The 57,671-nt window shown below is 49.4% G+C and carries 58 protein-coding genes, 1 other RNA gene and 1 pseudogene (2 of these 60 cut by a window edge); 28 read left to right on the forward strand and 32 right to left on the reverse strand.

What is annotated here, in order from left to right; translation table 11 throughout:
• The 3 genes in view from IYN85_RS00965 to IYN85_RS00975 are tightly spaced (at most 5 nt apart) and all read left to right on the forward strand, a layout consistent with a single transcriptional unit that may run on beyond the window.
• A protein-coding gene (locus IYN85_RS00965) for a phosphotransferase (RefSeq protein ID WP_196156992.1) crosses the window boundary here: on the forward strand, positions 1–182 show its 3' end. Its footprint begins 805 nt before the window's first position; only the last 182 of its 987 coding nucleotides appear in the window; its start codon lies beyond the left edge, outside the window; it ends in the stop codon at positions 180–182.
• Positions 183–848 carry an adenine nucleotide alpha hydrolase gene (locus IYN85_RS00970; protein WP_196156993.1) on the forward strand — a complete coding sequence of 222 codons (666 nt, stop codon included), beginning with the start codon at positions 183–185 and terminating at the stop codon, positions 846–848.
• Between the two features lie 5 nt (positions 849–853).
• Positions 854–1,546 carry a pseudouridine synthase gene (locus tag IYN85_RS00975; protein WP_196156994.1) on the forward strand — a complete coding sequence of 231 codons (693 nt, stop codon included), beginning with the start codon at positions 854–856 and terminating at the stop codon, positions 1,544–1,546.
• Between the two features lie 29 nt (positions 1,547–1,575).
• Here IYN85_RS00975 and IYN85_RS00980 read toward each other — a convergent pair whose 3' ends face one another.
• Positions 1,576–2,106, reverse strand: coding sequence for an RNA methyltransferase (locus tag IYN85_RS00980; protein WP_196156995.1), 531 nt, complete (start codon positions 2,104–2,106; stop codon positions 1,576–1,578).
• A 186-nt stretch (positions 2,107–2,292) separates the two neighbouring features.
• Here IYN85_RS00980 and IYN85_RS00985 point away from each other — a divergent pair, with 186 nt between their 5' ends.
• The 6 genes from IYN85_RS00985 (at position 2,293) to IYN85_RS01010 (ending at position 7,131) form a co-directional block, all read left to right on the forward strand.
• Positions 2,293–3,213, forward strand: a complete 921-nt coding sequence (locus IYN85_RS00985) for a dienelactone hydrolase family protein (protein ID WP_196156996.1) — start codon at positions 2,293–2,295, stop codon at positions 3,211–3,213.
• A gap of 193 nt (positions 3,214–3,406) precedes the next feature.
• Positions 3,407–3,889, forward strand: coding sequence for an NYN domain-containing protein (locus IYN85_RS00990; protein ID WP_196156997.1), 483 nt, complete (start codon positions 3,407–3,409; stop codon positions 3,887–3,889).
• Positions 3,890–3,901: 12 nt separating this feature from the next.
• Positions 3,902–4,387 carry a GNAT family N-acetyltransferase gene (locus IYN85_RS00995; RefSeq protein WP_370592130.1) on the forward strand — a complete coding sequence of 162 codons (486 nt, stop codon included), beginning with the start codon at positions 3,902–3,904 and terminating at the stop codon, positions 4,385–4,387.
• A 386-nt stretch (positions 4,388–4,773) separates the two neighbouring features.
• Positions 4,774–5,196: a MarR family winged helix-turn-helix transcriptional regulator gene (locus IYN85_RS01000; RefSeq protein ID WP_196156998.1), complete on the forward strand. Its 423-nt coding sequence runs from the start codon at positions 4,774–4,776 to the stop codon at positions 5,194–5,196.
• Between the two features lie 121 nt (positions 5,197–5,317).
• Positions 5,318–6,121, forward strand: coding sequence for an SDR family NAD(P)-dependent oxidoreductase (locus IYN85_RS01005; RefSeq protein WP_196156999.1), 804 nt, complete (start codon positions 5,318–5,320; stop codon positions 6,119–6,121).
• A complete protein-coding gene (locus IYN85_RS01010; RefSeq protein ID WP_196157000.1) occupies positions 6,112–7,131 on the forward strand; it encodes an FAD-dependent oxidoreductase in 1,020 nt (339 codons plus the stop codon). Before IYN85_RS01005 ends, IYN85_RS01010 begins: the two co-directional genes overlap by 10 nt.
• An 89-nt stretch (positions 7,132–7,220) precedes the next feature.
• Here IYN85_RS01010 and IYN85_RS01015 read toward each other — a convergent pair whose 3' ends face one another.
• Entirely contained in the window at positions 7,221–8,828 is a 1,608-nt protein-coding gene (locus tag IYN85_RS01015) for an ABC-F family ATPase (RefSeq protein ID WP_196157001.1), read from the reverse strand.
• Between the two features lie 158 nt (positions 8,829–8,986).
• Between IYN85_RS01015 and IYN85_RS01020 the strand changes: the two genes are divergently transcribed.
• From IYN85_RS01020 to IYN85_RS01040, 5 genes are all read left to right on the forward strand, one after another.
• Positions 8,987–9,829: a fructosamine kinase family protein gene (locus IYN85_RS01020; RefSeq protein WP_196157002.1), complete on the forward strand. Its 843-nt coding sequence runs from the start codon at positions 8,987–8,989 to the stop codon at positions 9,827–9,829.
• A gap of 111 nt (positions 9,830–9,940) precedes the next feature.
• On the forward strand, positions 9,941–10,447 hold the full coding sequence (locus IYN85_RS01025; RefSeq protein ID WP_196157003.1) for a GNAT family N-acetyltransferase: 507 nt from the start codon (positions 9,941–9,943) through the stop codon (positions 10,445–10,447).
• Between the two features lie 65 nt (positions 10,448–10,512).
• Entirely contained in the window at positions 10,513–11,508 is a 996-nt protein-coding gene (locus tag IYN85_RS01030) for a phosphotransferase (RefSeq protein ID WP_196157004.1), read from the forward strand.
• Positions 11,501–12,415, forward strand: a complete 915-nt coding sequence (locus IYN85_RS01035) for a 3'(2'),5'-bisphosphate nucleotidase CysQ (RefSeq protein WP_196157005.1) — start codon at positions 11,501–11,503, stop codon at positions 12,413–12,415. The genes IYN85_RS01030 and IYN85_RS01035 overlap by 8 nt, the downstream gene beginning before the upstream one ends.
• A 118-nt stretch (positions 12,416–12,533) precedes the next feature.
• A complete protein-coding gene (locus tag IYN85_RS01040; protein ID WP_196157006.1) occupies positions 12,534–13,697 on the forward strand; it encodes a hypothetical protein in 1,164 nt (387 codons plus the stop codon).
• Between the two features lie 21 nt (positions 13,698–13,718).
• Here IYN85_RS01040 and IYN85_RS01045 read toward each other — a convergent pair whose 3' ends face one another.
• The 4 genes from IYN85_RS01045 to IYN85_RS01060 all read right to left on the reverse strand — a co-directional run bounded on the left by IYN85_RS01045 (position 13,719) and on the right by IYN85_RS01060 (position 17,643).
• Positions 13,719–14,918 carry a DUF418 domain-containing protein gene (locus IYN85_RS01045; RefSeq protein WP_196157007.1) on the reverse strand — a complete coding sequence of 400 codons (1,200 nt, stop codon included), beginning with the start codon at positions 14,916–14,918 and terminating at the stop codon, positions 13,719–13,721.
• Positions 14,919–15,017: 99 nt separating this feature from the next.
• Positions 15,018–15,296 (reverse strand): hypothetical protein, encoded by a 279-nt coding sequence (locus tag IYN85_RS01050; protein WP_196157008.1) that lies wholly within the window; start codon positions 15,294–15,296, stop codon positions 15,018–15,020.
• Positions 15,297–15,408: 112 nt separating this feature from the next.
• Positions 15,409–16,194, reverse strand: coding sequence for a phosphatase (locus IYN85_RS01055; protein WP_196157009.1), 786 nt, complete (start codon positions 16,192–16,194; stop codon positions 15,409–15,411).
• 63 nt (positions 16,195–16,257) lie between these two features.
• Positions 16,258–17,643 (reverse strand): sodium-dependent transporter, encoded by a 1,386-nt coding sequence (locus IYN85_RS01060; protein WP_196157010.1) that lies wholly within the window; start codon positions 17,641–17,643, stop codon positions 16,258–16,260.
• Between the two features lie 187 nt (positions 17,644–17,830).
• Between IYN85_RS01060 and IYN85_RS01065 the strand changes: the two genes are divergently transcribed.
• Positions 17,831–18,163, forward strand: a complete 333-nt coding sequence (locus tag IYN85_RS01065; RefSeq protein WP_196157011.1) for a hypothetical protein — start codon at positions 17,831–17,833, stop codon at positions 18,161–18,163.
• Here IYN85_RS01065 and pflA read toward each other — a convergent pair.
• The 5 genes and pseudogenes from pflA to pfkA form a co-directional block, all read right to left on the reverse strand.
• Complete coding sequence (pflA, locus tag IYN85_RS01070; RefSeq protein WP_230390410.1) at positions 18,153–18,938, reverse strand: pyruvate formate-lyase-activating protein; 786 nt, start codon at positions 18,936–18,938, stop codon at positions 18,153–18,155. The genes IYN85_RS01065 and pflA overlap by 11 nt on opposite strands.
• A gap of 116 nt (positions 18,939–19,054) precedes the next feature.
• Positions 19,055–19,819: a putative bifunctional diguanylate cyclase/phosphodiesterase gene (locus tag IYN85_RS26295; protein WP_370592173.1), complete on the reverse strand. Its 765-nt coding sequence runs from the start codon at positions 19,817–19,819 to the stop codon at positions 19,055–19,057.
• A pseudogene (locus IYN85_RS01075) lies at positions 19,814–21,484 on the reverse strand (diguanylate cyclase domain-containing protein); the annotation flags it as partial. The gene IYN85_RS26295 and the pseudogene IYN85_RS01075, both read right to left, overlap by 6 nt.
• A 161-nt stretch (positions 21,485–21,645) precedes the next feature.
• Entirely contained in the window at positions 21,646–23,913 is a 2,268-nt protein-coding gene (gene pflB, locus IYN85_RS01080) for a formate C-acetyltransferase (protein ID WP_196157013.1), read from the reverse strand.
• Between the two features lie 638 nt (positions 23,914–24,551).
• Positions 24,552–25,514, reverse strand: a complete 963-nt coding sequence (gene pfkA / locus IYN85_RS01085; protein ID WP_196157014.1) for a 6-phosphofructokinase — start codon at positions 25,512–25,514, stop codon at positions 24,552–24,554.
• A 401-nt stretch (positions 25,515–25,915) separates the two neighbouring features.
• On the opposite strand from pfkA, the gene IYN85_RS01090 reads away from it, so the two are divergent.
• Together IYN85_RS01090 and IYN85_RS01095 are read left to right on the forward strand one after the other, a co-directional pair.
• The gene (locus tag IYN85_RS01090) at positions 25,916–26,575 is read left to right on the forward strand and encodes a hypothetical protein (protein WP_196157015.1); all 660 of its coding nucleotides are present in this window, start codon (positions 25,916–25,918) and stop codon (positions 26,573–26,575) included.
• Entirely contained in the window at positions 26,553–27,455 is a 903-nt protein-coding gene (locus tag IYN85_RS01095; RefSeq protein WP_196157016.1) for a ThiF family adenylyltransferase, read from the forward strand. The genes IYN85_RS01090 and IYN85_RS01095 overlap by 23 nt, the downstream gene beginning before the upstream one ends.
• Positions 27,456–27,537: 82 nt before the next feature.
• Here IYN85_RS01095 and hisF read toward each other — a convergent pair whose 3' ends face one another.
• From hisF to hisB, 3 genes are all read right to left on the reverse strand, one after another.
• Positions 27,538–28,296: an imidazole glycerol phosphate synthase subunit HisF gene (gene hisF / locus IYN85_RS01100; RefSeq protein ID WP_196157017.1), complete on the reverse strand. Its 759-nt coding sequence runs from the start codon at positions 28,294–28,296 to the stop codon at positions 27,538–27,540.
• A 64-nt stretch (positions 28,297–28,360) separates the two neighbouring features.
• Positions 28,361–29,011 carry an imidazole glycerol phosphate synthase subunit HisH gene (gene hisH, locus IYN85_RS01105; RefSeq protein WP_370592131.1) on the reverse strand — a complete coding sequence of 217 codons (651 nt, stop codon included), beginning with the start codon at positions 29,009–29,011 and terminating at the stop codon, positions 28,361–28,363.
• A 55-nt stretch (positions 29,012–29,066) separates the two neighbouring features.
• Positions 29,067–29,657: an imidazoleglycerol-phosphate dehydratase HisB gene (hisB, locus tag IYN85_RS01110; protein WP_196157018.1), complete on the reverse strand. Its 591-nt coding sequence runs from the start codon at positions 29,655–29,657 to the stop codon at positions 29,067–29,069.
• 112 nt (positions 29,658–29,769) lie between these two features.
• On the opposite strand from hisB, the gene IYN85_RS01115 reads away from it, so the two are divergent.
• The 4 genes from IYN85_RS01115 (at position 29,770) to glnG (ending at position 33,849) form a co-directional block, all read left to right on the forward strand.
• The gene (locus IYN85_RS01115) at positions 29,770–30,123 is read left to right on the forward strand and encodes a GNAT family N-acetyltransferase (protein WP_196157019.1); all 354 of its coding nucleotides are present in this window, start codon (positions 29,770–29,772) and stop codon (positions 30,121–30,123) included.
• Positions 30,124–30,195: 72 nt separating this feature from the next.
• Positions 30,196–30,987: a methyltransferase domain-containing protein gene (locus tag IYN85_RS01120; RefSeq protein ID WP_196157020.1), complete on the forward strand. Its 792-nt coding sequence runs from the start codon at positions 30,196–30,198 to the stop codon at positions 30,985–30,987.
• A 368-nt stretch (positions 30,988–31,355) separates the two neighbouring features.
• Entirely contained in the window at positions 31,356–32,432 is a 1,077-nt protein-coding gene (gene glnL, locus IYN85_RS01125; RefSeq protein ID WP_370592132.1) for a nitrogen regulation protein NR(II), read from the forward strand.
• Positions 32,425–33,849, forward strand: coding sequence for a nitrogen regulation protein NR(I) (glnG, locus tag IYN85_RS01130; RefSeq protein WP_196157022.1), 1,425 nt, complete (start codon positions 32,425–32,427; stop codon positions 33,847–33,849). Before glnL ends, glnG begins: the two co-directional genes overlap by 8 nt.
• Before the next feature lie 83 nt (positions 33,850–33,932).
• Here glnG and coq7 read toward each other — a convergent pair whose 3' ends face one another.
• The 11 genes from coq7 to aroQ form a co-directional block, all read right to left on the reverse strand.
• On the reverse strand, positions 33,933–34,577 hold the full coding sequence (coq7, locus tag IYN85_RS01135) for a 2-polyprenyl-3-methyl-6-methoxy-1,4-benzoquinone monooxygenase (protein ID WP_196157023.1): 645 nt from the start codon (positions 34,575–34,577) through the stop codon (positions 33,933–33,935).
• Complete coding sequence (locus IYN85_RS01140) at positions 34,552–36,906, reverse strand: ATP-binding protein (protein ID WP_196157024.1); 2,355 nt, start codon at positions 36,904–36,906, stop codon at positions 34,552–34,554. Before IYN85_RS01140 ends, coq7 begins: the two co-directional genes overlap by 26 nt.
• Before the next feature lie 125 nt (positions 36,907–37,031).
• Positions 37,032–38,312: a phosphoribosylamine--glycine ligase gene (purD, locus tag IYN85_RS01145; RefSeq protein ID WP_196157025.1), complete on the reverse strand. Its 1,281-nt coding sequence runs from the start codon at positions 38,310–38,312 to the stop codon at positions 37,032–37,034.
• 18 nt (positions 38,313–38,330) lie between these two features.
• The gene (gene purH / locus IYN85_RS01150) at positions 38,331–39,926 is read right to left on the reverse strand and encodes a bifunctional phosphoribosylaminoimidazolecarboxamide formyltransferase/IMP cyclohydrolase (protein ID WP_196157026.1); all 1,596 of its coding nucleotides are present in this window, start codon (positions 39,924–39,926) and stop codon (positions 38,331–38,333) included.
• Positions 39,927–40,028: 102 nt separating this feature from the next.
• Entirely contained in the window at positions 40,029–40,328 is a 300-nt protein-coding gene (fis, locus tag IYN85_RS01155) for a DNA-binding transcriptional regulator Fis (protein WP_196157027.1), read from the reverse strand.
• Positions 40,325–41,263: a tRNA dihydrouridine synthase DusB gene (gene dusB / locus IYN85_RS01160; protein ID WP_230390547.1), complete on the reverse strand. Its 939-nt coding sequence runs from the start codon at positions 41,261–41,263 to the stop codon at positions 40,325–40,327. The genes fis and dusB overlap by 4 nt, the downstream gene beginning before the upstream one ends.
• Positions 41,264–41,512: 249 nt before the next feature.
• On the reverse strand, positions 41,513–42,817 hold the full coding sequence (locus IYN85_RS26245; protein WP_196157029.1) for a DUF3426 domain-containing protein: 1,305 nt from the start codon (positions 42,815–42,817) through the stop codon (positions 41,513–41,515).
• Between the two features lie 154 nt (positions 42,818–42,971).
• Positions 42,972–43,859, reverse strand: a complete 888-nt coding sequence (prmA, locus tag IYN85_RS01170; protein WP_196157030.1) for a 50S ribosomal protein L11 methyltransferase — start codon at positions 43,857–43,859, stop codon at positions 42,972–42,974.
• 96 nt (positions 43,860–43,955) lie between these two features.
• Entirely contained in the window at positions 43,956–45,302 is a 1,347-nt protein-coding gene (accC, locus tag IYN85_RS01175) for an acetyl-CoA carboxylase biotin carboxylase subunit (RefSeq protein ID WP_196157031.1), read from the reverse strand.
• Positions 45,303–45,315: 13 nt separating this feature from the next.
• The gene (gene accB / locus IYN85_RS01180) at positions 45,316–45,780 is read right to left on the reverse strand and encodes an acetyl-CoA carboxylase biotin carboxyl carrier protein (RefSeq protein ID WP_196157032.1); all 465 of its coding nucleotides are present in this window, start codon (positions 45,778–45,780) and stop codon (positions 45,316–45,318) included.
• A 32-nt stretch (positions 45,781–45,812) separates the two neighbouring features.
• A complete protein-coding gene (gene aroQ, locus IYN85_RS01185) occupies positions 45,813–46,253 on the reverse strand; it encodes a type II 3-dehydroquinate dehydratase (protein ID WP_196157033.1) in 441 nt (146 codons plus the stop codon).
• 283 nt (positions 46,254–46,536) lie between these two features.
• On the opposite strand from aroQ, the gene IYN85_RS01190 reads away from it, so the two are divergent.
• Positions 46,537–47,607: a DUF2333 family protein gene (locus IYN85_RS01190; protein ID WP_230390411.1), complete on the forward strand. Its 1,071-nt coding sequence runs from the start codon at positions 46,537–46,539 to the stop codon at positions 47,605–47,607.
• A gap of 96 nt (positions 47,608–47,703) precedes the next feature.
• Here IYN85_RS01190 and ppa read toward each other — a convergent pair whose 3' ends face one another.
• From ppa to IYN85_RS01225, 7 genes are all read right to left on the reverse strand, one after another.
• Entirely contained in the window at positions 47,704–48,231 is a 528-nt protein-coding gene (gene ppa / locus IYN85_RS01195) for an inorganic diphosphatase (RefSeq protein WP_196157034.1), read from the reverse strand.
• Between the two features lie 132 nt (positions 48,232–48,363).
• The gene (gene aroA / locus IYN85_RS01200; RefSeq protein ID WP_196157035.1) at positions 48,364–49,647 is read right to left on the reverse strand and encodes a 3-phosphoshikimate 1-carboxyvinyltransferase; all 1,284 of its coding nucleotides are present in this window, start codon (positions 49,645–49,647) and stop codon (positions 48,364–48,366) included.
• A 145-nt stretch (positions 49,648–49,792) separates the two neighbouring features.
• Positions 49,793–50,680: a universal stress protein gene (locus tag IYN85_RS01205; RefSeq protein WP_196157036.1), complete on the reverse strand. Its 888-nt coding sequence runs from the start codon at positions 50,678–50,680 to the stop codon at positions 49,793–49,795.
• A 141-nt stretch (positions 50,681–50,821) separates the two neighbouring features.
• Positions 50,822–51,391: a BON domain-containing protein gene (locus IYN85_RS01210; protein WP_196157037.1), complete on the reverse strand. Its 570-nt coding sequence runs from the start codon at positions 51,389–51,391 to the stop codon at positions 50,822–50,824.
• Complete coding sequence (locus IYN85_RS01215; RefSeq protein WP_196157038.1) at positions 51,388–51,981, reverse strand: SIS domain-containing protein; 594 nt, start codon at positions 51,979–51,981, stop codon at positions 51,388–51,390. Before IYN85_RS01215 ends, IYN85_RS01210 begins: the two co-directional genes overlap by 4 nt.
• Positions 51,978–52,334 carry a YraN family protein gene (locus IYN85_RS01220; RefSeq protein ID WP_196157039.1) on the reverse strand — a complete coding sequence of 119 codons (357 nt, stop codon included), beginning with the start codon at positions 52,332–52,334 and terminating at the stop codon, positions 51,978–51,980. Before IYN85_RS01220 ends, IYN85_RS01215 begins: the two co-directional genes overlap by 4 nt.
• 11 nt (positions 52,335–52,345) lie before the next feature.
• On the reverse strand, positions 52,346–54,163 hold the full coding sequence (locus tag IYN85_RS01225; RefSeq protein ID WP_196157040.1) for a penicillin-binding protein activator: 1,818 nt from the start codon (positions 54,161–54,163) through the stop codon (positions 52,346–52,348).
• Between the two features lie 98 nt (positions 54,164–54,261).
• Here IYN85_RS01225 and rsmI point away from each other — a divergent pair, with 98 nt between their 5' ends.
• From rsmI to IYN85_RS01255, 6 genes are all read left to right on the forward strand, one after another.
• Positions 54,262–55,113, forward strand: coding sequence for a 16S rRNA (cytidine(1402)-2'-O)-methyltransferase (gene rsmI / locus IYN85_RS01230; protein WP_230390413.1), 852 nt, complete (start codon positions 54,262–54,264; stop codon positions 55,111–55,113).
• A 45-nt stretch (positions 55,114–55,158) separates the two neighbouring features.
• Positions 55,159–55,503: RNase P RNA component class A (gene rnpB, locus IYN85_RS01235), an RNA gene on the forward strand.
• A 314-nt stretch (positions 55,504–55,817) separates the two neighbouring features.
• Positions 55,818–56,294: a division/cell wall cluster transcriptional repressor MraZ gene (mraZ, locus tag IYN85_RS01240; protein WP_230390414.1), complete on the forward strand. Its 477-nt coding sequence runs from the start codon at positions 55,818–55,820 to the stop codon at positions 56,292–56,294.
• Positions 56,291–57,232, forward strand: coding sequence for a 16S rRNA (cytosine(1402)-N(4))-methyltransferase RsmH (gene rsmH / locus IYN85_RS01245; RefSeq protein WP_196157041.1), 942 nt, complete (start codon positions 56,291–56,293; stop codon positions 57,230–57,232). The genes mraZ and rsmH overlap by 4 nt, the downstream gene beginning before the upstream one ends.
• Positions 57,232–57,528 (forward strand): cell division protein FtsL, encoded by a 297-nt coding sequence (gene ftsL, locus IYN85_RS01250; RefSeq protein ID WP_196157042.1) that lies wholly within the window; start codon positions 57,232–57,234, stop codon positions 57,526–57,528. Before rsmH ends, ftsL begins: the two co-directional genes overlap by 1 nt.
• A gap of 34 nt (positions 57,529–57,562) precedes the next feature.
• A protein-coding gene (locus tag IYN85_RS01255) for a peptidoglycan D,D-transpeptidase FtsI family protein (RefSeq protein WP_370592134.1) crosses the window boundary here: on the forward strand, positions 57,563–57,671 show its 5' portion. 1,532 nt of this gene lie beyond the right edge of the window; the window shows 109 of its 1,641 coding nt (coding positions 1–109); its start codon is at positions 57,563–57,565; its stop codon lies off the right edge, out of view.

The raw sequence follows: 57,671 nt of genomic DNA on the forward strand, positions 1-57,671 counted from the left end.
CGCAGTTTGCGCCGTATGGCGAACTTCGCCAGATGCTGACCCACGCGCAAAAAGTGTGGTCATTGGTGTCGTTTTTGTCGTGGCAACACGCGTTGCAAAATCAATGCGACCCCCGTTCCGTTTCTTACAATTACGCGTTACCCGCCGTTCTGCGCAGTTTCGCAGAAGACCAAGGATTTTAGATGAAGAAGAAAACCATTTTGTCATGGAGCACCGGCAAAGATTCCGCCTGGTCCACTTACCAACTTCAGCAGCGTGACGATATCGAATTGGTGGGCTGCCTGTGTACTATTAATCAAACCTATCAACGCACCGCTATGCACGCCGTGCGCGTTGAGTTGTTAAAAGCACAGGCTGCTGCACTGAATCTGCCGTTGACGATCATTGAATTGCCTTTTCCCTGTTCGAACGAGCAATACCAACAGATTATGGCGGACGCGACTCAGAAACTGGTGGAGCAGGGTATCGAGTGCATGTGTTTTGGCGACCTGTATCTGGAAGACATCCGCGACTATCGCATTAAGAACTTGGCTGGTACGGGCATTGAACCTGTTTTCCCGCTTTGGCAAAAACCGACCAAAGCCCTGGCACAAGAGATGATTGCTGGCGGATTGAAAACAGTGATTACCTGTGTCGATCCCAAGCAGTTGGATGCCAGTTTTGCTGGGCGTCTGTTTGACGAATCGTTTCTCAATGATTTACCAGAAGGCGTTGACCCCTGTGGTGAAAACGGTGAGTTTCATTCTTTTGTGTACGACGGACCGATGTTTCAAGCCCCTATCGCTATTAAGGTAGGCGAGGTAGTGGAGCGTGATGGTTTCGTCTTCGCCGATGTGACGCCTGCCTGAGCGCTATGGCCGCGAATCGTAATCGACTGGACAGGTGGTTAGCACAGACGCAGCAGCGTCCAATTAAGCAGATGCGGTTGGCGGTACTGCAGGGGCGGGTGCGTGTCGACGGATGCGTGGCGGTGGATCCTACTCAGCTGGTCGACCAGTTTTCGCGGGTTTATTTGGACGACACGCTCGTGCAGCAATGCGCGCCGGTCTATCTAATGCTGCACAAACCCGTAGGGGTGGTTTGTGCCACCCGAGACGATAAGCACCGAACCGTGTTGGATTTAATTGATCATCCCCGCAAGTATGAATTACATATAGTGGGTCGATTGGACCTGAACAGTTCAGGGTTGGTGCTGCTGACGAATGATGGTCGCTGGTCTCGGCAATTGATGAACCCGGAACAGAAAGTGGCCAAGGTTTACCGGGTAACGGTCAAAGAACCCATCACCGATGATTATCAAGTCGCCTTTGAGCGCGGTATTTATTTTGCCTATGAAGACATCACCACTGCGCCGGTGCAAATGTCGCCGCTGTCGGCGACCAGTGTTGAGTTGCGCTTAACCGAAGGCAAGTATCATCAGATAAAACGAATGTTTGGGCATTTTCGGAATACAGTATTGTCGTTGCATCGCCTGGCAATCGGTCCCTATCAATTGCCGGACGACCTGGCAGAAGGGCAGTGGCGCGAGATTTCACTGCCCGGATAACCCATTGAGCGACCGATGTCGCTTCAACGCTACTCTTCACTTGCTCCCTTCTTGACCCGAGTGGCGTTGTTTTGATCGCGGCTAAGTCGTATCTGATCGTCCCCCACCGCAACCTTCGGCCGTTTGGCCGCACGGTCGTACAACACGACATTAGCCGTGGCGGCCAAATTCAAACAACCAATGGTGGGTATGTAAACGACGTGATCAGCGCGATCTATGGTCGCCTGATCGATAGAGCCATCTTCAGGACCAAACAGGTACAGCGCGCGTGGAGGGTGTTCAAAGTCCGACAGCGGTGTCGCACCTTCAATTAAGTCCACACACACCACAGCACAATCTTCCGGAATGGCGTGGAAAAAGTCTTCGCAGTGAATCAAAGGTACCGGATTGTCCGCAGCCTGAGTATCGGTATGGAATTTTCGAGCCCGCTCAAAGCGGGTCCCGGAAAACAGAATTTGATCGGCCGCAAAACAGCGGGCGGCACGTAGTACCGAACCTACATTGGATGGGCTTTGTGGATTGGTCAGCCCGATTACGGCCAACGGTTGGTCAACAGACATGAGAATTCTCAGATTTCTTTACGGAAAGCCGACATCCTAACACGATCTGCTATCGTATCAGTGAGACGAGTTTGCACCGGGTTTAATTTCGAGCCCTTGTTAGCCCATGCGGGATTCAGGGTATTTGAGGAATCAGCGAGCTTCTGAAAGGGAGCTGCGGGCACTTAACCTCTGGAGAGACTATCGATGAGTACACAGCGTCAACCTCAACAAAACAGAGCTGTCGCAACGGCGCGGCCAATTCCACAAGAAGCTTTTGACTGGTACGACGAATATGCCCATGGGCTGATGGATCGCCGTACTTTTATGGCCAAGCTCGGTACCTTGACGGCCTTGGGTTACAGCATGACCTTTTTAACGTCAGCGCTGATGCCCAACTATGCCGAAGCCGAACAGGTCAACTTCAACGACGAGTCGATCAAGGCCAGTTATGTAAAGTTCCCATCGTCCAAGGGCTATGGTGAAGGTCGGGGTTACCTCGTGGTGCCACGTGCGTTGGAAGGTAAAGCGCCCGTCGTTTTGGTGATTCATGAAAACCGGGGTCTGAACCCGTACATTGAAGATGTCGCTCGTCGTTTAGCGACCCAGGGCTATATCGCGTTCGCGCCCGATGCCCTCTACCCCAGCGGTGGTTATCCGGGTAACGACGACGAGGGTCGTGCCATGCAAAGTGCGTTGGACCGTGGAAAAATGGAAGAAGACTTCATTGCCGCAGCGGACTTTTTAAAGAACCACGAACTGAGCACCGGTAAGTTGGGGGCGGTGGGTTTTTGCTATGGTGGTTACATCGTTAACATGTTGGCTGCCGTATTGGGCGATAAGTTGGATGCAGGCGTTCCGTTTTACGGCACCCCCGCCGCTGCGGAGTTGCAGAAAAACATAACAGCACCGTTGATGTTGCAATTTGCAGGGTTAGATAACCGGGTGAACGGCAGCTGGCCCGACTATGAGAAGAACCTCAAGGCTATTGGTGCGGACTATACCGCCTACGTTTACGAAGGGGTGAATCACGGATTCCATAACGACTCAACGGGCCGCTATGCAGAAAAAGAGGCCGAATTGGCGTGGTCACGCACGTTGGCGTTTTTCGACAAACATTTAAAATAGGATAAAAGCCCACCGGTAAGTGAGAGCCAGCAAAGACTTACCGGTGGCACCCCTCTCAGAACATCAGATCGTTTTCTGTCCAACCTTGATTCACCAACAGCGGTTTTATTTCACAATCGCGTCAGTCCGTTTCTCGGCTGTTAACAGGTTCCGTTCAAACGTCTACAATGGCGCTCCGACTTAAGGATTGCCCATGCAGACTGTCTCAATACTGGTGGATGTGCAGAATGTGTATTACACCACGCGCAGCGCCTATAAACGCAGTTTCGACTATAACCTGTTCTGGCAGGTGGTCAGTGAGGGTCGGAAGATCGATACCGCCTATGCCTATGCCATTGACCGAGGCGACGAAAAACAACGTCAGTTTCAAAATATTTTGCGCGCCATCGGGTTCACGGTAAAACTCAAACCCTTTATTCAACGTGCCGACGGTTCCGCGAAAGGCGACTGGGATGTGGGCATTACTATTGACGCTTTAGAATGTGCCGCACAATCGGATGTGATTGTGTTGGTCACGGGTGACGGTGATTTTGCACTTCTGGTGGACAAAATACGCACGACCTACAAAAAGCAGGTGGAGATTTATGGTGTGCCTTCCCTAACGGCCAAGGCCTTGGTAGACGCAGCAGACACCTTCATTTCCATCGATGAAAACCTATTACTGCAACCGAGATGACGAGGAGTACCGGTGAATATCAATATACAACGAGTGGATTACCATAACCCTAGGCAGGCAGCGGACCTGGTTGCCATGTTAAATGCTTACGCGCAGGACGAAATGGGCGGCGGCTCGCCATTAAAAGCACAGGTACAAGAGACATTAGCCGCAGAAATGGCGAAATTCCCGGGTGCCTTTAGTTTTGTGTGCTATGTCGATGATCAACCGGTTGGCCTGGCCAACTGTTTTATGGCTTTTTCGACGTTCAAAGCTAAACCTATTGTGAATATACATGACATTGCCGTGTTCAGTACGCATCGCGGTTTGGGTCTAAGCCAGAAACTGTTGCAAGCCGTGGAAGATGAAGCACGCGCACGTGGCTGTTGCAAGGTCACTCTAGAAGTGCTCAGCGGAAACGACATTGCCAAAAAAGCCTACGAAAAATTCGGTTTTTCCGGGTATGAACTGGACCCTAAAGTTGGTCACGCCCTGTTTTGGGAAAAATCACTCGGCTGAAATTGAAGGACACTGATTTATGCTTCTAATAGGTATGTTCAGTGCAATATGCGTAATTCCGTGAAGTAATTGCACTGAGCGCTCCATATGTTAAGGGCCAAACCGGTTCGCTGATTCGGGTTTGGTCCTTGAATTGTGAATCTTTCGGAAGGGTTTGTTTCGATGGAGCGGTCTTATTGATCAGACCTTCTTCAAAGGTGGGGTTGTAGACGCCATGTCGATCGGTGCAATTGGGTCCGCTCGCATCGACGCAACCTCTTAACCTTTGCCAGCAACTCTGAAACTTGCCTCCTGATGCCATTCACGTCAAGACACCATCTGGCTTCTGCTTCATTCTCCTGAATTAATGTATTGACATTATAATCCATGGATTATAGTGTTGCGGCATGAATAAACACGACAGCGCAAAACAGGCTTTCATCCAACTGAGCAATACCGCCAATTGGTTGCAGGGTAAAATGACGGACATTCTTGTGCCGTTCCAGATCAGTGTGCAGCAATTACGCACGCTGGCCATAGTCGCCCAGATGCCTGAACGACAAGCCACCGTGAAGGATATTCGCCAACGGATGTATGATCCGATGTCCAATGTTTCACGGTTACTGAACAAGTTGATGGAGAAACAGCTGATCCAAAAAGTACGCAGTGCGGAAGATCAGCGGGTGGTTTACATTCAGCTCACCGACGCCGGTCTGAAACTGCTGAATGACGGTCAGGCCGCCTTGGATCAGGGAATGGCTGAGTTAGCCAGTTTGACGACTGAACAGTTCAAACAATTGACCCAGTTGTTAACGCAATTACGACAATAGTGCGAAGCCTGGAAAGGTGCAGGTACCAGAAACCGACAGAGACGTCGGTTTATTTTTAGTTGAATGTAGTCCATGGAAGATAAATCCATGAATAATAAATTAACCGACAGAGAGCAAATTAATGAATGCACTGATAACAGCCAGTTATTCTGCGATAGGGCAGGCGTTAACAAGACAGTTGTTGCATAGCGGCTATCGCGTCATCGCTTTGAACCGCGATGCTGAAAGAACCGAACAGCAACGCCAGCAGGTCCAAACAGAGTTACCCAATGCCGAGTTTCACGAGGTGATTGTCGATCTTGGCAATCCCGCTGATATTCGCCGCGCCATACAGCAGGTTTATTCAAGCCATGAATCGATTGATATGCTGATCAACAACGCAGGCTTCGCCGGGGATAACAGTGTCGAATTGGCGCACGGTGTTGAACAACATTTTCAGATCAACACGCTTGCACCGCTGCAGTTGCTTGAACAACTGCCGCTACATAAACAATCGTTGGTGGTGAACCTCGGCTCCAGTGCCATGCAAATGGTGAATAAACTGCAATGGGATCCGCAATGGCACCGAGTGCATTTTAAAAAAATGTCCGGACCCTATGCCCACAGCAAACTAGCTTTGGCGACGTTAATGCACAAAGAAAGCCAACGCGATGTTCATCGTCAACGAACCTTATTGACGATTGACCCAGGGCCGACAAAAAGTGCAATGTCGCTGTCGGCGGCGATGCCAGGTTGGGTTCGGTTGTTGCGGCCGTTGTTCCGCTCGCCGGAGTCAGCCGCCGCAAAATTATTGCAGATTGCTTTTACGCCAGAACAGGTCAGCGGCAGCTATCTGCAAGGTGGAAAGATTAAACCGATTCCATCTCGCAGTCACAATTCAGATCTGTTTCAGTGGCATCAGCAGGTGCGTTCAACATGGGCTTAAACATCGCGGTGATCGGGGCTGGCGTCGCTGGGTTGGCCTGCGCCGCACTCTTGCAACAGGCTGGTCATCAGGTCACCGTGTTTGAACGCCGCAACAGCATTGGCTCACTGGGAGCAGGGGTCATGTTATGGCCGGATGCATGTGCGGTGCTGGATCGGCTTGGTGTACTGTTATCTGCGATGGCTGTTGCCGGACAGCCCACGGTCATGTTGCGGCAATCGCCGCAGGGTCGCCCGCTGTCGAAAATGGATTTTTCGGCGTTGGCGGCTGGCTCGACATACCCGCTACTGTCGATCTTTCGCGCCGACCTGATGCAGTTGCTTGCGGATGCTTGCGGCGGCATCGACATACGTTTTGGTACGGTCGTGAATGCACAGCGGCTGACCGAAATACAACAGTCCGCTGATCTGGTTTTAGGGTGCGACGGACGCATGCATTCAGCGTGTCGGCAACATCTGGCACCTGTGCATGCCCCGGTTTATTCCGGTATCGTGAATGTCATCGGGATTTGTCGAAATATCGTTGAAACAATGGAGTCAGTTCTCGATACGTGGCAACCCGACTTGCGATTCGGCGTGGTACCTGTGCGTAACAATAGCTGTTATTGGGCGGCAGCGTGGTGCCAGCCTGAAGGCGCTTCGCGAGTAGTTTCGTTGAATGACTTGCGGCATCGATTTCAGCATTGGCCTGTCCAATCTTTTTTAAACGGGACCGATGAGACGTCTTTGCGTACCATCGCCGTGTATGATTTAGACCCGATATCGGTTTGGCACGACCAGAACTTACTGTTACTCGGTGATGCCGCGCATGCACCGTTGCCTACCAGTGGACAGGGAGCCTGTTTGGCGTTGGAGGACGCGGGGACATTAGCAGACGTTCTCGCTGAATCCTCCTCGTTAACGCAGGTGTTCACCGAGTTCACTAAGCGCCGCCATCCGCGCACAACAGCCGTACAGCAACTGGGGCGGAATATGGCGGATCAGTTGTTTCCGAGGCGACGTGCCAATTAAGTCAGCCGCAGCAGATACTGTGGAGAAAGTACTTACTCAGCCGACGGCATTGAGGAGAGCAAATATTTTTGTGTGGCAATAAACCAACCTTATGCAACTCGACTTTGCTTCAGCTTTTGATTGTCCAGATACTCTTCATAAGTTCCCTGAAAACTGACCAACTGATTATCGGTGATTTCGATAATGCGATTTGCCAGGGACGATACAAATTCCCGGTCATGACTGACGAAGATCAAGGTGCCGTCAAAGGCTTTCAGTGCGTTGTTCAATGCCTCAATCGATTCCATGTCCATATGGTTGGTTGGTTCGTCCATAATGAGAACGTTTAAATCCATCATCATAAGCTTGCCAAACAACAATCGGTTTTTTTCACCGCCAGAGCAAACCTTGGCTTTTTTGTTGAAGTCGTCTGCGGTAAACAGCAGGCGACCCAGCAAGCCACGAATCATCAGATCATCGTGTTTCGGTAAGCGCCATTGCGCCATCCAATCGAAGATGGTCAGTTCGTTGTTAAAATCTTCGCTGCTGTCCTGGGGGCAGTAACCTATAACGGCATTTTCCGCCCACTTAACGACACCGCTGCGCACGGTGTACTGATTGAGCAAACACTTTAAAAAAGTTGTTTTACCGGCGCCATTTTCACCAATGATGGCTAGTTTGGCACCGGCTTCCAATATCAGGTTGCCGTTTTCGAACAGATTGCTCTCGTCAAAACCATGCGCCAGATCTTCCAGAATCAGTGCTTGACGGTGCAACTTTTTGTCCTGTTTTAGCGTAATACTCGGGTGCGCGCGGCTGGACCGCCTAACTTCTTCCAGTTTGATTTTATCCATCCGCTTGGCACGGGATGTCGCCTGTTTTGCCTTAGAGGCATTGGCTGAAAAACGATTGACGAACGCTTGCAGATCTTCAATTTCAGCGGTCTTCTTGGCGTTATCGCTCAGTAACTGTTCCTGAATCAAGGTCGACGCGGCCGTAAAGGCGTCGTAGTTACCCGGATAAATACGCAATTCACCATAGTCGATGTCTGCCATGTGCGTACACACCGCATTCAGAAAGTGGCGGTCGTGCGAGATGATGATCATCGTGCTTTTCCGCTGGTTGAGCATGTCTTCCAGCCAACCAATGGTATGGATGTCCAGGTTGTTGGTCGGTTCGTCCAGCAACAATATGTCTGGGTTGGCAAATAATGCCTGTACCAATAGTACACGGAGCTTTTTACCGGGCGCGACCTGTTGCATTAAGCCATAGTGATACTGCGCCTCAATTCCAGCTTCGATGAGTAGGTTTTCAGCCCGGCTTTCTGCCGTGTAGCCGTCAAGTTCGGCAAATTCGATTTCCAATTCGGCGACACGCATACCATCTTCTTCGGTCATGTCCGGGTTTGCGTAGATGGCGTCACGTTCCTGTTTTACCTTCCACAGGCGCTTGTCACCCATGATAACCGCGTCAACAACGCTGTACTCTTCAAAAGCAAACTGGTTCTGGCTCAGAGTGCCCACGGTTTGGCCTGGGGTGATCGACACATTGCCCGAGGTTGGTGTGAGTTCGCCTGTCAGGATTTTCATGAAGGTCGACTTTCCGCAACCGTTTGCGCCGATGAGTCCGTAGCGGTTGCCATTACCAAGTTTAGCTGAGATATTTTCGAACAGCGGCTCAGCGCCAAATTGCATGGTGATATTAGCGGTGGAGATCAAAAAGTGGATCCTTCAGGTTAGGCAGTAAGCAATGGAGACTGACGGCGACAAGTGAATAAAGCGGCGCGCACTATAATGAACCGGCTGTCGAAAGTCGAGATCTGTTGTTTGTTTTTTGCGCAATAACGGCGGCGGCGCAAGTAAAGAGGGGTGGGCGGATGAATAATGTGATACAGAGCCTGTTGGCGGCTGCGGGGCTGGAAACCGAGGGGTTGGCGATACGTCCCGTTGCCGGGGGTGACATCAATCATACCTATCATTGCGAAACAGACTATGACCACTACTTTCTGAAACTCAATGATGCGGACTTGCTGCCTATGTTTGTTGCCGAACGCCATGCATTGACCGAATTACAACGTAAAGGCGGGTTACGAACCCCCGAGCCCTTGGCGGTACCGGTGGTGGCAGACTACTCCGCGCTGATTTTACGTTACGAAGCGCTGAACCGACTTTCGCCTGAAATGGCTTTTGCGGCGGGTAAAGCGCTGGCTCGTTGTCACCAGGCTCTGAACCGTCATTATGGATGGCCTCATGATAACTTCATCGGAACGACGAGCCAGGTAAACACCGAGACGACTGATTGGCAGTCTTTTTTTACCGAACAGCGCATACGGCCGCAACTTGGCCTGTTGCAGCACCCTCATTTGACAATGGATCACCCGGGTTTACGCCGCTTGTTGCATTGTTTGGACGGGCATCAACCGCCTGCGTCGTTACTGCATGGGGATTTATGGTCTGGTAACCTGGCAGCAGCATCCGATGGATCCCCCATCTTTTTTGACCCCGCCAGTTACTTTGGCGATCGTGAGACTGATATCGCGATGACCGAATTGTTTGGTGGCTTCTCCACCAGCTTCTATCGGGGGTACGAGTCTGTCTGGCCGCTGGATCCGGGCTACGTGCAACGCAAAGATCTCTATCAGCTTTACCATGTACTGAATCACGCAAATCTTTTTGGCAGCACCTACGTGCAGCAGGCATTGCGTATCTGTCGCGACTAGCAAGGGTAAGTGGATTGAATATTCATTTGTGTAATTAAAACGACTGTTTTATGGTTTGAGTCCGTTCGTTCACAATCACCACAATGTCCAGATCAGGCACCGGAGTTGTTTATGCAGGGATTGCAGTATTTGAGTTTAACCAAGGCCGACCTTGAATCGCTCAGTCTGCCCATGTCGCGCGCTTATCGAGCCAACCAACACCACGCCGTTCAGCATCTGGAACATGCCCCGCTTAATTGTGATGAATGCCTGACCTTGCTGTCACAAAGCTTAACTGACCCGGATAACCTTTGTTTTAAAGTGTGTTTGGGCGGTATTCCTATCGGCGCATTCGTCATTCACTGGAATGAATTTGGCGATAGTGAGTTACGGCACCTGTTCATCGACGCGAAACACCAGAACCAGGGTATTGGCCGTCAGGTTTGGACTTTTCTGTTGAGTTGCTATCCAACTCAATCCTGGCGGGTAGAAACACCCACTTCTATCACTCGTAACATTCATTTTTATCGCGATGTTTGTGGTTTCGAGTGGCAGTACGATCAAAATGGACTCAGTGTGTTCCGCTGGCAGGGGCAGTCGCTAGCGGCCGGTAGTCAAACAAACGACAACGAGTATTAACGTAACGAGTGACGAGCGTAGACCGGCTCGTTATTATTCGCGGACACTCAAACGTTCAATGCATCATGGATTCCCAGACACATCAGTGGTTGTTATCAACCATGGCGGCTTCAAGAGTGAACGACATTGAAACCCTACAAGGCCTGTGGGGTGGCTATGGCGAATTGTTACGGCTTCATCTGCAAGGTGGGTCGCAAGACAGCGTCATCCTGAAAGACATTCGTTTTCCTAAACCACAACAACAGCACCCCCGAGGTTGGTCCTCCGACTTTGCGCATCAGCGTAAACTGCGGTCTTATCAGATTGAAAGTCATTTCTACCGTCAATTTGCGCAGCGGTGCTCTGCGCGTTGTTGTTGCCCGCGTGCACTGGCGGTTCGCGAAGACGACGCGGGGCTGCAGTTGTTATTGGAAGATTTAACGCCATTGTTTCCAGCGAGCCCGGAACACATCAACTTGCCGCAAGTGAAAATATGCCTGCAATGGTTGGCGCATTTTCATGCGACCTTTCTGAACGTTGAGCCAGATGGTTTATGGTCGCAGGGCAGCTACTGGCATTTGACCACGCGACCGCAGGAATGGGACGTGATGGCAGACGGTCCGCTGAAAGAAAGCGCTGCTGAGTTGGATAGGCAATTGGCGCAAACTGAATTTTTAACCATCATCCATGGCGACGCGAAATTGGACAACTTCTGCTTTTCTGCACGGGGAGACGAGGTGGCCGCAGTTGATTTTCAGTACGTTGGCGCAGGTTGCGGCATGAAAGATGTGGCTTATTTTTTCAGCAGCTGTTTATCGGCACGCGACTGTTTTGAGCACGCTGATTCATTGTTGGATTACTATTTTCAGGTACTGGACCGTGCACTTGAGGATCAATTGACAGTGGATCAACGACTTCGTTTGCAAGCACAATGGCGCAGCCTCTATGCCTTTGCCTGGGCCGACTTCCAACGGTTTTTAATGGGCTGGAGCCCCCAGCATTGGAAACTGAACGATTACTCTGATGAACAGACGAAGCGAGCGCTGGCGCAATTGAACCAAGCTGGTACCGCCGATGGTTGATGCGGATACCGAGTTCGATGAACCGTTTAGCGGTGACCTTGCGTCGCTGGCGGCGACTGCAGAGCGTGCTGCCAGGGCCGCCGGGTACTACATTCTATCGGTTGATCGCGCTCAATTGAGCGTTGCGAAAAAACAGGGAGCACATAGTCTGGCAGCGCAACTGTTTACCGAGGTTGACCATCGCAGCGAAGCCATGATCTTTGAGCATTTGCTGCCGACGATGCAAACCGGGAACATTGCCTGGTTGGCCGAAGAATCCGCGGATACCCAAGATATTAACCACCACGAACGTTTTCATAAAAAAGCCTTTTGGTGCGTGGATCCGTTGGATGGGACGCAAGCTTTTTTGCAGGGTGGCAGCGGTTTTGCCGTGTCTGTCGCGTTGATCAGTCGTCTCGGTATTCCGTTGATCAGCGTCGTTTACCATCCGACGAGCGATATCTGCTTTCGCGCGATTCACGGCGAAAAAATGTGTGTACCGGAAGCGATTGCTTCTTCGGGTTTTACTGTCTATATGGATCAATCGTTCACACAACACCCGCTGTACGACACCAGCATGGCAGCGCTTCAACACATCGCTGACTTAAAAGGCGCTACTGAATTGGTGCAAGTGTGTGATCAGGGGGCGGTTATGAATGCCTGTTCTGTATTACGAACGCCCAACTCGGTGTATTTCAAATTGCCCAAGGCACAAACCGGCGGTGGTTGTCTCTGGGATTACGCGAGCACGGTTGGCCTGTTTACCGCAGCTGGCAAGAACGTGACTGACATGGCCGGCCGCTCACTGCGATTGAACCCGCCAGACACGTTGTTTTTTAACCGTTGTGGTGTGTTGTTCAGCAGCGATTCGCAAGTGCACAACGCCTTATTATCATGGTGGGGTAAATTCAACCTGGCTTCCACCTGAATTTGATGCTTTTTTCGGCTTAGTCTTTTGTATTCTACTCACTCAATTGCAGTGACATGGTGATCGATTTTTTTGAATTGTGTCACATGGAACCTTTGCAATAAATCAGGGATTGGTTATGCGTCGACGTATTCTCATTTTACTGAGTTTTCTTGCAGTCGTTAGTTTTGTTCTGGTTTTTGGGTTTCGAACCCGGCATTTGGAAAAGACATCCTCTGTCACGTCGAATCAACCAGAGAACCCTGTTGTGGTTGAGCCGTTTACCGAGGATTTGGAATCGGAGACTGCGGCTGTACTCAGCACGGAAGAAGAGCCTCTCCTTGAACTCGGTTTCGTGTTTTTGACGGGCGACGAATTAAGAATGCTAACTCGAATAGACCTGGAAATTTATCTCAGTGATTTCTATGCAACTTACCTCAATCACATGGATTTTGAACAATTGGAATCGACGTTACTGAACGAAGTGTTCCGTTTTGCCCCCGAAGTTGCGGTGCGTTATTTGAGTGATTATCGCGTGAATCCAGAAAGTCGGCCGATGGTGATGTCTGCGGTGGTGGCTGACCTTTTCAGGTTGCACCCCGAATCTGAATTAAAAGAAGCCTTTTATCGATATCTCGATACCTACAATCAACTGCCTGCCGGTTGGTTCATGATGCAGGCCATGCGCACGGAAGTTGCCGGCTTTTTGCATCAGGGTGATCCATCATTGATCCCCGGAGAAGTGACAGAATATGCGCTTAAAGGTTTTCTGGACGGCGAGATCAGAAACTATTTAACGATAACGTTCTTGGGTCTGCGGGACTTCATAACTGACGAGCAATTGATTAGTGTGTTTCTGCAGACTTCACCATCAACTCTGGAAGAGGGTCTGGACGAATTGTTATTTGATGTGATCGCCTTACGTGATGCTCGAACTTTCGATCACTTGCTGTCGTTTATGCAATATCATCCAAAAAAACTCAGTATTTATCGTTCGCTGTCAGAAATGGATGAAATTGATATTTCACCAACCATTCAAGGTTTGATGAGCCGCTTCGCGACGTTAACCGAGGACGATAAACTTTATGTCAGCGTTATGGCGTTGGATATAGGTGACAAAGCCGCGCTTCACTATTTGGTGACTCACACCGGCGATGACTTCAATGGTCCAGTGCCGGTGAACATAAAATTCTTGCTGAAACGGCGATTGCCTAAACCCGCCACTGACCTTACTTTTGAGACTTGGGTACTGCAGAATATTGATAAATTTGAATTTGATGCCATTACCCAGACGTTTCGATAATACACCCATGGCGGCCGACATTTACCGCCAATAGGTCAATCGCCGCCATAGCCATTCCAATGGTCCAAAGCTATAGCGTGCCAGCCACCATTGCGATACGGCCAGCTGAACTGCCCAGATTATCAGTACAATGATCAGTTGTTGCCAACGTTCAACCTGGCCATACCAACCCAATCCAAAGCCATAGAATAGAAAGGTGCAAAGCAGCGATTGCATTATGTAATTGGTGAATGCCATGCGGCCTGTCTTGGCTAACAGTTGGGTGGCTTTTACAAATAGTTTTTTCTGAATCATCGCGTTAAACAAAAGTACATAGCCGATGGCCATCAGGACACTGCCGATATAATTAAACTGAACGCCAGCGTACTGTGAATAGCGGATATTCCATTGGTGATGAAAATTAAAATACAAGCCATAACCAACAACGACAATACCGGTGAGTACCGAAAAAGATCCCAGCCGCAACAGCGTTTGTGCCGGGATTGCAGCAGAGAATATGCCCTGTTTGTATAGTGCCATACCAATAAGCATTAAACCGCCGACGCGCCACAAGACGTAGTAGACAAAGCCATAGGTTTCCATGAGTAAGGCATCTTGACTTTGCTGTTGTAGTTGACCCAGCCAGTGCCCGCCGAAAGTCGCAATATCGGCGGAGATCTGTTCGTTATTCGGCTGCCAATCGGGCAAATAATATTGCAGCTCGTCTGTTGGCATTGTCGACAGCGCGGATTGTGACAGAAGATCAAAGACTGTGGGTATGCTTATTAAGACCAACCCGACGGTCCACAGTGTTCGCACTGATTGTTGGCGAAACAGGACCGCCCAGAACCCGCAGACAGCGTAAGAAAATAGCACATCGCCAGACCAGATTAGGTGGCCATGGATTAACCCGAATAACAGTAACCAACCCATACGTCGCTTATGGAGTTTTGCGGCGGGTATGTGTTTGTCTTCTGCGCGCTCAGAAAACAACATCACTCCAACCCCAAACAGCAGGGAAAAAATAGACATAAATTTCGAATCAATAAACAGGTGGGAGAACCCCCAGACCCAGCCGTTTATGCCAGATAGGTCACCGAATGCGGTTGGATTAATGTATGCCGTATCTGGCATTGAAAACGATTGGATATTCATCATCAAAATACCCAGAACTGCGATGCCCCGGATGACATCCAGGCTAATGATTCGTTGCGATAAATCGGTTGGGAGGCTTGCCTGCATGCGTTAAGGGGACCGTTGAGATGTGTCACGTATTCAACGGGAAGCGATCCTAATATGCAAGGCATAAATGACCGCCCAACTGGGCGGCGTTAAACGGACTCAGTGCTCCCGATTATTACGGTTAATCTCCAGTAAGAAACGGGCCATGTCTTCAAGCTGATCGATCTCTTGACGGCCGAGTTCAAGTACGTCGAGAAATTCCTTTAAATCGTCTTCGACGTCGATATGACGGGATGTTTTTATGCTGTTTAGCATCGGAACCAGTAGGTCAATCAGGTTAGGTACGGGTGATTGAAACGGCCCGACACTCTGATAGTCGTCAATGGTTGTGGTGGACTGCCGTGCACGAGCGGAATGTATGGATACAACTTTTGGCATAGCTAACCTCCTGTGTCGCGGTAGCTTCACTATGGCATGAGTGGCTGAATAAAAACTGAACGTGTAAATGCCTGTTGGAAGTTACATTGGTTATCACAGGGGTTAAAATGCTTTAAGCCGATGTTTGCACCACTGTTGCCAACCAGGGAGCCAGTTCCTGGTCAACGGTTTTTCCGTGTTCCGCCAGAAACGCGAGAAAACGCGCGGGTGTCCTGGTGGCAATATTTTGCTCGGGAAAGTCCAGAGCGCGTAAAACGGCGATTGCCTCATCGAATATCCCCACATGAAAACTGATGTGAGCGTCGCTGCCCAAACTGATTTTCCAATCGTGTTTCATCACCGTTTCAACCATAGAGGTACAGAAGGGTTCGGAACCCTGTCTGCTATGCGTGAACGAACTGTTGTTGATTTCCAGTAAAACATTATGGTCTTTCGCGGCGCGAACAATGTCATCCTGATCGACGGGGTAATTAGGATTACCCGGGTGGCCAATAATCTGAATGACGCCACTTTCCATAGCACGGATCATGGCGCGCGTGTTGTCTCGTTTTGAGCCAGGTGGTAAGACCGGTTCATGAAAGCTGGCAATGGCGTAGTCCAGATACGGCAGCATGCCATCCGGAAGATCCACGTAGCGCTTATCTGTTCCAGCGTATGGATCAGCCAAAATATTCGCTTCGATGCCGCGTAACATAGCAATACCGTCGACCACGCGAGGAATGATTTTCATGTTGCCAAAGTGCCACGGGTGTGGCGCGTCTGGCATTTCCGGCGCATGGTCGGTAATGGAAAACAACTGCAGGCCATTAAGTTTGGCGTCGCGAAAATAATCATGCACGGTGCTGTACGCATGGGTACTGGCAATGGTATGTGAATGGGTATCGCATAAAATTTTCATGTTCAGCCTTCTTAACTCTGGTATCGCAGTTGTTTTCCGTTCTAGGTCACAAGGGTTGGTTCACTATGGCGAAAACCAACCAAATATGGAAGCCAGAAAAACGAAGGCGATAGCCGCAGGTGCAATTAATTTTAGGGTAATACGGTAAGCGGCGAGGTAGGCAATGGTTAGTTTGCCGTCATTTGACAGCTCATCCGCAACCGCTTTTTTGTCCAGCTTCCAGCCGACAAACAAAGCGATAAAGAAACCACCAATGGGTAATAACTGATCCGACAAAGAGATAAACCAATCGAAAATATTCATATGGCTGACTTCGCCGGAAATCAGGAACGGTAACTTCAGCCAGCTTAATATACCGTTGCCTTGTGACAGCAACGCTCCGACCAGGGTTACCATACCGGCCACCACCAGTGTTGATGTTTTTCGTTTCCAGCCAAATTCTTCATCGAGATACGCGACAATTACTTCCAGAATTGAAATGGCGGATGTCAACGCCGCAACCGCTAACAGCGCAAAAAACAGCATTGAAAACCCGGTGCCGAAGGGCATTTGACCAAACACATTGGGCAGAGTAATGAAGACCAGTCCCGGTCCAGAACTTGGTTCAATGCCAAAGGCAAAAACAGCCGGAAAAATAGCCAGACCGGCAATCAGCGCGATAACCGTATCTGCGACACTAACCTGAACCGCAGTAACGCCCAGATTTTCCTGTTTCCCGATGTAGGAGCCATAGGTGATCATGGTACCCATGCCCAATGACAAACTGAAGAACGCATGACCCATGGCCGCGAGCACCGCTTCCATGTTCAATTTGCTGAAGTCAGGTGAGAAGAGAAACTCAATACCTTTGGCCGCACCTGGCAGCGTCAGAGAGCGAATAGCGAGTACGATAAGTATGACGAGCAGTAGAGGCATGAGGATTTTGGAGTAACGTTCAATGCCGTTTTTAACACCGCCCAACACGACTGCAACGCACAAGGCCATAAACAGTACTTGCCACAAAACGGGTAACCATGGGTCGGCAATGAACGTACCAAACACATTACCCAGCTGTTCCGGCGTCTGATCCGCCAGCGAGTTTAGGGCTGAAAGCCCAAGGTAATGCAGAGTCCAACCGGACACTACACCGTAAAACGATAACAGGATAAAGGCGGTGATAATGCCCAGTGCGCCCGTCAGAAACCATTTACTTCCTGGCGCTTCGGCCTTAAAAGCGCCAATAGCATTTTTTTGTGCGCGTCGACCGACAACGAACTCGGCCAGCATGATGGGTAAGCCAATAAAGGCGATGCAAATAAGATAGACCAGGATAAAGGCGGCTCCGCCATATTCCCCGGTAATGTAAGGGAATTTCCAAATGTTGCCTAAGCCAATGGCTGAGCCGGCGGCAGCGGCAATGATGCCAAGCCGACCTGAGAAACCGTCACGTTGATTGGAATTCTGTGTCATGCGTCGTCCAGAGTACGAAATTGAATGAAGGGTGAGGGCGGTATTCTACGGTGGTCGACAGCAAAGGTCATTGACTAATCGGTCAGAGAAATGTGTTTTTGTTGATAAAAACTGATCGAGCTCAGAGACTTAGCCTTCATCACTTGGGTTACCATGGTTATGTGATCGTAACCTGGAGAACATTGGAGTGGACGATAGAAACGTGATTCATTGGCTGGATGCGAAAGCAAAGGCAGTGGGGGTTAGCCCGCAATTGCTGTCTGTGATCAAGCAGTTGAATGATCGATTCGGTATTCAAATTGACGTGGCAGATGAGCGTTTGAGTCGGTTCAAAATGTTATTCCCCGCGCTGGACCAAGCAGCAGCGCAGCACCATGATATTGATTTAAAAGGCGCCGATGTCGCAACGCAACGGATATTCGAACAGGGTGTGGAGCTGGGTAAGGCACAGATGATGACCGATGTAATCATCTGTATTCTGGAGCAGGATGGTTTGATTTCACGCCAGACTAGCGAATGATTTCCAATCCATAAGATTCTAATGTGGCCTGAATCTCATCCATCGTTTCTCGGGACGGTGGCTGCAGACCTTCCAATGGATATTCCAGGTTCATGGCTTTCCATTTGTGGGTACCGAGGTTGTGGTACGGTAATAGTTCGACATGTTCAATGTTTTCCATTGGCGCTAAAAACTGTGCCAGCGCGTCGACATCGGCCAGGTCATCGGAATACCCGGGGACGACGACGTAGCGGATTCGGGTTTTCTTACCAATATCGGCCAAGTGGCGAACAAATCGCAGTGTGCGTTGATTGGATACGCCGACCAGTAGATGGTGTTTGTGATCGTTGATGTGTTTGATATCACACATAACCAGATCACTCTGTTCGATCATCAGGTTAGTTTCATCGCTGTACACGCCGACATAGCCATTGGTGTCCAGACAGGTGTGAATACCGTGTTGACGTAACTTTTCGAACAACAGACCAACGAAAGGGGCCTGTAACACCGGTTCACCTCCGGTCACGGTGACACCACCGCCACTGGCGTCCATGAATTTTGCGTAGGGCAGTATCTGTTCCACGACTTCGGTGACCGAATACAGCTGCCCGCCATCCAAATCCCAGGTATCCCGGTTGTGACAATATTTACAACGAAACAGACAACCCTGCAAAAACACCACGAATCGAGTGCCGGGACCATCAACAGTACCAAAGCTTTCGAACGAGTGAACGCGACCGAGCATTTCGTCGGCGTGGTATTTGGGGATGTTTAGTGTCGGAATTGTTGAACTCATGAGATTGCCTGAATGATCAAGGTTCGCAGTGTAACAAAATTACATTTCTCTGTATTGCGGCAGGTCAGCTGTTTTTGGTTCTGAAAGTCGGTGCAAGGTAAGGACCGGCGAGAGGATTAGATACCAATGTAGGGTTGAAAGTCCTTGGCGGAAACCGGATGCGCGTAGAAATAGCCCTGTGCACAGAGGACTCCTTTGGAAGCCAGCCAGTTCATTTGGTGTGGCATCTCCACACCTTCTGCAATGATGGTCAACTCCATGGCTAGAGACATTTGGATAATGGCTTCACAGATGACCGTGTCGTGTGGATTATTAGGCACCCCTTTGATGAAGCTGCGGTCAACTTTGAGGTAATTGATGGGTAGGTGTTTCAGATAGTTCAGCGATGAAAAACCGGTGCCGAAGTCGTCTATCGCCAGACTAAATCCACGCTCGCGCAGACCGTTTAACTTTTTGACAGTACTGGCATCACTGTTCATCATGACGGATTCGGTAATTTCCAATACCACCTGTCCGGTTTCAATAGGAAATCGACTTAAAATGGCATCTAGGTTGTCAAAAAAGTTTTTATCTTTCAGTTGGATGACGGATAGATTGATTGAGATGTAATCAATTGCCCCGCCGGCTTGTTTCCATTCAAAAAACTGCCTGATGGCCGCTTCCAGAACCCAGATGCCTATGGTGTGAATCAAACCGGTTTCTTCGGCCAGTGGAATAAACTGATCTGGTCGTAAGTCGGTACCCGGCCACCGGATTAACGCCTCGGCTGCGATGCAACGATTCGATTTCAGATCAAAAATGGGTTGAAAATGCAGCGTGAAATCGTGGGCATTGAGGGCTTTGGTAATGTCCTGTTCCAGTTGCCATTTTTCATGAGCCAGCCGGGCATTGTCCGCCGAGAAGTAATCCAGTGTATTGCGGCCAGTTTGACGGGCATGGCGCATCGCGGTAATAGCGTTGCTGATCAGACTGCCGGCATCCAACGCGTCCCGCGGAAAGGTTGCGATACCGATATTGGCATTGAGGTTCAACGTGTATCCATCGATCTGGTAGTCAGCGCTGGCGTGTTTAATTAAACGCTCGGCAACCAGTTGCAGTTCTTCCGTATGTTGATAGTCATTGAAACTGACCAGAAATTCATCGTTGCTAAACCGACACATACGGTCTTCAGAACGCAACGTTGCAGCCAGATTCTGACTGACGAGTTTGAGCAGACTGTCACTGATTTTGTGCCCAAACTGTTTGTTGATATGCCCAATGCCGCTGATTTCCACTGCAATAACGGCTGAACTCTCCTGTCTTCGCTTGGTCCGATGCAGTTCATGGGTCAATTGCTCCATGAAAAGTTGCCGATTGGGTAACCCGGTCAGCTGGTCGTGGAATTGTTGATGTTGTAGTTGAAACTCCAAACTGCGCTGTTCAGAGATGTCCTGAATCATGACTCCTAAACCGACGACAAGCTGATGCGAATTCAGTAAAGGCCACTGATGTACTCGCAAGCAATGTTGACCATCGTCGATCTCATAGGTCAGTTTCTCGCCAGACAAGGAATGTTGCCAATAGGTCAGGTAGCGAGGGTGGCTGGACAGTGATTCTTTAATGGACTGGCCGACTTGCAACTGCAAGGAGGTAACTTCCTCTGGCAACTGCCCCTTAACCCATTGCACGATGGACAGTGCATCGGTTTCGAACAGCATGATGTTTAGCTCTTCGCACAAAATATCGGTAAAAATTCCCGGTCTTTGCTGTTTCAGAAGTAGCGATAACAGTCGGCTAATCAGATAAATCAGCAAAAGCACCAATAAACCGGCAATAGGCAGAGATAGCGCATAAACTGGAAAATGCCAGCGTCCATAGATGGTTAATCGGTCTGTTAACGCGTAGGTTAGTGGCGGTTTTTTTAACGCCGGTTTATCCGTCAGTGACTGTGAGGGTTGGCGGGCAAACTGAAATGCCGACACAACACCCTGTTGGACGGCGTTAAATGCAAACGGATTCAGCTCAATCGCGATTAGGTTACTGATGTTTGTGGCCGAATCGCTGACTGGTATGGTCAGTAACCACAGACGGTCTGTAAATGGACTTTGCCAAAGCTGAGTCGAATGTCGCTCAGCCAACAGGAAGTGGTATCGCCAGAAGTCTTCACTATTGACGAGGATTGGCTCAGCGGCATAGTCGGTGTCATCATTGGTCATTAGATACTGCTGATGTTGATTTCCCTTTTGTTCGGAGTACACCGTGCCATCGTCATTAATCAGATAAATATCGGTAAGGTGTTCCGTCGGGATGACGGAATAAATGTCCGTCAGGTAATCGTGAGCCTGGCGTGGTGGTTTGGCTATGGATTTAACTGCCTCGCTGGTTTTCGAGGTTATGACGGAAAGTTGTGCTTGCATAGTTTCGGCGGTGTTGTTGAACGAAGCGCGCTGTAGGGTGCGGTCCAGATTTATTCCCAGAACGCCCAGTAATAGGCACAGAGCAAACGCCAGACCGTGCCGGTGGACTTGTAGGGCGCGTAGGCGTTGATTGAACAGACTATTCGGCATAAAGAGTGCAAGTTAGTAAAAACGCCTATCAAGCATAGCTGAATTATTTCTGGTGCGACTGTCGGATTCTGCCTTCAGGGCATATATGGGCGCCCAAGATGCCCTTGAGAATATCCATAAAAAAAGGGTGCCATCGGCACCCTTCTTGGTTTAGCTGAGGATCAGACCTGACTGTGGAAAGTTCGGTTGATCACATCCAGTTGTTGTTCGCGGGTTAATTTCACGAAGTTAACGGCGTAACCAGACACACGGATCGTCAACTGTGGGTAGTTTTCAGGGTGTTCCATTGCATCCTTCAACATATCCCGATTCAACACGTTGACGTTAATGTGATGACCGGATGAACCGAAGTAGCCGTCCAGCATACCGGTCAGGTTATTCACCTTACCATCTTCGTTTTTACCTAAGGAATCCGGTACCAGCGACATGGTGTAGGAAATGCCGTCTTCAGCATCTTCGTAGGGCAGCTTCGCCACACTTAATAACGATGCCAATGCGCCTTTTTCATCGCGGCCATGCATAGGGTTCGCACCCGGTGCGAACGGTTCGCCCGCTTTACGGCCGTCTGGTGTGTTACCGGTTTTCTTACCATAAACCACATTACTGGTGATGGTGAGAATAGATTGCGTTGGTATCGCATCGCGGTAAGTTGGAGTCTGACGAACCAGATCCATGAAGCGGGTGACGATTTTCTGGGCTATTTCGTCAACACGATCATCGTTGTTGCCAAATTTCGGATATTCACCTTCGGTCGCAAAGTCGACCACGTAGCCGTCTTCGTTGCGAATGGTCTTCACTTTTGCGTACTTAATGGCACTCAGTGAGTCGGCCACAACTGACAAGCCAGCGATACCGCAAGCCATGGTGCGCAATACGTCACGGTCGTGCAGAGCCATTTGTGAGGCTTCGTATGAATATTTGTCGTGCATGAAGTGAATGACATTCAACGTGTTCACATAGACGCGTGAAACCCACTGCATGTACTCGTCAAAGCGTGCCCAAACGGTATCGAAGTCCAGGTATTCATCGGCCAGAACGTCTTTCTTCGGACCGACCTGTAAACCGATTTTTTCGTCCATTCCTCCGTTGATGCCATAAAGCATGGTCTTCGCCAGGTTACAGCGAGCACCGAAGAACTGCATTTGTTTACCGATGCGCATCGCAGATACACAGCAGGCAATGCCGTAGTCGTCACCAAACTTGCCGATCATCAGATCATCGTTTTCGTACTGGATAGAACTGGTGTCGATCGAGACCTTAGAGCAGAAATCCTTGAAGCCTTTTGGCATTTTTTCTGACCAGAGTACGGTCAGGTTTGGCTCCGGAGCAGCACCAAGTGTGTACAGTGTGTTCAGCATACGGAAGCTGTTTTTGGTGACCAGAGCGCGGCCATCTTCACCCATACCACCGATCGACTCAGTTACCCAAGTTGGATCACCAGAGAACAGTGCGTCGTAATCAGGGGTTCTTAGGAAGCGAACCATACGCAGCTTGATGACGAGATCATCAATCAATTCCTGCGCCAGTTCTTCTGTTAATGCACCAGCGGCGATATCACGTTCGATATAGATGTCGAGGAACGTTGAGACTCGTCCAAAACTCATGGCAGCACCGTTCTGGCTCTTGATGGCTGCCAGGTAGGCAAAGTAAGTCCACTGCACCGCTTCGTGAGCGTTTTGTGCTGGCTTGGAAATGTCGAAGCCGTAGCTCTCGGCCATCTCTGTCATTTCCTGCAGCGCGCGGATTTGTTCAGACAGTTCTTCGCGCAAACGAATAACATGTTCGCTCATGTTCTCGTTGTCTAATGATGTTTTCTGCGCTTTCTTATCGGCAATCAGCCGGTCTGTTCCATACAGCGCAACACGACGGTAGTCACCAATAATACGGCCACGACCGTAAGCATCGGGTAAGCCAGTGACAACACCGGCCTTACGGCACTTCAACATGTCCGGTGTGTAGCCATCAAAAACACCTGCGTTGTGTGTTTTTCGATACTTGGAGAAAATTTCGTTGACGGTTGGGTCTAACGTGCGGCCATAAGCTTCGCAAGAAGCTTCTACCATACGAATACCGCCATTGGGAATCATGCCACGCTTTAGCGGCGCGTCCGTTTGCAAGCCGACAACGCGCTCCAGGTTTTTGTCAATGTAACCGGGTTTGTGTGAGGTAATAGTGCTTGGCAAGTCGGTGTCAAAATCCAATGGACCTTGCAGACGTTGCTCTTCTTTCATGAGTTCTAGAACTTGTGCCCAGACATCTTTTGTACGGGTCGTTGCGCCAGCCAGGAATGAAGAATCACCTTCGAAAGGTGTATAGTTTTTTTGGATGAAATCACGAACGTCGATGGCTTCGTTCCACACGCCTGGGACAAATCCTTCCCATGGATTGGCTTGTGCGTTGATGCTATCGCCTGCTTTTTCTTTATACATAAAGTTATGCTCCGCTAGATTACTAAAATATTAAAAATGAAGACTGTTTCAGCGGTTGAAGATTTATAGAAAGGTAGTAAAAAAGGGTCGGGAGTAAGCGATGTCTTGAGAACGACTGGAGATTCGACACAAGACGATAAGGCCAACACAACCTGTGATATCGCTTCCCCCCGAAAACCGGTGGCTAATGGTTTTACCCATACCGGAGAGAGTGATACCAGACTACCTTAATTTGCTTTGGGCACTTTGATTTGTATCAACAATTTAACCAGCGCTCGACGTAACTCATGTTCAACCTTGTCGCTGATTTGCAGTGTCCAAAACGAGTTCAACACGCTCTGCAAATTCTGTATGGATGTATTATCGAGGTCTAACTGACCTGACTCTTGATGTGCATCAACAAAAAACTCCCTTTGGGGTATTTTCTTGTTGTTTTTTTACACTCAACTTTTCGAATTTGATGCTGTTGGCGAACTCTAAAAAACAGCGAAATTACGCCAATAAAAAGTAGTGGAAATTTTGAATTTTGTGGATGAATTCCAACAAAAAAACACAAAAATTTTGGCGAGAGGCAAAAAGAAAGAGAGAACCGCATTATGCAATTTCTCTCTTTGAGGTCAATTGATATTGGGAATGATTTACGCCAACGTTTTGGTCAGGTTATAAATCGTCTGATTGAAAGGTCGGGACATGTTTTCAATGGCGTCGATAATATCATGGTGTACCAGTTTGTTACTCTGTATGCCGACACAGCGTCCGCCTTCCCCTTTTTCCAATAATTCCACCGCAAAGGCGCCCATTTCGCTGGCCATGACGCGGTCAAAAGCACATGGAGAACCGCCACGCTGAGTATGGCCCAGAATAGTGGCGCGCGTTTCCAATCCAGTTCGCTCTTCAATGCGTTTAGCCAGTTCTGTCACATTGGTCACATGTTCGGTGATGGCGATAATGGCATGTTTCTTACCTTTTTCGACATCAGTGCCCAGGGTTTGCACCAATTCTTCCAGGTTGAAGCCTTTTTCCGGCACAATTGCGTACTCTGCACCACCACCGAGGGCCGCCATCATTGTCAGGTCTCCACAGTGGCGGCCCATGATTTCAACCACTGAAATGCGGTTATGTGACGAGCTGGTGTCTCGCAAACGGTCGATGGCGTCCAGAACCGTGTTCAATGCGGTATGGAAGCCGATGGTATAGTCCGTTCCAGCAATGTCATTATCGATGGTGCCAGGCAGGCCGATGCAGGGGAATCCCATTTCGGTTAGTTTTTTTGCACCCATGTAAGAACCGTCACCACCGACGACGACCAGGGCTTCAATTTCATGTTTGCGCAGGTTGGCGATGGCTTCCTGACGGATTGACTCTTCTTTGAACTCAGGAAAACGAGCAGAGCCTAAGAAAGTACCGCCGCGGTTGATCATGTCGGATACATGGTGCCGTTCCAGTTTTTTAATACGGTCTCTATGCAGACCCAAATAACCGTCGTAAATGCCATATACTTCGATTTTTTTGGAAAGCGCTGTACGTACCACCGCACGGACTGCGGCATTCATGCCCGGAGCATCACCACCGCTGGTCAGGACACCGATCTTTTTAATCATTTCTGGATCGCCTCTCTTAATAAGTGAATTGCCTTAATTTTAGAATTTCAAAGCAATGTTCCATTTGATCTGGATTAGCATATTGTAAGGAAGTTACAGAATGCTACGTTAAATTTCTTATCGATGGCCATTTTAGTGCCCAATTCGTGGTTTTAACAGGCTGGAATAGAAGAAGTATGAAAATTTGTTACGAAAGGGCGATATTGAACGCAGCCTAGACAGACGATTTCACTCGTGACACCGCTGACGAATCGAACATGCAGAATGTGATCTGTATCGAAAAAATTGCAGGTCTGTTGATTGAAATGTGAACAGGTCGATATTTTGGCGAATAATTAACCAATGTTGTCAAATTTACTGTCTACGCTATCAATACCATTAATTTGTAGGTAGATTTTGACGTGACGGTTTCCAGCTTAGAGAGCAGTACCAGTCGTTTTGAGCAAACCCGACAACCTGAGTTTCACTATCAGTTAATCGATCCGCAGCAACAGAAATACCGTATGCAGACCATTTGGCAATTGGTCGCCGGAAACCTCGCTGCCAATGGTGATGTTTTGCCGTCCGACGCGATGAATGCCGCCAAAGATCCTGACTATGATTTTATTAACCATACCCGTGTCGTGGTGATTCAGCACAGCAGCGGTCGTTTGGCAGGGACGTTCTCCGTAACGTTGGATGGTGATCATGGTATGCCAGTATCGCGTCACTTCGACTCAGAATTGAGCTTTTTACGGCGTAAGCACCGACTGATTAACGGTTGGCGCTTTTCTATGTCGCCTTTGTATCAGGGTGCTATTTTGCGTCAACGCACCTTCACCCTGTTCAAGCAATTGGTTTGCCTAAACGACGCCGATGCGTTTGTCATTTACTACAACCAACGGCTCGAAAAATACTATCATCGGCTGTTTAATGGCCGTGTAGTTGCCTCAAAGTCGATTTCGTTCGATGGTCATCACAGTTTGCCCGTCAACCTCATGTTGTGCCAAGCAAGTGATAACCCGCCCGATCCAAGATACATGCACGATGGAGCCCTTTATGAAGCAGACCTGGTCAGCTGACAGTGCGTTCGCCCGGAATCGCGGTCTGATATCTCACGAAGAGCAACGCCAGTTAGCGCGGAGCCTTGCTGTCATTCCTGGCTGTGGTGGCATCGGCAGTACGGTTGCGGAAACGCTGACCCGGCTTGGTATCGGGCGCTTCAGGCTATGCGATCCAGACACCTTTGATATTGCAAACTTCAACCGTCAGTTGGGTGCGACGACCTTCAGTGTGGGGCAAAACAAAGCGGCTGCGACTAAAGCGCGGATATTATCAATCAACCCTGACGCGGAGGTCGACATCTTTGAGCAGCCGGTAACGGCGTCGAATGCGGATGAGTTTGTCTCCGGTGCTGATGTGGTGTTGGATGGCATTGATTTTTTTGTACTGAATGCTCGCCGAGCTTTATTTCAGGCGGCGCAACTGGAGGGCGTTCCTGCGATGACCGCGGCACCACTAGGTTTTTCTGCAACTCTGCAGGTTTACCTCCCCGATCAGGGCATGAGTTTTGATGATTTTTTTGATTTCAGGGACAGCGAAGGCTCGGCAGACCAGTTGGTTAAATTTCTTGTTGGGCTAGCCCCAAGAGCGCTGCAACGACCTTATATGGATCTTTCCTTTATTGATTCGGAAAGTCAGTCCGGGCCAAGTTCAATTTTGGGTACCCAGATTGCCGCCGCGATGATCGGCGGAGAAGTGGTTCGCCTGTTGTTGCAGCGCGGAGATTCATTGCCAGCACCCTGGTATCGACAATTTGATGTCTTTCGACAACGTTGGGTGAAAAGCTATCTGATTGGTGGTAATCGGCATCCCATTCAGAAATACAAAATCCGTAAAACCAAGCAGGCATTTAAGCAAAATGGTTTATGGTCTGGATTGTCGCAGCTGTCACTAGGGTAATGGGTGGATGCAAGTCTTGTCGGCATCTTTGGTAAGCCGGGTTAGGCGCCTTTGGCTGGCGCCTTTGATTTGGTGAACTCACTCAAAGCCGCATTTCAATTTGGCGGCTGGCCATATGTTCTTTCGCTTGCTGGATCGTAAACTCGCCGAAATGAAAAATACTGGCGGCCAATACCGCGTCTGCGTGACCTTGATTCACACCTTCGGCCAAGTGTTCTAATTCGCCGACACCTCCGCTGGCAATCACCGGAATAGTGACCGCGTCTGCCACAGCTCGGGTCAGAGCCAAGTCGAAACCGGTTTTTACGCCATCCCGGTCCATGCTGGTTAACAGAATTTCCCCAGCGCCATTAGCTTCCATTTTTTGAGCCCATTCGACAGCGTTAATGCCCGTCGGCTTACGACCACCGTGTGTAAATATCTCCCAGTGATCGTCAACCCGTTTGGCGTCAATGGCGACAACGATACATTGTGCTCCAAAGCGAGCGGACGCTTCTTTCACGAAATCAGGATTAAAAATAGCCGCGGAGTTGATAGATACCTTGTCGGCACCAGCGTTCAACATAGTACGGATATCGTCAACCGTGCGTATCCCACCACCGACCGTCAACGGAATAAATACCTGACCAGCGATCGCTTTTACCGTGTCAATCATGGTGCCACGACCTTCGTGAGTTGCGGTAATGTCGAGCATGGTAATTTCATCCGCACCTTGCTCGTTGTAACGCTTGGCAACCTCAACCGGATCCCCAGCGTCGCGAATATTGACAAAATTTACGCCTTTGACGACCCGACCCTGATCGACATCCAGACACGGGATAATGCGCTTGGCCAATGCCATAATTGTCTCCTGTATTGAGCCAGGTCGGCTCAATGTTTTGATGAGTTGGCGACAGGCGGTTGAATTACCGTTTGCCGTTCCACTGGGTAAAGTTTCTCAGTAATTGCAGACCCGCAGTGTGGCTTTTCTCCGGATGAAACTGAGTGGCAAAAATATTGTCCCGGTAAATTATCGCGGAAAACTCGGTACCGTATTCGCAACGTCCGGCCGTATAGTCTGGATGCATTTCTGCGTAGTAACTGTGTACAAAATAGAATCGACTACCGGATTCAATCTGGTGCCAAAGCGGATGCTCTACGGTCTGATGAACATGATTCCAACCCATATGTGGCACTTTCATAGGCAGGCCGCGGCTGTCTGTTAAATTCTTTGGAAATTGATGCACTTGACCGGGAAAATGATTCAGGCAGTCAATGCCGTCGTTTTCATCGCTATGTCGCATCAAGGCCTGCATACCGACACAGATGCCCAAAAAGGGCTTCCCCGAGTCCAGGTTTTCAGCGACCACTTGATCTACTCCCTGACGGCGGATTTCGGCCATACAGTCGCGAATGGCTCCAACACCTGGTAATACGACATGATCGGCTTGCGCGATACGATCACGGTCGTCTGTGACCTCAACCGCGAAGTTGTCGGCAACGTGTTCAAAGGCTTTTGCCACAGAATGCAAATTGCCCATGCCGTAGTCGATTATAGTGAGTAATTGTTTGCTCACGGTGCACTCCAATGCAGATGGAACGTTGCTGGTAAGTCAGCAACGTATCAGAACGTTACAAAACGCCTTTGGTGGACGGTATCACCGAACCCTGACGTTCATCGAGTGTAAGGGCCATACGCAAGGCGCGGCCAAAGGCTTTAAAGATGGTTTCTGCCTGATGATGTGCATTTCGGCCTTTCAGGTTATCGATGTGCAACGTCACCAGTGCGTGATTGACGAAGCCCTGGAAGAATTCAAAAAACAAATCCACGTCGAACTGGCCAATACTGGCGCGGGTGAATTCACAGTTGAATTCCAAGCCAGGTCGACCCGAAAAATCGATAACCACTCTGGACAGTGCTTCATCTAGCGGCACGTAACTGTGGCCATAGCGGGTAATGCCTTTCTTGTCGCCCACGGCTTTCGCGAATGCCTGCCCCAGTGTGATTCCTACGTCTTCTGCACTGTGGTGATCGTCAATGTGGTTGTCCCCATCACAATGAATATCCAAGTCGATCAGGCCGTGACGCGCGATCTGATCCAGCATATGATCCAGAAATGGGATCGATGAGTTCAGATTGGCTTTGCCGGTGCCATCTAAATTAACGGCAACCTTGATTTTCGTTTCATTGGTGTTGCGTTCTACCGACGCCTGGCGACTCATAAGGTTCTCTCAGCTGATTTATCGAATATGGGTGGCAAGTCTTGCTTTTAGACGCTTGCCGATCCGGATTATATAAGTATGCTGAGCGCCAAACCACCCACGGATAATATCAGTGCCCATTACCGTTACGCGAGCATTTGGCCAGAATGACCGCAACCACGCAACGATGTTGCGAATAATTAAAGACTTGCCTGCACAACATGAGCTTCATTCTGTGCTTGGTCAGTGGCATGCTACGCCAGATAAATTTGATCTCTGGTTGGGGGTGTTCAACGAACGAGTCGTTGGTTTTACCTTAGTCAAAGGCAGCGATATAGAGGCTATTGCGGTACACGGTGCGACTCGAGGTCGTGGTGTGGGGCACCGAATGTTGACCCTGGTGATTCAACAATACGGCGCGTACTCGTTAAAGTTGGTGTCGCCGCAGGGGTTGTTTAAAGTCCTTTTTGATGAGACACAACAATAACAAGTTTGCTTTATTGTGAATAATAAGCACTAAAGCTTTTTAAAATTTGAAACGCAGATAAGAGGCAGAAACGTGAAACAATCGTCTGAAGTCTTGATTGAAGATGAAATTCAAACTCGGGTGCGGTTATACGATTTTTCGACGGGCAAACAAACCTTTTTTCAATGGATTGCCGGCATGGTACCCGCCTGTGAAGGCAAGAGGGTGCTAGAACTGGGATGCGGCAATGGTGCGATCTGGCGTGATCTGATGCCTAGGTGGCCGAATTGCGACCTGACCCTAACCGATATTGCCGATGATGTGCTGGCAGCTGCTCGTGAAACGCTGGCGCCACTGTCCGACATGGCCAATAGCATTGAATACTTACCTACCGACTTCAACAACCTGCCTTTCGCTGACGCCAGTTATGATATTGTTATCGCGAACCATAACCTCTATTACGCTCAGGATGTCTCGTCAGTTTTAGCGTCGATTGCCCGTATATTAAAACCGGGCGGTATGTTGGTCTGTTCCACCATTGGCGAAGATCATCTGCACGAATTAGTCAGTACTTTGCGTCAGTTTAGTGATGATCTACCTTGGGGGGCGGAAGCTTGGGCCGGAAAGTTCGGTCTAGATAATGGCGCCAAGCAGCTATTTAAACACTTTGCCCGTCTTGATCAGTTCGAATACGACAATAATCTGCACGTAAACTCTATAGAACCGGTTATTTCCTATCTTAAGAAAACCATGAAAGGCGCATTGTCTGAGTGGGTATGTGACAACATGGCCCTAGTGACAGAAGCGCTTGAGCAAACCATGAACAGCAAAGGGTATATTCGCCTGACACCTCATTCCGGTTTTTTTGTAGCTTATAAAGTGTAGTCGAAGAACACCCTTCAACGGAGCGCAGCGCTTAGCGTTGCGCCTCAAGCTTCTCCAAAAATAAATGAGCAACCTGATGACATGAGGCGCTAACTTGGTGCGCTTTTCCTATATGATGCAATATTTTAGTGCTCTAGGTTGTTTTTTGGCACCTTCTTTGTGCGTCTAGTGTTAATCTCAACGTAATCAATACAGTCAGTTTTTTAGGATAGATACCGTGCTCAGGTGCAAGGTTCTGTTGCCAATTCTGTAAGATTGAGTTTGACGCACTGATTTAAATGGCGCTAGCTTTGGGAAAACCGCTTAGTAATCAAGAGTCTGGCCTGTTTCTTGCGTTAGCAAGCTCATCTGAAAAAAGGGTTCACTCGGTGGAAAATCAAGATTCCGCATTTCGACGCGTGGTCGAGCACCAATTTACAGCAGTTGCTGTTTTGGACAGTGAGTTTCGGGTTGAGCATATCAATTCATCCGCAGAACTGTTGCTCGTGCGTTCGGAGAAACAATTAATAGGTCAACGTTTCGATAGTCTGTTTGCTAACGCGGACGACATTCTACAAGTGTTGGCATCGGCCATCGATGAAGGTGCCTCGGTATCGGTGCGTTCCGCTACCTGGGAGTTGGTGCATCGTGACAGCCTGACGTTGGATTTTATTGTCAGCCCCTTTATGGAGGGTGGCGAGCTGCGGGTTATCCTGGAAATGGTGCCGGCCGACAGGGCTGTCCGTATCAGCCGCGATGAGGGTCGTATCGACCAGTCTGAGACCAGCCGGCATTTGGTTCGGGGATTGGCTCACGAGATTAAAAACCCCCTTGGCGGGATTCGAGGTGCAGCGCAATTGTTGGCGTCTGAGTTGCCGAATGAGGACTTGCAGGAGTACACCAAGGTCATCATTGAAGAAGCCGATCGTTTGCGCAATTTAGTCGATCGGTTGCTAGGCAGTCATCAGTTGCCCGAGTTTCATCAGTTGAATATCCATCAAGTATTGGAGCGGGTCTCATCGCTGCTGAAAGCAGAGGTTGGTGGTCGTATTGAGCTGGTTCGAGATTACGATCCGAGCATCCCGGAAATGACGGGTGATGAATCTCAACTTATTCAGGTTTTTCTAAATATTGCGCGTAATGCATTGCAGGCGCTAACGGAAAGTGATGTGCCAAATGCTCAGATAATTTTTAAAACGCGCACTGTTCGGCAGTTTACGATTCGACAGAGTCGCCACCGTATCGTGGTGCGCATTGATGTCATTGATAATGGCCCTGGTATTGCAAAAGACCTGCTGGAAAAAATCTTTTATCCGATGATTTCCGGTCGGGCTTCCGGTACCGGATTGGGACTTTCGTTGGTGCAGCAGTTTGTTGAGTTGCATAACGGAATGGTGGAGTGTGAAAGCGATCCAGGGCGTACGCAATTTAGTGTTTATTTTCCTTTGGAGGCATTAAATGTCTAAGGCGAAAAATGTTTGGGTCGTTGATGACGACCGATCGATCCGCTGGGTTTTGGATCGAGCGCTGAGTAAGCAGGGGCATGAATGTACTGTTTTTGAAAATGGTGAAAGCCTGCTACGCAAAATCCAAACGCTTACGCCGGATGTCATCATCAGCGATGTGCGAATGGATGGCATGGACGGTCTTGAACTGTTGACCCGTTTGCAGCAGGATCGCCCCGATATTCCCGTGATTATCATGACGGCGCATTCGGATTTGGATAGTGCGGTATCTTCATTTCAAGGGGGCGCGTTTGAGTATCTACCCAAACCCTTTGATGTAGATGAGGCTTTGGCACTGGTCGAGCGTGCTATTGAGCACCGCGCGAAACAGTTTCCCCCGGAAGAAGCCGTTGCGGCAGAAACTCAAACAGAAATCATTGGTGAAGCACCGGCCATGCAGGAGGTTTTTCGCGCGATTGGTCGATTATCACAGAGTAATATTACGGTATTGATCAATGGTGAATCTGGAACCGGTAAAGAACTGGTTGCTCAAGCTCTACATAGACACTCTCCGCGCAAAGAGCATCCTTTCATTGCATTGAATATGGCGGCGATCCCTCGGGACCTGATGGAGTCTGAACTGTTCGGTCACGAAAAAGGCGCATTCACCGGTGCACAAAATCAGCGTCGAGGTCGTTTTGAGCAAGCCGATGGCGGCACCCTTTTCCTTGACGAAATTGGTGATATGCCATCCGAAACACAGACCCGATTACTTCGTGTACTGGCCGATAGCGAGTTTTATCGAGTGGGCGGTCATACGCCTATTAAAGTGGATGTCCGAATTATTGCGGCAACGCATCAGAATCTGGAAAAATTAGTTCAGGATGGACGATTCCGGGAAGATTTGTTTCACCGCCTGAATGTTATCCGTATTCATATTCCGAAACTGTCGGATCGGCGCGAGGATATTCCTAAATTACTGGAATTCTTCTTGCATAAAGCAGCCAAGGAGCTTGGTGTTGAACCCAAGTCTTTACGCCAGGATACCGAGTCTTACCTGTCACGTTTGCCATGGCCGGGTAATGTTCGTCAGCTCGAGAATATCTGTCGTTGGATCACGGTGATGGCCTCTGGTCGTGAAGTGCTGGTCAGTGATTTGCCGCCAGAGTTGGTTGACGACGTTGGTGCCGAAGGGGGACATGAAAACTGGGAGCAGTCGCTGCGTAACTGGACTGACCGGGAATTGGCTCGCGGTGAAAAGCGAATATTGGACCTGGCCGTACCCGCGTTTGAACGGGTTATGATTGAAACTGCGTTAAAACATACTGCGGGTCGACGAAGGGATGCAGCAGAACTACTGGGCTGGGGGCGAAATACCCTAACCCGAAAAATCAAAGAGCTGGGTCTGGATGACGGCTCCAGCGATGAAGACGAATAAGCGACATCCTCTGGGTGGTCAATTGGTTTTATTAACTGACCATGTAGTAGATTATTGGCCGCTTTGTTTTTGGGTAGGCTAGGTTACAGGTGATACGTTGATTTAGTCATTGCTTTGGAAATCAACGTCATCACTTGCTTAACCGGTTGTGGAAAATCCACACCGCCTGCTTCCAACGCATTGGTCGCATGTCGCTGCTCATCTTCCAGCATCTTTTGCAAAATCGCCCGGCTTTTATGGTCTTTATCCTGAATTTGTTCCAGGTGGTTTTGCAGATGCAGACTGACCTGGTCTTCCGTGGCCGCGACAAACCCCAATGACCACTTATCACCAACGAGCCCAGCCAACGCACCCATTGCATAGGACATGCCGTAAAAAGCTGGATTCAACAGGCTGGTGCGACCCTGTAACTCTCTGATTCGGGTTTCACACCAGGCCAAATGGTCCAGTTCTTCATCCGCTGCCTGATCCATTGCCTGACGGACATCTGGCAGACGCGCTGTTAATGCTTGGCCTTTATAGAGAGCCTGAGCGCAGACTTCCCCTGTGTGATTTATGCGCATCAAACGCGCAATGTGCTGCTTTTCCGCAGGATCTAAATTCTCTGATTCAGTCTGTGTGTTTGCCGGACTGGGCGTCGTGGCGGTGACCGCACCGGGTGATAGCGTGCGTAATGCGTTGTTCAGGTGACCGACGAAACGATCAGAAAAAGAGTGATTTCTTCGCATGGTGGTTTTCCCGGTTGGTGACTATTTTCGGCATGGCCAATTTTAATGTTTGACTCAACGCGCGTGCGGAGACAGGTTTTGACAAAACGAACTCAATCCCGCTTTCTTTATCGCTGAAATCTGAGGCGACGTCGTCGGCACCCGTCATCATAATGATGACAATTTCACGGTTCAGGCCGCCATCCTGGCGAATCCGCTGCGCTAACTCAAGTCCGCTCATGGACGGCATATTCTGGTCGAGAATCAAAACATCAATTGGTTCGCCTTTGTGATACTGATTGTGCAGGTTGGCCAGTGCGGACTGACCGTTACTCATACTGAGTACCTCGGCGCCCCAGCTCATGGCAAGATGCTCGATCACCTTACGACAAGTGAGGTTGTCGTCAACGACCATCAAACGCAGTTCTTCAATCTTGATGGCTTCAGCATCAGTTTGTGCAGAACTGTTGGTCGACGCCCGCGTCAACGGCAAGTCGACCCAGAATGTTGTGCCCATACGCAACTCGCTGGACAGTGATAGTTGCCCACCCAACAAACCCACCAGATACTTACTGATGGGCAATCCGAGGTGGACATCTTTTGGCAGTTGTTGTTGATCGTTATTAGCATCTGGAAAATTATACAGAGTAGCTTTGGCGTCTTTGGCTATCCCAGGTCCGGTGTCCGTTATGGAAAAGCGGATTCGTTGGTTTTGCCACGGTTTAATCTGCACCAACACTTCGCCGTGTTCGGTGTACTTCAATGCGTTGTCGAGCAGGTTTGACAGGATCTGGCCGATGATATGTGCGTTACCCCGGTATCGGGTGGGTATTTCAGGGGCAATGTCCAGTACAAGTTCCAAATGTTTGCTATGGGCAATACGTGAGAACGGCTGGACGGTATCCTCAATCAGGTCATAAAGATCAAATTCATCTTCACTTTCCGGTAGCCGGTTTAAACCAATGCGAATGAGATTTTGCAGTTGGTCAGCTTCTCTCAGCAATGAAAAGCCCGCAGTCTGAATTGTATTGACGTATTCCTGTTGGTGTGCTGACAGTGTCGTGTCCTGTAATAGCTCGGCCATACCCAGTACGCCATTAATCGGACCACGGATTTCATGGTTGAGTTTTCTTAGCAATGGCCAATGAACATCAGGAATAGACAGTCCTTCGACTGCCACCCGTGCTCCTTTGATTTTTGCGGCAATCCAACTGGACCAAGTGACAAATGCGGCAGCGCACAGGATTAGCAAACTCATCCAGATTTTCATGGGCTCAAAGGCGGATAGCAGACCCACGAGCACCAGAGTCGTGGTAATGAAATACAACAGCACTGCTACCAGTCCAACCAGTGCCAGGCGTTCTGAGAGTGAATGAGGACGACGTTCAAACCAGAAAATGCTAATGATAGTTAATCCAACGGGTATCAGGATAATCTGTACTGGCAGCAGTTTGGCGGTGAAGGGCAGCGTAGAAAGCACAGCCAGTACGACAAAAAAGTGACTAACCCATACCAGAGTGTCCCCCAACCAACTGGTAAAGGTTTCGGTACGAACCAATGGTAAAAACCGGGCGAGACTTAAGAGGATAATGAAGGCGCCTAGGTTGTTTGCTGCGACTTCAACCTGAGGAATCCCTGCTGCCCACCAAGCAATACTGCCGGTCCAGCCCATTAGGTTTAACGTAAAGCCAAAAACACACAATGTGCTCCACAAGGCCACTTTCATGCGATGTCGATAAAAACTGAGCAGACAAATGACCAGGGCAATGATGAGTAAACTGGTGATGAGAGTCATAAACTGCACATGGGTGCGGGTTTCGGCCAATAGTGAGTTTTCGTCAATGAGTCGGATGCTCATGTTCGTGGCTATTAAAGGTACGATTTTCAAATAAATCTGTTGATATCCGGTTTGAATCTCAATGGGCAATACAAAATTGCCCATTTGATAAGGCCGTTGGTTATAAGCCGTGTCTGTGCCAGTGGCGACGCGACTGTAACCGCGTCCATCATCGATGTCGTAAAACAATTCAATGGAATGCAAAAAGGGCGTGTCCACGGTTACGAACATTCGTGATGGCTTACCGGTGGGATTATTGACGGCGAAGGTCAACCAAGTTGTTTCAGAGACTTGATTGTATTTGAGAATATCGCCGTGTACGGGTGAAAATTGCCGTGCGATACTCGGTTTACTCACCTGTAAAATGGAAAAATCTTCGTCAGCGGTATTTAGATAATCGCTGTACAGTGTGACCTGTGTATTCAGATAACTTTGATTGATCAGGATGGTATCGAAGCTGAAAACAGCGGCCGGTATCAACAGTAAACAAATGATCAGCGATAATCGCTTCATATGCGCGGAACATCCAGTGTAAACGAAAGGTTAGTATAACGATCTCACTGGATGCTGTTAACAATCATTTGCGGTCCCCTTGTATTCAAGTGAGTAGAGGACACTACTCACCTGTTGGGGCCTGTTCAGCGGTTAATTGCTTTGTGGCCAATATCAGTGCGGTAATACACTTTATCCCAGGCAATTTCCGCAACGCCTGCGTATGCCTTCTGTTGTGCTTCTGCTACAGAGTCGCCTAACGCTGTGACACACAGAACCCGGCCACCGTTGGTCGCAATGCGACCATCGTCAGTTTGCTTGGTACCAGCTTGAAATACTTTGCTGCCGGTGGCATTCGCGGCGTCGATACCTGAAATAATATCGCCTTTGGCATAGTCGAATGGGTATCCTCCAGCGGCCATGACCACGCCTACCGCTGCTTGCGAAGTCCATTGTGCGTCCTGTTCTGCCAGGTTGCCGTGTATGGCAGCCAGACACAGACCCGCCAGGTCAGATTCCAAACGCATCATGATCGGTTGAGTTTCTGGATCCCCAAACCGGCAATTGTATTCGAGTACAAAAGGTGTATTGTCGGCACCGACCATAATTCCGGCGTAGAGAAAGCCGCGATAACGGTTGCCTTCGGCATTCATGCCTCGAACGGTTGGCATAATGACTTCGGCCATGATGCGATCATGAATATCCTGCGTGACGACCGGAGCAGGAGAGTACGCACCCATGCCGCCCGTGTTGGGACCTTTGTCACCGTTATCTCGTGCTTTGTGGTCTTGCGAGGTTGCCAATGGCAATACATCTTCACCGTCAACCATGACAATAAAGCTGGCTTCCTCACCGGTCAGGAATTGTTCAACCACAACTCGCGCGCCCGCATCGCCAAACTTGTTGCCCGAGAGCATGTCTTTTACCGCAGCAATAGCTTCCGCGTTGGTTTGGGCTAGAATCACACCTTTTCCAGCGGCCAGACCATCGGCTTTAACCACAATGGGCGCGCCTTTATCTTCAATGTAGGCAATCGCTTCGGATTCGTCGGTGAACACCCCGTAGAATGCGGTCGGGATTTTGTGACGGGCCAAAAAGTCCTTGGTGAAGGCTTTAGAACCTTCGAGTTGTGCTGCCGCTTTGCGCGGTCCGAAAATCGCCAGGCCGGCGTTTTCAAAATAATCCACCACGCCTTCTACTAGCGGGGCTTCTGGTCCTACGATAGTGAGTTCGACGCCATTATTCTTTGCAAATTCAGCCAAAGCCGGAAAGTCCAGCGCATCAATGGCGACATTTTCCACGCCAGCCTCATTTTTCGTTCCTGCATTGCCTGGGGCCACAAAAACAGTCTCAACTTTCTGCGATTGAGCGACTTTCCAGGCCAGTGCGTGTTCCCGACCACCATTACCAATGATTAGAACATTCATAAAAAACTCCTTGCTTACTCAGTGACGGAAATGGCGCATGCCGGTGAAGACCATGGCTATGCCGTGTTCATTTGCTGCGGCGATGACTTCTTCATCTCGCATGCTGCCACCAGGTTGGATGACAGCGGTGACACCCATTTCGGCTGCTTGATCAAGGCTATCGCGGAATGGCAAAAAGGCCTCAGACGCCATTGCCGAGCCGGCAATGTCGATGTTTTGGTCTTTGGCTTTAATGTTGGCGATGATGGCACTGTAAACACGGCTCATCTGACCAGCGCCAATGCCGGTACTTAATCCGTCTTTGGCGTAAACAATGGCATTGGATTTCACAAACTTAGCGACTTTCCAGGCAAACATCAGATCCTGAATCTGTGCTGGCGTGGGTTTTACCTTCGTCACCACTTTCAAATCTGATTCGCTGATCATACCCAGGTCGCGGTCTTGTAGGAGCAAGCCTCCGTTAACCCGTTTATAGTCCAGTGACGGAACCGCAGGACCCCATTGGCCACAGGCCAATAAGCGGATATTGGGCTTAGCCGCCACAATCGCCGCTGCATCAGCAGCCACGCTGGGAGCGATGATGACTTCGACAAACTGCTTGCCGATAATGGCTTCTGCGGCGTCTTTGTCCAGCTCTCGGTTGAACGCAATAATGCCACCGAAAGCAGACGTGGTATCCACGGAAAACGCGCGTTGATAGGCTTCTTTTAGTGTTTTACCGGTTGCAACGCCACAAGGGTTTGCGTGCTTAACGATAACGCAAGCCGGTTCTGCGAAACTTTTTACGCATTCCAGTGCGGCATCGGTATCGGCAATGTTGTTGTAGCTCAGTTCTTTGCCCTGCAGCGTGGTAATCGTGGAAATGCCGGCTTCTTTCTCGCCCGATTCCACATAAAAAGCCGCACGTTGGTGAGGGTTCTCGCCGTAACGCATGGATTGTTTCAGTTCAAACTGGCTGTTGAAAGTCAGTGGGAAATCGGTTCGTGCGGGTACTTCTGCTGGGGCCGTTTCAGCCGGAACCGTACCGAGATAATTGGCAATCATGCCGTCATACTGTGCAGTGTGTTCGAAGGCGGCTCTGGCCAGCGCAAAACGGGTCGCGGTTGTGAAGCCACCTTCGGCATCCCATTCAGCAATAAGGTTCTGGTATTGCTTGGCATCGACCACAATAGCGACATCTTTGTGGTTTTTGGCAGCAGATCGCACCATGGTTGGCCCACCAATATCGATGTTTTCGATCGCATCGGCCAGGACGCAATTTTCTTTGGTAATGGTTTGCGCAAATGGGTACAAGTTCACAACCACTAGATCGATAGGATCAATACCATGTTCCGCCATCACGGCGTCATCGGTTCCTCGGCGACCCAAAATCCCCCCGTGTATCAGTGGGTGCAGCGTCTTGACTCGGCCATCCATCATTTCTGGAAACTCGGTGACACTGGACACTTCGGTGACTTCGATATCATGCTGTGCCAGTAATTTATAGGTACCACCTGTTGAGATCAGGCTGACACCACGCTCACGCAATGCCTGGGCGAATTCTACGATGCCGTCTTTATCCGATACGCTAATCAGGGCGCGCTTTGGGGTGACAACAGAAGAGTTTTGGCTCATAGGGTCCTCGGGTTTCCATTTAATATTTTAAAACTGAATGATTGGTCAGGTTGGCTGCACGCCATAAACAACAAAGGCGACCGAGGTCGCCTTTATCTGGGATTACAATAAGCCGTATTGTTTCAGCTTCTTGCGCAGCGTGCCTCGGTTCAGGCCGAGTATCTTGCTGGCTTTGGTCTGGTTGTCCCGGCAATAGCGCATGACGGCTTCCAACATTGGCGCTTCTACTTCGGTCAGAACCATTTGGTGAACATTGGTGACGTCTTGACCATCCAGGTTGGCGAAATAGTTGCGCATGGCAATTTCGACACTGTCACGCAAGGTTTGAGGGTTTTCAGCCGCAGCCTGAATATTAAGTGTGTCTTTGTTTTCGGTGATGGGTGCAACGGAATCGTAGTTCATGCAGCGGTTTCCTTTAGTCTGTCAAATTGTTCAAAAATTGAAGTCACGGCTGAAAGCTGCTTGTGGCTGCTTTCAATCGCATGAATATGTTTGTAGTCAGACTTTGCAATGCCTTGGGCTTTGAAATACCAGCCCAGGTGTTTGCGGGCAATTCTGACGCCCATGTATTCACCATAGAAATCGTGCAACGCCTCTATGTGGCTCATCAGCGTTGTTTGTACTTCGTTGATCACCGGTGGGCTTAATTCTTCACCGGTGGTCAGAAAATGGTTAATGGATTTGAAAATCCATGGATTTCCCTGTGCCGCGCGACCAATCATCACGCCATCTGCGCCAGTTTCGTCCAGAACCTGTTTCGCTTTCCGGGCGCTGTCTATATCGCCATTGGCCAGCACAGGAATACTCACTGCCTGCTTAACGGCGGCGATGGTGTTGTATTCGGCTTCACCACGAAACGCATCTGCACGTGTGCGACCGTGTACGGATAGCAATGCGATACCCAAATCTTCGGCCATGCGTGCAATACTGACGGCGTTTTTTTGGGTCGCGTCCCAACCGGTACGAATTTTAAGCGTGACCGGAACGTTGACCGCTTCTGTGACCGCTTTAAGTATGTCGAAAACCAGCTCTTCGTCTTTCATCAGCGCTGATCCAGCCGCTCGATTACAGACCTTTTTAGCCGGACAGCCCATATTGATGTCGATGATCTGGGCGCCGATTTCGACGTTTACTCTGGCAGCATGGGCCAGCATGTCTGCATCGCCGCCCGCTATCTGCACACTTATGGGTTCAGCTTCTCCCTGGTGATTCAAGCGCCAACGAGATTTGTTGGTTTTCCATAAACGAGTATCGCTGGTGACCATTTCAGATACCACAAAACCCGCCCCTAAACTGCGGCATAACTTGCGAAACGGCTGGTCGGTAACTCCGGCCATGGGGGCAAGCACGGTTCGCTCTGCTATCTGGTAAGGTCCGATCGAATACACAGTGGATCGTTCAAAAATTGCTCAAATCAAGGGCGCGGAATGATAGCGGGTCTTTTCGTCTAATGAAAGCTTGACAGAGCGATTATTGAGGTTTTTTTACAGGTTATTTTTTGCGGATAATGAAAGCTAAACTGAGGCCATTGAATTTTTGAAAAAACAACATAAATTCAATGGCTTAGAGCGCTGTTCAAGTGAGTATCAATTGCTGTTGCGTTTTAAAATCAACTGATAATTGACCGCACTTTTGGCAGGCGTTCGGATCGGGAATGAAATGTATACCCGGGTATTGATGGGCATGAGTTCCACACCTGTCAGCTCACCTTTCAGGTAGTTGTCAGGGTGAAAGCTCTGGTCAGCCACTAATTGACCGTTTACGTCGGTGTATTGCATTAGCAGAGTCGGGAAGGGTTGTTTGAATGGCGCTTTATTGGTTAATACAACGTCAACCATTCTGATGTCCTGCAACAGAGGGTCTTTGTGTTCTCGCACCAGAACTGACGTCCGGATAGCGTCCAGGTCAACTTGCTCTGGAAGTGTGCAACCAAACAGGTCACAGGCTTGTTGATACAGGCCTCGCCACTGATCCATCCGCGCATAGGTGTCGCGTGTAAGCCAAGCGAACTGACCGGCCAACAGCACCAGAAGTAATATGACAACGAGCCAGCCTAAAGGTCGCAGGCGATGCAAGCGGTCATCGGCATTGAAGTCCAACTCGATTTCCTGACTCGCTTTGCTCACTACTTGTGAGGCTGAAGGTGTAATGAACGTCCCTGTACTGCCAAAATCGTCGTCAAAATCCATCAGATTCTTAGTCTGGGTCGTCCTTTGCTCTCTAGGGGCAGGTCGCCGCTGACCGACGTCTCTCGACTCGAACACAGCTGGGTTGGATGGTTTGCTGGTGGTTTCTTTTTCAATTTCTTCCAACATGGATTCAGCCCAACTTTCATCGTCGGTGTCGTCATCCAAAATATCGGTTTCCATTTCCTGGGTTTCGCGTTGGAAATGGTTGGGGGTCTTTTGCGTGTTCGATGAATCGTTCAGATTCATGAAGCTGTCAGACAGCTCACCCAGACCATCGTCCTGTTCATCTTCATCAAATAACGAGTCGTCAGCGCCGTCTTCAAACAGAAAATCATCGTCATCGCCGTCGGCAAACAAGAATTCAGTATCGTCTTCATCGTCACTGGTAAAGCCAAACTCCTCCTTTGGAGGCGGTGGCGGCGTTGAGGCGAGTGGATTGCGTTTGGCAGCGGGTTTGGCCGCTGGTTTTACGGCTCTGGCTGCTGGTGTTGGTGCTGGTTTTTTAGCCGCAGGTGCTGATTTTATTGGAGTCGCAGCCGGTTTTTGAGCAGGAACAGCAGTAGTGACAACATGGTTGCGGGCACTGAAGACCTGCAAACAGGCTCCACAGCGGACAGACCCGTTGGCAACAGCCAATTGTTCGTTTCTTACCCGAAACGAGGTTCCGCAGTGCGGGCATTGGGTTATAAATGAATCTGCCATTGTGCTGTATGTCCTAGCGTTCCGTGCGTCCAAATTAATGTTAAATATGCTCTAAAAACCGTAGCTTAGCCCAGAAAGTTTATGAAAGCTCTCAAGTTAATGCAATTGTCTCGCCAAAACCATCGTGTTTGTCAGCGGATTATCCCTTTTTCGCTTAAAGCTTATAGCCACTCAAACAGACCCAGCCCTCTTTTTCGAGTGTTGGTGCGAATTGGATGTTGCTCTTGAATGCATCGATAACCGCCTCAGCCTGATGCGCAAGAATACCCGATAACACCAGCGCACCGCCAGTGATCACCCGGTTGCAGATGTCTTCCGCTAAATCGCACAGCGTACCCGCCAGTATGTTTGCGACGACCACGTCATATTGAGGCTGAAGTTCTTTGGGTTGTGTCGTTACCCGATAGCGATCCGATGCAATAGCATTAACTTGCGCATTGTTTTGAGTGGCTGTCATGGCCTGCGGATCTATGTCGATACCTTCCATCCGTTGAGCGCCAAGCAGCAGAGCCGCCAAACCCAGAATGCCTGAACCACAGCCGTAGTCCAAGACCTGTTCGCCCCCTTTAATATGCTCATCAAGCCATTTCAGGCACAGGAAAGTCGTTGGGTGAGTACCGGTACCGAACGCCAGGCCAGGGTCGAGCTTCAGGTTAATTGCCTCTGCAACAGGTGCGTCTAACCAGGTCGGGACAATCCAAAGCCGCTGGCCGCATTGAATGGGTTGAAAGTTATCCATCCATTCCCGTTCCCAGTCTTTGTCTTCAACAATCTCGGTTTGAATGCTGGCGATCTGTAAATGGTGTTCGGCAACAACTTGCTCGATTCGCTTGACCAATTCCACTGCGTCGACGTCGTGTTCGAAAAGCCCTTGAACCGTCGTATGCTCCCATAAGGGTGTCGTTCCCCGGATGGGTTCAAATACCGGTTGATCCTCCGTATCGAGCAGAGTGACCGCCTGACATCCGTTGATCAGTAGCGCGTCTTCTAGAATTTCGGTGTGATTTGGAAGAGTGGGGATTTTAATTTGTAACCAGGGCATGAATATCGTCTACGTAAATTTTGGAATATCGTAGCAGAATTCATTGGATAGGCGGAAAGAAAAGAGCGGTTGGTGTTCCAGCCGCTCTTTCAGGATTTATTGCTCTTCTGCCAATTTCTTTTCTAGGTAGTGAATATTAACCCCACCTTTAGCGAACGCCGCATCGACGACCAGTTTTTTCTGCAGATCGGTATTGGTCTTAATGCCGGCCACCACCAGTTCATCCAGTGCTGAGCCCATGCGCAATAATGCCTCTGAACGTGTGGGTGCGAAAGTAATCAGTTTGCCAATCATAGAGTCATAGAAAGGCGGCACGGAATAGCCCGCATAAATATGCGAGTCCCAGCGTACGCCAAGCCCACCAGGGGAATGGAATTGGGTAATCCGCCCTGGGCTGGGCATGAATGTTTTCGGGTCTTCCGCATTGATTCGACATTCAAAGGCGTGGCCTCGAATGACAATATCTTCCTGCTTGTAACTGAGCTTCATGCCCGAGGCAATAATCAACTGCTCTTTGATGATGTCGACACCTGTGACCATTTCCGAGACTGGATGCTCCACTTGCACACGGGTATTCATTTCAATGAAATAAAAGTGGCCATCTTCGTACAGGAATTCAAACGTTCCGGCACCGCGATAGTTGATGTCGATACAGGCTTTGATGCAGGCGGCTTGGGTTTTGGCTCTTGCAGCTTCATCAATATGAGGTGCCGGTGCTTCTTCCAAAACTTTTTGATGACGTCGCTGCAGCGAACAATCACGATCACCCAGGTGGATGGCATTGCCTTGTCCATCCGCAATGACCTGAATTTCAACGTGGCGTGGATTGGTCAGGAATTTCTCCATGTATACCGTACCATCGCCAAATGCAGCTGCTGCTTCAGATTGGGTCACCTGAATGGATCCTAACAGGTCATCTTCTTTGTGAACGACTCGCATACCGCGTCCACCACCACCTGCGGCGGCCTTGATGATCACGGGGTAACCAATGCGCAAGGCAATTTCCTTGCATCGAACCGGGTCAGTCGGTACCGCGCCGTCAGAGCCGGGTACGGTAGGTACCCCTGCTTTTTTCATCGCTTCAATCGCGGATACCTTATCACCCATCAGACGAATAACGTCGGCAGTCGGACCGATGAATTTAAACCCGGATTTTTCAATTTGTTCAGCAAAATCGGCACGTTCCGCCAAAAAACCGTAGCCTGGATGGATCGCGTCGGCGTCGGTGACCTCAGCAGCAGCAATAATGGCCGGTATATTCAGATAGCTTTCAGTGGATGACGCTGGGCCAATACACACCGCTTCATCCGCCAATTTGACGTGTTTCAAATCACGATCCGCTGTGGAGTGCACTGCGACGGTTTTTATGCCCAGTTCCTTACAGGCGCGCAAAATTCGCAGGGCGATCTCACCACGGTTCGCAATCAGTACTTTGTTCAGCATGATACGGCTCCGGTTAGGCGATCGTGATCAGAGGTTGGTCAAATTCAACGGGTTCACCATTTTCAACCAAAATCGCAGTGACGGTACCGCTCTTGTCGGCTTCAATCTGGTTCATCATTTTCATCGCTTCGACAATACAGATGGTGTCGCCGGCATTAACTTTGCTGCCGACTTCAACAAAGGCTGCGCTGGTCGGAGATGGTGAACGATAGAAGGTTCCGACCATCGGAGATTTAACGGCATGGTCACTTGGCGCGGCAGGTGCGGCAGCTGGTGCTTCTGCAGCAACGGGTGCCGGCGCAGCCGGAGCGGGTACCTGCATGGGTGCCGCAGGCGCTGCATAATGTATAGGCGCTGATGCGGCTAAACGTGAAGTGCGACTGATTCGAATTGACTCTTCACCTTCGGCAATTTCAATTTCATCAATATTGGATTCTTCCAATAGCTCAATCAGTTTTTTGACCTTACGGATATCCATGTACATAACCTCTGTTAAATAAGTCGTGATGTTTAAATTTTTAGGTAATTATCAGCAGCTTCGATTGCCAGCGTATAACTGTGCGTACCAAAGCCAGCAATCACTCCTACTGCAATTGGCGCAAGGTAGGAGTGTTTGCGGAAATCTTCCCGGGCATGAACGTTGGACAAATGTATCTCAACAAACGGCTTGTTGACCCCCGCCAGAGCATCCCGTATCGCCACGCTGGTGTGGGTATAGGCGCCCGGATTGATTAAAATCATATCCGTTCCGTCAGACAGGGTTTCATGGATACGGTCGATAAGCACACCTTCGTGATTACTTTGCAGACTGACCAACCTGTGACCGAGACTCGCAGCAACTTGACTTGCTGACTCTTCAATGTCAGCAAGTGTTTGAGTACCGTATATTTCCGGTTCGCGCGTACCGAGTAGGTTCAGATTTGGTCCATTCAGTAATAACAGCGTAGCCATAGTTCACCTGGGTAATGATTGAGTGGCTATATTTGTCGCGAAAAACGGCAAAATAGCAACTATCCGGACACGATAATGGTGATATCTCCAGCAAACAACAATCAAGGCGAATTTAAGTTGTGAAAAATGTTCAATAAAATTCGGTATTTGGCGTGATTAAAGACATAGCGCATGCCAGCGTCGGATCCTCAACTGTTGGCGATCTGGTTTTAATGACGCTTGGGCTATTGGCTTTGCCGATAATCAGGGCTAGTCTGGCGGCATACTTTAAGGAGATTTGTGCATGTTAAAGGCAAGATTAATGCGCTTTTGGAATGGCTTGCGACAGAGGTTAGGGGCTCAAAATTCTGATTCGGAACCTCGTAGTGGCCGCAGCTGGAAATATTGGATCCTTTCATTACTGGCCTTGTTGGCAGTGATGTGGAGTGCGCTGGGTTTGTTCTGGAGTCATGAGCCGGGCATTAAGGACGTGGCAGAGTTGGCTCAGAAAAATGCTCAGGATAATGGTCAGCAGTTGGTGGTGGGTTATACCACGGCGTTTGCGTTGAAACATCTGACCGAAGCTATCCTGAATAAACCTGGTGGTTATTTGTCAAACGATGTGACGCCACCGTCGATCTTTCTCGATAATATGCCCAGTTGGGAATTTGGCGTGGTAATTCAGTTGCGGGATTTATCACGCGCGTTGCGCAAGGACATGAGTCGATCTCAATCCCAGTCAACAGAAGACCCGGATCTCGCCAAAGCTGAACCCTTACTGCATTTTGATCACAACAGTTGGATGTTACCTTCCACGGAAGGGGAATACCGCAACGCCATGAAATTGTTGGATGGCTATCTGAACCGTCTGGCTGATCCCGCCCAAGGGCAAGCGCAGTTTTATGCACGGGCTGATAACCTTTCAAGCTGGTTAAGGGATGTGGAAACCCGTCTCGGCTCCATTTCTCAGCGTTTGAGTGCTTCAGTGGGTCAGCAGCGGTATAACACCGATATGGCTGGTGAAGCAAATGCAGAACAGTCCACACCCACGTCCGATCAGCATCAGGTTAAAACCGAAAGACTGCTGGTGGACAATGTTTTTTATGAAGCCAGGGGCTCTGCTTGGGCGCTGATCCACATATTGCGAGCGATTGAAGTGGACTTTGGTCCCGTGTTGGAAGATAAGAACGCCAAAGTCAGTTTGCAGCAGATTATTCGGGAGCTGGAGGAAACGCAGGCTGCTATCTGGTCGCCGATCATTTTGAATGGCAATGGTTTTGGTATGGTGGCGAACCATTCATTGGTTATGGCTAACTACATATCGCGAGCCAATGCGGCGATTATTGATTTACGTGAATTGCTCGAAAAGGGTTGATTAAAAACCTTTTGCCCAATGTTGGGTTCGACAATAGGTTCTTCCAGGCATTAAAAAAAAACCGGCTGTTTGCCGGTTTTTTATTGAGCGTTCAACTTACTTTTGAGCAGCAGCATGAGCTTCGGTGATAATCGCGCGCGCGCGCTCAGCGTCGGCCCAGCCTTCAACTTTTACCCATTTGCCTTTTTCAAGGTCTTTGTAATTCTCAAAGAAATGCTTGATCTGTTCTAACAACAGTGGCGGTAAATCGGTCGCTTCTTGTACATCTTTATAGATGGTGGTCAGCTTATCGTGTGGTACGGCAATAACTTTCGCATCTGAACCTGCTTCATCGGTCATTTCCAGAACACCAACAGGGCGGCAGCGGATCACAGAACCAGGCACAACAGGGTAAGGCGTTACCACTAATACATCAACGGCATCGCCATCATCCGCCAGGGTATTTGGGATGTAACCGTAGTTGGCAGGGTAAAACATAGGCGTTGCCATGAAACGGTCAACCATCAAGGCATCGTAGTCTTTTTCAATTTCGTATTTGATCGGTGCATGGTTTGCAGGAATTTCGATCACAACATAAACGTCATTTGGCAAATCTTTGCCAGCTGGAACTTGGTTGTAGCTCATTGCGGGAAGCCCTTTATCCGTGAGTGTCTGTAAAAAACTGGTCGCATTATATAGTTTGAGGCCCGAGTTGCCAGCCCTAAAGGTTGAGACATTAGGCTTATCAGCGAAGCCTAATGCCTGTCATGCGAGTGACTAACCGGTTATGGTGTTAAATCGGTCGAAATAGTCAGGAAAGGTTTTTGCCGTGCAGCCAGGATCATTGATGACAATTCCCTCACAACCAAACGCAGCCAACGAGAAGCACATGGCAATGCGGTGATCATTGTAGGTGTCGATCGCAGCCGGTGTCAGCTTTTCCGGAGGCGTGACAGCTATGTAATCGTGCCCTTCTTCTACGGTTGCTCCCAGTTTTCGTAATTCTGCTGCCATGGCAGCGATGCGGTCGGTTTCCTTCACTCGCCAGTTATAGATATTTCGGATGCGGGTAGTACCCTTAGCAAACAAGGCTGTCGTCGCAATAGTCATGGCGGCATCGGGAATATGGTTCATATCCATATCAACGGCGTGCAATGGCCCATCGGCAGATACTTCGATCCAATTTTCAGACCAAGTTACTTTTGCGCCCATTTTCTCCAGTACCCGTGCAAATTGGCTGTCACCCTGCACGGATGCAGTCCCGGTACCATGCACCCTGACCGGACCACCGCCAATAGCGCCGGCTGCCAGAAAGTAGCTGGCACTGCTCGCATCGCCTTCGACAAGAATGTGGCCTGGTGACTGGTAGTGCTGATTGCTATCAATAACAAAGGTTTGGTAATTCTGGTTTTGAACGGTAACACCGAAACGCTTCATCACATCAATGGTGATGTCGATATAGGGTTTTGACACCAGCTCACCCTCGACTTGTATTGTTAGCGTTTCACCTAAGAGAGGAGCTGCCATTAGTAATGCGGTCAGAAACTGACTAGATATGCTTCCTGCGATGGTAACCGGTGCTGCGTGCAGGGATTGCGCTCGGATTTTCAGCGGCGGAAAGCCGTTCTCACCTAAATATTCGACATCAATGCCCAGTGGCCGCATCGCTTCGATAAGGTCGCCAATGGGCCGCTCAAACATACGCTCTTCGCCGGTTAGCACAAACTCACCTTGCCCTGCGCACAGCGCTGCTGCTAATGGTCGCATTGCAGTACCGGCATTGCCCAGGAACAAGGTCTCGACCTGCCCTTGCGCTAACGCACCCGCGAGACCGTGGACCGTGCACTGAGTTTTATCGTTGCTTAACTCATATTGCACGCCCAACTGGGTCAGGGCGTTCAGCATGTGGCGGATATCGTCACTGTCCAACAGATTGTCGATAACGGTTGTGCCTTGGCTGAGCGCTGAAAGCAGCAGAATGCGGTTGGATAGGCTTTTTGAGCCGGGAATGGTGACGTCGCCCTTGGCGATATTGAGTTTGGTGAGTGCAAGCGTTTCCATGAAAACCTTTCGATAGCAATACAGCGGATGTCGGGAGCTATTGTATGCCAGAAACTGTTTGCCTTGCACTATTGGCAACAAACTTCAATTCAGTTTTGTGAAATTAGCAATGAAAGGTAGGGTCTGCCGTGCAGACCCCTAGTTGTCATTTGGCAATTAGGATGTCGACGGTGATGCGGTCGAGAATTTTCTCCGCCGTGTGCCCTAATAACCAACGCTCAAGGCCAGTTCGGGAAACGGCACCCATGATCACGATATCGATATCGTATTCGTAAAGGTAATCCGGAATAACCTGGACGGGAGCACCCATTTCCAGTTTTGCTTGATCTTTTGGAATACCTTTTGACTCGGCCAGCTGAACTAAGGCTTCCAGGTGCTGAGCCCGTATTTCTTCACCAATATCGGTTGAGTTAATCGCGGGTTGATCGAGGTAAATCATCAACGGGGTCGGATCGTAAACATGCAGCAATTGGAGATTAGCGCTGAGCATGTCTTTCATTTCCAGGCCACACTTAATGATGTGATCGTCCAGAAAGTCCGGTTTGTCATTGGTTCTGACCGGGTCGACGGCTGCGCATATGGTGACTTGGTCATGCCACTGGGTCGCTTTGGTCAATAACAGCGGTACCGGACAGTGCCGGATCAGTTCCCAGTCAGTTTGACTAAAAAATGTTCGCTGAATGACATTTTGGTGGTGTGTCGCCTTGATCACGAGGTCAGCCGGGTTGCCGGAGAGGTAATTGAGTAATGCGGCGCCCGCGTGCTTATCCCATACTGCTTCGGTTTTAACGACAACATTTTTTGAACGCGCAACTTCAGCCAATGATTCGAGCCCGTCTAACAGTCGCGATAAATAGGAGTCTCGGGCATTTTCTGAATGAGGATGAATGGAATTCAAGGCTCCATCGTAACCTGAGCTAAAAAGTGTGATGTGCGACCCTGAAATTCGAGCCATGGTTGCTGCTTTTTCAACGGCAACGGCGCTCTCTTCCGCAGGGTCCATCAGAACGATTATGTGGCGGTGTTCAAACATAGTATTAACCCTCATGCTGACGAGAGAATGGTCCGGGTCGTGATGCCCGAAAACGTGTGTCTGAACTGCAAACAACGAATAGGCTGTTTTCAGACGCTATCTATAGCGTAGAAGGGGTGGGGTATTTTGCGCTGACCTGAGTCAAGGAATGATTTGGAAGACCATGACCACCTTTTGTACGCCATTAACCTCAGAGGCAATTTGTACAGCCTGTTCAGCGGTTTCCTGGGTAACGCGGCCCAGTAGATATACAATTCCCTTCTCTACCACGATATCAATATTAGACGATGGGAAATAATCCGTGGTAAACATACGAGAACGAGTTTTTACGCTCAACCATTTGTCATTGGCTTTAAGACCAGTCGAGATATTTGGCTCGGCAGTGAGATGATTGTGGATCGCCTTCACTTGTGAGTCGCTTTTCAGCAGTTTCGTGGCTTCCGAAATCAGGTTTTCTGTAGGAACTTGTCCGACAAGCAGAACAATGCCGGCGTTTATTTGAATGTCGATGTTGGCATCTTTGTAGCGTTCGTCCAGCTTTTCCAGATTTACCAACAGTCGGGTGCGCAGATTTTTGTCATCTATCACTTCACCCATGGTGCGCCCCTGCGGATCCGGTTGGATGGGTTCGTCAGTCATGCTGCCAGTGATGGTTGCGCAGCCACTCAGCAAAAGTGACGTTATTAGCAGTGATGCGAAACGAAGATTCATAGTTCGTGTCCAAAAATTGCATTTTCAATGAGTTCAACGAGGCAGTTGAGCAAAAGATGGTGCGTCAATTGAACGTTGCCTACCCGATCGTTTTCTACCCGCAATTCAATATCGTTACCTTCGAGTAGATCCGCCACATCCCCTCCACTGCCGCCAGTCAGAGCGATCACACAAACGCCTTGGTCGTGCGCGGCCTGAATGGCTTTAATCAGGGCAGACGCACTGCCGGTTGATGAAATGATCAGCAAAACATCCGGTTCATGGCAAAGCGAGCGAACTTGACGCGCGTAAATATCGCCGGGACCTGTATCGTGCGCGATGGCGCTAGTAACAATGCCATCATTGCTCAGCACGATTGCGGGTAAGCTGGGGCGATCGCGCTCGAAGCGGCTTTGCATTCTGGCGACAAAACTCGCGCCAGTTGCGCCAGAGGCGCCCATACCGCAGACCACGATTTTACCATCGTGCAGTAAGCATTCAGTAATGGCTTCGCTGGTTTGCTCTAACAAATCGCCAAGCGACTCAACCGCCATTTGAAATGTTTCCAAAGCAAGGCCAACTTGCTCAATGATAATGTCTTGTGGGTTCATGCCGTTGCCTGAAAGGCTCCTTTAATCCACTCTATGTTATTTGATGCATCAATGCCGATCACGTCGAATCTCATGTAAAGCGAATTGAACTTTGGGTGCTTTTGCAAAAAGTATTGCGCGGTTTTAATTACTTTCTGTTGTTTTCGCATACTAACAGTTTCCGCTGCTGTGCCATAGGTGCGTTGGCTCCGGTACCGAACTTCGACGAATACCAGCTCTGATTTGTCACGACAGATGATGTCTATTTCGCCAAACTTTGAGCTGAAGTTAGCCACGACTGTTTTACAACCTTGGCTGCGCAGGTAGGATTCTGCCAGCTTTTCGCCATCGCGACCCTTGCTGAGATGATCCATGGTCGCCGATGTCAGTATTCGGTCGACTGCAGAGGTCTGCGCCGCACCAGCCCATTTTCGACAATAGCCCAGTCCAGTTCACGTTCTATCTGGCCAAGATTATTCATGGTCATTGCACCTGTAACTCCCTGAATACGTACATCGTTGAACACCGACATTTGAGCGAGGCGCGGATAAATTTTAAAAGCATCTACTCCTAAAGCGACCAGCGAGGCATAGTTATTCATACTATCAGGAAAGGACTGTGTCGCTTGGCTTCGCAAGGCACTTGGCGATAAACGCCAAGGCATCTCGACAAAACGCACGCCTTCAAGATCTTTATCTCGATCCGGATCAGACATACCCGAATAAAGACTGGAGGTGGCTACAACCGGCAGGTCAATTGCGCGTTGATAGTTCAGGATGGGTTTTAACTGTCGAGCCTGAGCTGGGAAAGCCAGCATAAAGACGGTGTCGATGTCCTGTCGGCGTCTGAATTCGAATTCCAGTTTGTCGTCAAGTAAACGCTGCAAGGTGTTGTGGCGCTGTTCACTGTCATTGATATTCAATGCGGTTTTTATGGTGCCAAGGTACTGATCAGGTCGGGAAAACAAAGCCTTACTGGCGATGCGGCCACCCTTGAGCTGCCAGTGCCGAATAAAAGCATCGCTAACTCGTATTCCCCAAGCACTGTCGGGTGCGACAACCATGACCGAGCGTACACCCTGTTGCCAGATATCGTTTGCTACCTGAACCGCCTCATCTTCGGGGCCGATGCCAAACTGATAAAAGTTATTTTGCTTGCCGGTTTGAGCATCGACATAGTTAAGCGCTAGTACCGGAACCGGCAGGGATTCAATTTGTGCGAGTCTTTGTACTTTGGTTTTCACTAACGGTCCAATGATTGTTTCGGCGCCGTTTGTTATGGCCTGCTTATAAAGATTTTGAATGTCCTCAGTCACCGCTGTGTCATAAAAACTTAACTTCGGTGTCTCTTGATTGTTTGCCTGAGCCTGATACCAAGAGGTTATCAAGCCGTTGCGGATCGCATTGCCAAGGTTAGCGAGCGTGCCGGAAAGTGGTAGCAATACGCCGATGTGGGTGGGTTGTGCTGCCGCAATTTGACGCAGCATCTGAAGACTACCAGGCAGTTGTTCGGAAGCAGGATGCGATCGATGCTGTTTTTGCCATCTTTCGACGCTGGTCAGTAACTGATATAAGTCATCGTTTTGCGATTGGCTGATAAGGGCCAGCTCAATCCACCCGGTGAGATCGGGGCTGGATTCCTGTTCCGCTAGTGCGCGTAACTGTTCTTCCGGTACCAATTGCAGGTCAAACCAAATTTGTTCGTGATTGAACGCTTGTTGATCGCCATCCAAAACGGGGGCCATAAAAATTCTTTCACGGGCAGCGGCAAGCGGGTTGCCAGAATATTCATAGGCTTCTGCTCGTTTCAGGCCGATATCAATTTGTTGCTCAAGCGGCAGCCCGTCAAATAAATAAACGTTTTCACCGTTGATCCAACGTAGAGCTTCTTGTCCGTCGCCCACGATAAGGGCCGCTTCAGCTTTGGCCAGCACGTAGCGGGTTTTCTGTTGAGTGGTGAGTTGTTGGACGCTCAATGAGTTCAGAATGATGTTTGCCTCATCGACCTGGTGCTGGGTCAGAAAGGCTTCGACGGCAGCCAATTGCTGACTAATCAGAGGGTCTTCTTGCTCGACGCTTATGTTTGTATCTTGCGCATTGACGCCGCTGTTTGTGGTATTCTGCGTTGTCGCACAACCTGCAACAATGATGACGCTCAACAATGTACTGACAGATAGAAGCGTAGAGTTCTTAATAAAAGGCATGTTGTCTTAAACTTAACTGTTTGAATATCTGTGCATTTTACTCAGTTATCCGATAAAAAGTCATCGTCACCAGCGTAGTTATTGTAAGGGTCCGGAAAATGCAAACGACACAATCCATGAAAATGGCCAACTTATATGTTGTGTCTACACCAATTGGTAATCTGGGGGATATCACGGAAAGGGCAGTGCAAGTCTTGCACCAGGTGGATCTGATTTGCTGCGAGGATACCCGTCACAGCGCTCGACTGCTGGAAAATATCGGTTGTAAAAAGCCACTAATGTCGCTTCATGAGCACAATGAGCGGGATCGATCTTCGGTGATTGTCGAGAAATTGCGTGCGGGTCAAAGCATTGCGTTGGTGAGTGACGCCGGCACGCCACTTATATCTGATCCAGGCTATGTTTTAGTCAATGAAGTTATCGCTGCAGGACTTCGTGTTATTCCGGTCCCAGGTGCCAGTGCCGTAATTACGGCCTTGTCTGTGAGTGGGTTGCCAACAGATCGCTGGGTGTTCGAGGGGTTCTTGCCTCACAAGCAAGGAGCTCGGATCAAAGCCCTGGAGGCGGTTGCTGAAATGACTCAGACCCTGGTCTTTTATGAAAGTAGTCACCGCATTGAAGATTCGCTCGAGGATATGGTAAGCGTATTTGGAGGTCACCGTTCAGCTTGTGTTGCGCGCGAGTTGACCAAAACCTTTGAAACGGTGTTGAGGGGTGCCTTGGCAGATCTGGTCCTGCTGGTAAAAGAAGATTCTAATCAACGCAAGGGTGAATTCGTGGTGATGGTTGCTGGCGCTCAGAAAGCGAGTGGAGAGCAGGTTAATCCTGATATTCTGGCGTTGGCAAAAGAACTGAAACCCTTGCTGCCACCGAAAAAAGCAGCAGCTGTCATCGCTAACGTATATGGAGGGGCAAAGAAGAGTTATTACGAATTAATTTTATCTTTATGAAACAATTGCTTGCGTTATCGCTCATTTTCATTAATTTGCCGCACGGGAGTCAGCCAGACAGTCGCCGCCTGCATTGCAGGGGGAGGAAAGTCCGGGCTTCATAGGGTAAGGTGCCAGATAACGTCTGGGCGGTGTGAGCCGACGGCAAGTGCAACAGAGAGGAGACCGCCAGGTTTCGACCTGGTAAGGGTGAAAGGGTGCGGTAAGAGCGCACCGCAACGTTGGTAACAGCGTTGGCAAGGTAAACCCCACCTGAAGCAAGACCAAATAGGGTTCCGTATAGGCGTGACCCGCGCTGGAACCGGGTAGGTCGCTTGACTGTGTGAGTGATTGCACGGCTAGATGAATGACTGTCTACGACAGAACCCGGCTTATCGGCTGACTCCCATCCTTTTTCTTATCGATTTCATCTGTGTAATTCCAAAATATTCTAATACTTAATGTTTTACTTTAAGTGTCTGTCCTAACTTCGCATTTTAGGTTTGTTTTGCGAAGTTAGTGCTTGCTAACTTTGCAAATCAAAATGTGACCCACTTCGTAACTCGCTGTTTTTTAAGGTTTTTTTAATTGCCTCGACGCTAGTGAATACTTGCTTGTGGCGTATGGTGGCTCTATAGTGTCGAATTGTGGGGAAAAGTGGGAGAGAGTGGTTTTCCTTGCGATGTTAGTGATTGCTAACTGAAATTTTGATTCTGGGGTTGGGAATGTCTTTGAGCGATAACATCATGCTGCGCGGTGTTCACTCTTTAGCGTTAGATGCTAAAGGGCGAGTTGCTGTGCCCAGCCGTTATCGAGCAACTCTGGAGGCTGCTGCTGCGAATCAGTTGGTGGTCACGATTGATACAGAATCTAAGTGTCTTTTGATTTACCCGCTTCCCGAGTGGGAAGTGATTCAGGAAAAAATATCTGCACTGTCCAGTTTTAATAAGGCGGCCCGACGCATACAGCGTCTTTTGATCGGTTATGCGACCGATGTTGAGATTGATGCCTCGGGTCGGTTGCTTATCTCAGGTCCACTGCGTGAATACGCTGAGTTGGACAAAAAGGTTGTTCTGTTAGGGCAGGGTAATAAATTTGAATTATGGTCGGAAACGTTGTGGGAACAGGCCCGAGATGAGTATATCGCGGCTGCTGGCTCAGACGAATCCATGACCGAAGAGCTGGAGCAGATATCGTTATGACGCATCCGGAGAGCTCCTTGTTTTCGCATGAGACTGTGTTGCTGCATGAAACAGTTGATGGCGTGTTTTGCGGTGAAGGTATCTATGTTGATGGTACCTTTGGGCGTGGTGGGCACAGTAAGTTATTGCTGTCAAAGCTGGGTTCGGATTCACGTCTGTTGGTGATCGATAAAGACCCTCTTGCCATCGCGACCGCGAAAGCGCTGGCAGAGCAGGATTCCAGAGTGATTGTGGTGCAATCAGGCTTCGCCGATCTTGAAAATATAATTGCAGAGCGACAAATGCTTGGTCGGGTTGCGGGGGTGATGCTGGATTTAGGTGTGTCCTCTCCTCAGCTGGATGACGCTCGTCGCGGCTTTAGTTTTCAGGCGGATGGACCTCTGGACATGCGTATGAATCCGGATGCTGGGGTCAGTGCTGCACAGTGGATAGCAAGCGTCCGGGAGGCTGATTTGGCGGATGTGCTTTTTCGTTACGGTGACGAGCATTTTAGTCGCCGTATTGCGCGAGCCATTGTTATCGCTCGACAGGAAGCGCCGATTGAAAGCACGTTGCAGTTGGCCGCCATTATCAAAAAGGCGCATCCGAAATGGGATCATAAAAAGCATCCGGCGACAAAGTCATTTCAGGCAATTCGAATTTTTATAAACGGGGAGCTGGATGAGCTGGACAAGGTACTCGCTGCTTCGTTGCCAGTGCTGAGAACGGGCGGTCGTATTGCTGTGATCTCGTTTCACAGTTTGGAGGATCGCGCGGTGAAACAATTTATTAAGTTGCAGTCATCCGGCCCGGAATTGCCACCTGGACTGCCGATTCAGGACGCTGATATACAGAAAAACATGAAGCCGGTAGGTAAAGCCATAAAAGCAAGTAAGGCTGAGATTGACGTTAATGTTCGCTCCCGATCTGCTGTGTTGAGAGTGGCAGAAAAGTTGTAATGCGGAAAATTTCTCCGGCTGCATGGCTGTTGTTGGGTTTTGAGGTTGTGGTTGTATTGGGAACAACCTTTGGGATTGTGTCTGTGACCTATCAGTCGAGGTTGCAATTTGCCTTACTGGAGAATTTGAGACGAGAGCAGCAGGCCTTGCAGGAAGAGTGGGGGCGGTTGCTGTTAGAAGAAAGTGCCTTTTCATCGCCTTCCCGAGTGGAGCGGGTTGCTCGTGAACAGTTAGGTATGGTGTTGCCGGAATCTGTTGATATGAAAACATTGGAATCAGGAACAAAGAGTAAATAAATACATGGTGCATTCGCGTTGGAGATTCATAACAGTGCAAATCGGTTTGCTGATTCTATTGTCAGTGACTGTGTGGCGCGTTGTGTTCTTGCAGGTAATGCAGAAAGACTTTTTGATCAGTGAAGGAACGTCACGCTGGCAGC

This window comes from Reinekea sp. G2M2-21, assembly GCF_015687175.1.
In the GTDB taxonomy this organism is placed as follows: domain Bacteria; phylum Pseudomonadota; class Gammaproteobacteria; order Pseudomonadales; family Natronospirillaceae; genus Reinekea.

Coding starts and splice junctions, on each gene's coding strand:
- mraZ (WP_230390414.1), top strand. CDS start 55,818: ATGTCTTTGAGCGATAACATCATGCTGCGCGGTGTTCACTCTTTAGCG.
- IYN85_RS01225 (WP_196157040.1), bottom strand. CDS start 54,163: ATGCCTTTTATTAAGAACTCTACGCTTCTATCTGTCAGTACATTGTTG.
- rsmH (WP_196157041.1), top strand. CDS start 56,291: ATGACGCATCCGGAGAGCTCCTTGTTTTCGCATGAGACTGTGTTGCTG.
- aroA (WP_196157035.1), bottom strand. CDS start 49,647: ATGGAAACGCTTGCACTCACCAAACTCAATATCGCCAAGGGCGACGTC.
- purH (WP_196157026.1), bottom strand. CDS start 39,926: ATGAGCCAAAACTCTTCTGTTGTCACCCCAAAGCGCGCCCTGATTAGC.
- IYN85_RS01220 (WP_196157039.1), bottom strand. CDS start 52,334: ATGGATCATCTCAGCAAGGGTCGCGATGGCGAAAAGCTGGCAGAATCC.
- purD (WP_196157025.1), bottom strand. CDS start 38,312: ATGAATGTTCTAATCATTGGTAATGGTGGTCGGGAACACGCACTGGCC.
- pfkA (WP_196157014.1), bottom strand. CDS start 25,514: ATGATTAAAAAGATCGGTGTCCTGACCAGCGGTGGTGATGCTCCGGGC.
- IYN85_RS01020 (WP_196157002.1), top strand. CDS start 8,987: ATGAATAATGTGATACAGAGCCTGTTGGCGGCTGCGGGGCTGGAAACC.
- IYN85_RS01190 (WP_230390411.1), top strand. CDS start 46,537: ATGTTAAAGGCAAGATTAATGCGCTTTTGGAATGGCTTGCGACAGAGG.
- glnG (WP_196157022.1), top strand. CDS start 32,425: ATGTCTAAGGCGAAAAATGTTTGGGTCGTTGATGACGACCGATCGATC.
- IYN85_RS00980 (WP_196156995.1), bottom strand. CDS start 2,106: ATGTCTGTTGACCAACCGTTGGCCGTAATCGGGCTGACCAATCCACAA.
- IYN85_RS00975 (WP_196156994.1), top strand. CDS start 854: ATGGCCGCGAATCGTAATCGACTGGACAGGTGGTTAGCACAGACGCAG.
- IYN85_RS01050 (WP_196157008.1), bottom strand. CDS start 15,296: ATGCCAAAAGTTGTATCCATACATTCCGCTCGTGCACGGCAGTCCACC.
- IYN85_RS01010 (WP_196157000.1), top strand. CDS start 6,112: ATGGGCTTAAACATCGCGGTGATCGGGGCTGGCGTCGCTGGGTTGGCC.
- IYN85_RS00970 (WP_196156993.1), top strand. CDS start 183: ATGAAGAAGAAAACCATTTTGTCATGGAGCACCGGCAAAGATTCCGCC.
- prmA (WP_196157030.1), bottom strand. CDS start 43,859: ATGCCCTGGTTACAAATTAAAATCCCCACTCTTCCAAATCACACCGAA.
- dusB (WP_230390547.1), bottom strand. CDS start 41,263: ATGGCCGGAGTTACCGACCAGCCGTTTCGCAAGTTATGCCGCAGTTTA.
- hisB (WP_196157018.1), bottom strand. CDS start 29,657: ATGAGTCGCCAGGCGTCGGTAGAACGCAACACCAATGAAACGAAAATC.
- coq7 (WP_196157023.1), bottom strand. CDS start 34,577: ATGCGAAGAAATCACTCTTTTTCTGATCGTTTCGTCGGTCACCTGAAC.
- IYN85_RS01000 (WP_196156998.1), top strand. CDS start 4,774: ATGAATAAACACGACAGCGCAAAACAGGCTTTCATCCAACTGAGCAAT.
- IYN85_RS01205 (WP_196157036.1), bottom strand. CDS start 50,680: ATGTTTGAACACCGCCACATAATCGTTCTGATGGACCCTGCGGAAGAG.
- accB (WP_196157032.1), bottom strand. CDS start 45,780: ATGGATATCCGTAAGGTCAAAAAACTGATTGAGCTATTGGAAGAATCC.
- rsmI (WP_230390413.1), top strand. CDS start 54,262: ATGCAAACGACACAATCCATGAAAATGGCCAACTTATATGTTGTGTCT.
- IYN85_RS26245 (WP_196157029.1), bottom strand. CDS start 42,817: ATGGCAGATTCATTTATAACCCAATGCCCGCACTGCGGAACCTCGTTT.
- pflB (WP_196157013.1), bottom strand. CDS start 23,913: ATGTATAAAGAAAAAGCAGGCGATAGCATCAACGCACAAGCCAATCCA.
- ftsL (WP_196157042.1), top strand. CDS start 57,232: ATGCGGAAAATTTCTCCGGCTGCATGGCTGTTGTTGGGTTTTGAGGTT.
- IYN85_RS01025 (WP_196157003.1), top strand. CDS start 9,941: ATGCAGGGATTGCAGTATTTGAGTTTAACCAAGGCCGACCTTGAATCG.
- IYN85_RS01095 (WP_196157016.1), top strand. CDS start 26,553: ATGAAGCAGACCTGGTCAGCTGACAGTGCGTTCGCCCGGAATCGCGGT.
- IYN85_RS01210 (WP_196157037.1), bottom strand. CDS start 51,391: ATGAATCTTCGTTTCGCATCACTGCTAATAACGTCACTTTTGCTGAGT.
- IYN85_RS01035 (WP_196157005.1), top strand. CDS start 11,501: ATGGTTGATGCGGATACCGAGTTCGATGAACCGTTTAGCGGTGACCTT.
- accC (WP_196157031.1), bottom strand. CDS start 45,302: ATGCTGAACAAAGTACTGATTGCGAACCGTGGTGAGATCGCCCTGCGA.
- IYN85_RS01040 (WP_196157006.1), top strand. CDS start 12,534: ATGCGTCGACGTATTCTCATTTTACTGAGTTTTCTTGCAGTCGTTAGT.
- pflA (WP_230390410.1), bottom strand. CDS start 18,938: ATGAGTTCAACAATTCCGACACTAAACATCCCCAAATACCACGCCGAC.
- ppa (WP_196157034.1), bottom strand. CDS start 48,231: ATGAGCTACAACCAAGTTCCAGCTGGCAAAGATTTGCCAAATGACGTT.
- IYN85_RS01045 (WP_196157007.1), bottom strand. CDS start 14,918: ATGCAGGCAAGCCTCCCAACCGATTTATCGCAACGAATCATTAGCCTG.
- IYN85_RS01055 (WP_196157009.1), bottom strand. CDS start 16,194: ATGAAAATTTTATGCGATACCCATTCACATACCATTGCCAGTACCCAT.
- IYN85_RS00985 (WP_196156996.1), top strand. CDS start 2,293: ATGAGTACACAGCGTCAACCTCAACAAAACAGAGCTGTCGCAACGGCG.
- fis (WP_196157027.1), bottom strand. CDS start 40,328: ATGAACTACGATTCCGTTGCACCCATCACCGAAAACAAAGACACACTT.
- IYN85_RS01005 (WP_196156999.1), top strand. CDS start 5,318: ATGAATGCACTGATAACAGCCAGTTATTCTGCGATAGGGCAGGCGTTA.
- hisF (WP_196157017.1), bottom strand. CDS start 28,296: ATGGCATTGGCCAAGCGCATTATCCCGTGTCTGGATGTCGATCAGGGT.
- IYN85_RS01060 (WP_196157010.1), bottom strand. CDS start 17,643: ATGACACAGAATTCCAATCAACGTGACGGTTTCTCAGGTCGGCTTGGC.
- IYN85_RS00990 (WP_196156997.1), top strand. CDS start 3,407: ATGCAGACTGTCTCAATACTGGTGGATGTGCAGAATGTGTATTACACC.
- IYN85_RS01215 (WP_196157038.1), bottom strand. CDS start 51,981: ATGAACCCACAAGACATTATCATTGAGCAAGTTGGCCTTGCTTTGGAA.
- aroQ (WP_196157033.1), bottom strand. CDS start 46,253: ATGGCTACGCTGTTATTACTGAATGGACCAAATCTGAACCTACTCGGT.
- IYN85_RS01140 (WP_196157024.1), bottom strand. CDS start 36,906: ATGAAGCGATTATCGCTGATCATTTGTTTACTGTTGATACCGGCCGCT.
- IYN85_RS01030 (WP_196157004.1), top strand. CDS start 10,513: ATGGATTCCCAGACACATCAGTGGTTGTTATCAACCATGGCGGCTTCA.